Origin of the sequence: Pantoea sp. R13S299 (assembly GCF_048515925.1) — a bacterium.
GTDB lineage: Bacteria > Pseudomonadota > Gammaproteobacteria > Enterobacterales > Enterobacteriaceae > Pantoea.
Genome location: NZ_JBLYEF010000005.1, coordinates 1 through 56,298 on the forward strand (window position 1 = coordinate 1; position 56,298 = coordinate 56,298).

52 protein-coding genes, 2 tRNA genes, 1 pseudogene and 1 riboswitch (1 of these 56 only partly in view) are annotated in these 56,298 nt (G+C 56.8%); of the genes and pseudogenes, 33 read left to right on the top strand and 22 right to left on the bottom strand.

Annotated elements, in window-relative coordinates; all coding sequences use genetic code 11:
* Positions 1-49 precede the first annotated feature (49 nt).
* Positions 50-126: transfer RNA gene (locus ACN1CO_RS19100), tRNA-Asp, on the top strand.
* Between the two features lie 7 nt (positions 127-133).
* A tRNA-Trp gene (locus ACN1CO_RS19105) sits at positions 134-209 on the top strand.
* Positions 210-318: 109 nt separating this feature from the next.
* Here the strand turns inward: ACN1CO_RS19105 and hdfR are convergent.
* Positions 319-1,152 carry an HTH-type transcriptional regulator HdfR gene (gene hdfR / locus ACN1CO_RS19110; protein WP_419140292.1) on the bottom strand — a complete coding sequence of 278 codons (834 nt, stop codon included), beginning with the start codon at positions 1,150-1,152 and terminating at the stop codon, positions 319-321.
* Positions 1,153-1,272: 120 nt separating this feature from the next.
* Here hdfR and ACN1CO_RS19115 point away from each other — a divergent pair, with 120 nt between their 5' ends.
* Positions 1,273-1,611 (top strand): DUF413 domain-containing protein, encoded by a 339-nt coding sequence (locus ACN1CO_RS19115; RefSeq protein WP_010253568.1) that lies wholly within the window; start codon positions 1,273-1,275, stop codon positions 1,609-1,611.
* A gap of 25 nt (positions 1,612-1,636) precedes the next feature.
* On the opposite strand, the gene ACN1CO_RS19120 is transcribed toward ACN1CO_RS19115, so the two are convergent.
* Positions 1,637-3,157 carry a YifB family Mg chelatase-like AAA ATPase gene (locus tag ACN1CO_RS19120; protein ID WP_419140293.1) on the bottom strand — a complete coding sequence of 507 codons (1,521 nt, stop codon included), beginning with the start codon at positions 3,155-3,157 and terminating at the stop codon, positions 1,637-1,639.
* 330 nt (positions 3,158-3,487) lie between these two features.
* On the opposite strand from ACN1CO_RS19120, the gene ilvL reads away from it, so the two are divergent.
* From ilvL to ilvA, 6 genes are all read left to right on the top strand, one after another.
* The gene (gene ilvL, locus ACN1CO_RS19125; RefSeq protein WP_419140294.1) at positions 3,488-3,586 is read left to right on the top strand and encodes an ilv operon leader peptide; all 99 of its coding nucleotides are present in this window, start codon (positions 3,488-3,490) and stop codon (positions 3,584-3,586) included.
* A 150-nt stretch (positions 3,587-3,736) separates the two neighbouring features.
* A complete protein-coding gene (ilvG, locus tag ACN1CO_RS19130) occupies positions 3,737-5,383 on the top strand; it encodes an acetolactate synthase 2 catalytic subunit (protein WP_419140295.1) in 1,647 nt (548 codons plus the stop codon).
* Positions 5,380-5,637 (top strand): acetolactate synthase 2 small subunit, encoded by a 258-nt coding sequence (ilvM, locus tag ACN1CO_RS19135; protein WP_008926359.1) that lies wholly within the window; start codon positions 5,380-5,382, stop codon positions 5,635-5,637. Before ilvG ends, ilvM begins: the two co-directional genes overlap by 4 nt.
* A gap of 18 nt (positions 5,638-5,655) precedes the next feature.
* Complete coding sequence (locus tag ACN1CO_RS19140; RefSeq protein WP_090967023.1) at positions 5,656-6,585, top strand: branched-chain amino acid transaminase; 930 nt, start codon at positions 5,656-5,658, stop codon at positions 6,583-6,585.
* A 62-nt stretch (positions 6,586-6,647) separates the two neighbouring features.
* The gene (gene ilvD / locus ACN1CO_RS19145) at positions 6,648-8,498 is read left to right on the top strand and encodes a dihydroxy-acid dehydratase (RefSeq protein ID WP_090967022.1); all 1,851 of its coding nucleotides are present in this window, start codon (positions 6,648-6,650) and stop codon (positions 8,496-8,498) included.
* 2 nt (positions 8,499-8,500) lie between these two features.
* On the top strand, positions 8,501-10,048 hold the full coding sequence (ilvA, locus tag ACN1CO_RS19150; RefSeq protein WP_090967021.1) for a threonine ammonia-lyase, biosynthetic: 1,548 nt from the start codon (positions 8,501-8,503) through the stop codon (positions 10,046-10,048).
* Here the strand turns inward: ilvA and ilvY are convergent, their stop codons facing one another.
* Positions 10,049-10,930, bottom strand: a complete 882-nt coding sequence (gene ilvY, locus ACN1CO_RS19155) for an HTH-type transcriptional activator IlvY (RefSeq protein WP_008926355.1) — start codon at positions 10,928-10,930, stop codon at positions 10,049-10,051.
* 163 nt (positions 10,931-11,093) lie between these two features.
* Here ilvY and ilvC point away from each other — a divergent pair, with 163 nt between their 5' ends.
* A complete protein-coding gene (gene ilvC, locus ACN1CO_RS19160) occupies positions 11,094-12,569 on the top strand; it encodes a ketol-acid reductoisomerase (RefSeq protein WP_033784686.1) in 1,476 nt (491 codons plus the stop codon).
* 640 nt (positions 12,570-13,209) lie between these two features.
* Here the strand turns inward: ilvC and ACN1CO_RS19165 are convergent.
* The 3 genes from ACN1CO_RS19165 to ACN1CO_RS19175 form a co-directional block, all read right to left on the bottom strand.
* A complete protein-coding gene (locus ACN1CO_RS19165) occupies positions 13,210-14,541 on the bottom strand; it encodes an MFS transporter (RefSeq protein WP_283546781.1) in 1,332 nt (443 codons plus the stop codon).
* 272 nt (positions 14,542-14,813) lie between these two features.
* Complete coding sequence (gene yhjD / locus ACN1CO_RS19170; protein ID WP_419140296.1) at positions 14,814-15,833, bottom strand: inner membrane protein YhjD; 1,020 nt, start codon at positions 15,831-15,833, stop codon at positions 14,814-14,816.
* A gap of 45 nt (positions 15,834-15,878) precedes the next feature.
* The gene (locus ACN1CO_RS19175) at positions 15,879-16,778 is read right to left on the bottom strand and encodes a LysR family transcriptional regulator (protein ID WP_283546783.1); all 900 of its coding nucleotides are present in this window, start codon (positions 16,776-16,778) and stop codon (positions 15,879-15,881) included.
* Positions 16,779-16,893: 115 nt separating this feature from the next.
* On the opposite strand from ACN1CO_RS19175, the gene ACN1CO_RS19180 reads away from it, so the two are divergent.
* Positions 16,894-17,652, top strand: coding sequence for an SDR family NAD(P)-dependent oxidoreductase (locus ACN1CO_RS19180; RefSeq protein ID WP_419140297.1), 759 nt, complete (start codon positions 16,894-16,896; stop codon positions 17,650-17,652).
* A gap of 39 nt (positions 17,653-17,691) precedes the next feature.
* Here ACN1CO_RS19180 and ACN1CO_RS19185 read toward each other — a convergent pair whose 3' ends face one another.
* Positions 17,692-18,540: a PhzF family phenazine biosynthesis protein gene (locus ACN1CO_RS19185; RefSeq protein ID WP_419140298.1), complete on the bottom strand. Its 849-nt coding sequence runs from the start codon at positions 18,538-18,540 to the stop codon at positions 17,692-17,694.
* Positions 18,541-18,646: 106 nt separating this feature from the next.
* Here ACN1CO_RS19185 and ACN1CO_RS19190 point away from each other — a divergent pair, with 106 nt between their 5' ends.
* On the top strand, positions 18,647-19,270 hold the full coding sequence (locus ACN1CO_RS19190) for a glutathione S-transferase family protein (protein ID WP_419140299.1): 624 nt from the start codon (positions 18,647-18,649) through the stop codon (positions 19,268-19,270).
* Here ACN1CO_RS19190 and ACN1CO_RS19195 read toward each other — a convergent pair.
* Positions 19,237-20,724 (bottom strand): PLP-dependent aminotransferase family protein, encoded by a 1,488-nt coding sequence (locus ACN1CO_RS19195; RefSeq protein ID WP_419140300.1) that lies wholly within the window; start codon positions 20,722-20,724, stop codon positions 19,237-19,239. The genes ACN1CO_RS19190 and ACN1CO_RS19195 overlap by 34 nt on opposite strands.
* A 134-nt stretch (positions 20,725-20,858) precedes the next feature.
* Here ACN1CO_RS19195 and ACN1CO_RS19200 point away from each other — a divergent pair, with 134 nt between their 5' ends.
* Positions 20,859-21,446, top strand: a complete 588-nt coding sequence (locus ACN1CO_RS19200) for a LysE family translocator (protein WP_283546788.1) — start codon at positions 20,859-20,861, stop codon at positions 21,444-21,446.
* On the opposite strand, the gene ACN1CO_RS19205 is transcribed toward ACN1CO_RS19200, so the two are convergent.
* Together ACN1CO_RS19205 and ACN1CO_RS19210 are read right to left on the bottom strand one after the other, a co-directional pair.
* Positions 21,443-23,827 carry a phosphoketolase gene (locus ACN1CO_RS19205; RefSeq protein WP_419140301.1) on the bottom strand — a complete coding sequence of 795 codons (2,385 nt, stop codon included), beginning with the start codon at positions 23,825-23,827 and terminating at the stop codon, positions 21,443-21,445. The genes ACN1CO_RS19200 and ACN1CO_RS19205 overlap by 4 nt on opposite strands.
* A gap of 479 nt (positions 23,828-24,306) precedes the next feature.
* A complete protein-coding gene (locus tag ACN1CO_RS19210; protein WP_419140302.1) occupies positions 24,307-24,600 on the bottom strand; it encodes a hypothetical protein in 294 nt (97 codons plus the stop codon).
* 279 nt (positions 24,601-24,879) lie between these two features.
* Between ACN1CO_RS19210 and ACN1CO_RS19215 the strand changes: the two are divergent.
* Positions 24,880-24,957 (top strand): annotated as a pseudogene (locus ACN1CO_RS19215) (IS3 family transposase); the annotation flags it as partial.
* A gap of 62 nt (positions 24,958-25,019) precedes the next feature.
* Here the strand turns inward: ACN1CO_RS19215 and mqo are convergent.
* Positions 25,020-26,636, bottom strand: a complete 1,617-nt coding sequence (gene mqo, locus ACN1CO_RS19220; RefSeq protein ID WP_419140303.1) for a malate dehydrogenase (quinone) — start codon at positions 26,634-26,636, stop codon at positions 25,020-25,022.
* Positions 26,637-27,146: 510 nt separating this feature from the next.
* Positions 27,147-27,602, bottom strand: a complete 456-nt coding sequence (locus ACN1CO_RS19225) for a carboxymuconolactone decarboxylase family protein (protein ID WP_419140304.1) — start codon at positions 27,600-27,602, stop codon at positions 27,147-27,149.
* A gap of 59 nt (positions 27,603-27,661) precedes the next feature.
* On the opposite strand from ACN1CO_RS19225, the gene ACN1CO_RS19230 reads away from it, so the two are divergent.
* Complete coding sequence (locus ACN1CO_RS19230) at positions 27,662-29,098, top strand: PLP-dependent aminotransferase family protein (RefSeq protein WP_419140305.1); 1,437 nt, start codon at positions 27,662-27,664, stop codon at positions 29,096-29,098.
* On the opposite strand, the gene ACN1CO_RS19235 is transcribed toward ACN1CO_RS19230, so the two are convergent.
* Complete coding sequence (locus tag ACN1CO_RS19235) at positions 29,088-29,330, bottom strand: DUF1158 domain-containing protein (RefSeq protein ID WP_419140306.1); 243 nt, start codon at positions 29,328-29,330, stop codon at positions 29,088-29,090. The two genes, ACN1CO_RS19230 and ACN1CO_RS19235, sit on opposite strands and share 11 nt — an antisense overlap.
* A 316-nt stretch (positions 29,331-29,646) precedes the next feature.
* On the opposite strand from ACN1CO_RS19235, the gene mntP reads away from it, so the two are divergent.
* Together mntP and azuC are read left to right on the top strand one after the other, a co-directional pair.
* A complete protein-coding gene (mntP, locus tag ACN1CO_RS19240) occupies positions 29,647-30,222 on the top strand; it encodes a manganese efflux pump MntP (protein WP_003852038.1) in 576 nt (191 codons plus the stop codon).
* A 117-nt stretch (positions 30,223-30,339) separates the two neighbouring features.
* Positions 30,340-30,417, top strand: coding sequence for a stress response protein AzuC (gene azuC, locus ACN1CO_RS19245; RefSeq protein ID WP_419140458.1), 78 nt, complete (start codon positions 30,340-30,342; stop codon positions 30,415-30,417).
* A 622-nt stretch (positions 30,418-31,039) separates the two neighbouring features.
* Here azuC and ACN1CO_RS19250 read toward each other — a convergent pair.
* Positions 31,040-31,942, bottom strand: coding sequence for a LysR family transcriptional regulator (locus ACN1CO_RS19250; protein WP_419140307.1), 903 nt, complete (start codon positions 31,940-31,942; stop codon positions 31,040-31,042).
* A 128-nt stretch (positions 31,943-32,070) separates the two neighbouring features.
* On the opposite strand from ACN1CO_RS19250, the gene ACN1CO_RS19255 reads away from it, so the two are divergent.
* The 5 genes from ACN1CO_RS19255 (at position 32,071) to ACN1CO_RS19275 (ending at position 35,796) form a co-directional block, all read left to right on the top strand.
* Complete coding sequence (locus tag ACN1CO_RS19255) at positions 32,071-32,334, top strand: DUF2798 domain-containing protein (RefSeq protein ID WP_419140308.1); 264 nt, start codon at positions 32,071-32,073, stop codon at positions 32,332-32,334.
* 19 nt (positions 32,335-32,353) lie between these two features.
* On the top strand, positions 32,354-32,644 hold the full coding sequence (locus ACN1CO_RS19260) for a hypothetical protein (protein ID WP_419140309.1): 291 nt from the start codon (positions 32,354-32,356) through the stop codon (positions 32,642-32,644).
* Between the two features lie 348 nt (positions 32,645-32,992).
* Positions 32,993-33,205 carry an RNA chaperone/antiterminator CspA gene (cspA, locus tag ACN1CO_RS19265; protein WP_010253500.1) on the top strand — a complete coding sequence of 71 codons (213 nt, stop codon included), beginning with the start codon at positions 32,993-32,995 and terminating at the stop codon, positions 33,203-33,205.
* A gap of 295 nt (positions 33,206-33,500) precedes the next feature.
* The gene (locus ACN1CO_RS19270) at positions 33,501-34,412 is read left to right on the top strand and encodes an alpha/beta fold hydrolase (RefSeq protein ID WP_419140310.1); all 912 of its coding nucleotides are present in this window, start codon (positions 33,501-33,503) and stop codon (positions 34,410-34,412) included.
* A complete protein-coding gene (locus ACN1CO_RS19275; RefSeq protein ID WP_419140311.1) occupies positions 34,405-35,796 on the top strand; it encodes a hypothetical protein in 1,392 nt (463 codons plus the stop codon). Before ACN1CO_RS19270 ends, ACN1CO_RS19275 begins: the two co-directional genes overlap by 8 nt.
* 21 nt (positions 35,797-35,817) lie before the next feature.
* Here ACN1CO_RS19275 and ACN1CO_RS19280 read toward each other — a convergent pair whose 3' ends face one another.
* Both ACN1CO_RS19280 and ACN1CO_RS19285 read right to left on the bottom strand, forming a co-directional pair.
* Positions 35,818-37,170, bottom strand: coding sequence for an MFS transporter (locus tag ACN1CO_RS19280; RefSeq protein WP_419140312.1), 1,353 nt, complete (start codon positions 37,168-37,170; stop codon positions 35,818-35,820).
* Between the two features lie 170 nt (positions 37,171-37,340).
* On the bottom strand, positions 37,341-38,243 hold the full coding sequence (locus tag ACN1CO_RS19285) for an FCD domain-containing protein (protein WP_419140313.1): 903 nt from the start codon (positions 38,241-38,243) through the stop codon (positions 37,341-37,343).
* Between the two features lie 137 nt (positions 38,244-38,380).
* Between ACN1CO_RS19285 and ACN1CO_RS19290 the strand changes: the two genes are divergently transcribed.
* Positions 38,381-39,409, top strand: a complete 1,029-nt coding sequence (locus tag ACN1CO_RS19290; protein WP_419140314.1) for a zinc-binding alcohol dehydrogenase family protein — start codon at positions 38,381-38,383, stop codon at positions 39,407-39,409.
* A gap of 17 nt (positions 39,410-39,426) precedes the next feature.
* On the opposite strand, the gene ACN1CO_RS19295 is transcribed toward ACN1CO_RS19290, so the two are convergent.
* Positions 39,427-40,347, bottom strand: a complete 921-nt coding sequence (locus tag ACN1CO_RS19295; protein WP_419140315.1) for a nucleoside hydrolase — start codon at positions 40,345-40,347, stop codon at positions 39,427-39,429.
* A gap of 117 nt (positions 40,348-40,464) precedes the next feature.
* Positions 40,465-40,540, top strand: a riboswitch (Fluoride riboswitch).
* An 87-nt stretch (positions 40,541-40,627) separates the two neighbouring features.
* On the opposite strand from ACN1CO_RS19295, the gene crcB reads away from it, so the two are divergent.
* On the top strand, positions 40,628-41,005 hold the full coding sequence (crcB, locus tag ACN1CO_RS19300; RefSeq protein ID WP_283546800.1) for a fluoride efflux transporter CrcB: 378 nt from the start codon (positions 40,628-40,630) through the stop codon (positions 41,003-41,005).
* A gap of 122 nt (positions 41,006-41,127) precedes the next feature.
* Positions 41,128-41,943, top strand: coding sequence for a sugar phosphate isomerase/epimerase family protein (locus ACN1CO_RS19305; RefSeq protein ID WP_419140316.1), 816 nt, complete (start codon positions 41,128-41,130; stop codon positions 41,941-41,943).
* Here ACN1CO_RS19305 and ACN1CO_RS19310 read toward each other — a convergent pair.
* The 3 genes from ACN1CO_RS19310 to ACN1CO_RS19320 form a co-directional block, all read right to left on the bottom strand.
* Positions 41,940-42,545 (bottom strand): alpha/beta hydrolase, encoded by a 606-nt coding sequence (locus tag ACN1CO_RS19310; RefSeq protein WP_419140459.1) that lies wholly within the window; start codon positions 42,543-42,545, stop codon positions 41,940-41,942. The two genes, ACN1CO_RS19305 and ACN1CO_RS19310, sit on opposite strands and share 4 nt — an antisense overlap.
* Before the next feature lie 23 nt (positions 42,546-42,568).
* Positions 42,569-43,510, bottom strand: coding sequence for a glutathione S-transferase family protein (locus ACN1CO_RS19315; RefSeq protein ID WP_419140317.1), 942 nt, complete (start codon positions 43,508-43,510; stop codon positions 42,569-42,571).
* A 98-nt stretch (positions 43,511-43,608) separates the two neighbouring features.
* A complete protein-coding gene (locus ACN1CO_RS19320) occupies positions 43,609-44,514 on the bottom strand; it encodes a LysR family transcriptional regulator (protein ID WP_419140318.1) in 906 nt (301 codons plus the stop codon).
* A 141-nt stretch (positions 44,515-44,655) separates the two neighbouring features.
* On the opposite strand from ACN1CO_RS19320, the gene ACN1CO_RS19325 reads away from it, so the two are divergent.
* Positions 44,656-45,780: a GNAT family N-acetyltransferase gene (locus tag ACN1CO_RS19325; protein WP_419140319.1), complete on the top strand. Its 1,125-nt coding sequence runs from the start codon at positions 44,656-44,658 to the stop codon at positions 45,778-45,780.
* On the opposite strand, the gene ACN1CO_RS19330 is transcribed toward ACN1CO_RS19325, so the two are convergent.
* The gene (locus ACN1CO_RS19330) at positions 45,777-47,609 is read right to left on the bottom strand and encodes an ABC transporter ATP-binding protein (protein ID WP_419140320.1); all 1,833 of its coding nucleotides are present in this window, start codon (positions 47,607-47,609) and stop codon (positions 45,777-45,779) included. The two genes, ACN1CO_RS19325 and ACN1CO_RS19330, sit on opposite strands and share 4 nt — an antisense overlap.
* A 72-nt stretch (positions 47,610-47,681) precedes the next feature.
* On the opposite strand from ACN1CO_RS19330, the gene ACN1CO_RS19335 reads away from it, so the two are divergent.
* The gene (locus tag ACN1CO_RS19335) at positions 47,682-48,182 is read left to right on the top strand and encodes a GNAT family N-acetyltransferase (RefSeq protein WP_419140321.1); all 501 of its coding nucleotides are present in this window, start codon (positions 47,682-47,684) and stop codon (positions 48,180-48,182) included.
* 35 nt (positions 48,183-48,217) lie between these two features.
* On the opposite strand, the gene ACN1CO_RS19340 is transcribed toward ACN1CO_RS19335, so the two are convergent.
* A complete protein-coding gene (locus ACN1CO_RS19340; protein WP_419140322.1) occupies positions 48,218-49,135 on the bottom strand; it encodes a sugar ABC transporter substrate-binding protein in 918 nt (305 codons plus the stop codon).
* Between the two features lie 419 nt (positions 49,136-49,554).
* Here ACN1CO_RS19340 and ACN1CO_RS19345 point away from each other — a divergent pair, with 419 nt between their 5' ends.
* The 6 genes from ACN1CO_RS19345 to kdpB all read left to right on the top strand — a co-directional run.
* Positions 49,555-50,946 carry an MFS transporter gene (locus tag ACN1CO_RS19345; protein WP_419140323.1) on the top strand — a complete coding sequence of 464 codons (1,392 nt, stop codon included), beginning with the start codon at positions 49,555-49,557 and terminating at the stop codon, positions 50,944-50,946.
* On the top strand, positions 50,927-51,883 hold the full coding sequence (locus ACN1CO_RS19350) for a 2-hydroxyacid dehydrogenase (RefSeq protein WP_419140324.1): 957 nt from the start codon (positions 50,927-50,929) through the stop codon (positions 51,881-51,883). Before ACN1CO_RS19345 ends, ACN1CO_RS19350 begins: the two co-directional genes overlap by 20 nt.
* A gap of 158 nt (positions 51,884-52,041) precedes the next feature.
* The gene (locus ACN1CO_RS19355) at positions 52,042-53,208 is read left to right on the top strand and encodes an HD-GYP domain-containing protein (RefSeq protein ID WP_419140325.1); all 1,167 of its coding nucleotides are present in this window, start codon (positions 52,042-52,044) and stop codon (positions 53,206-53,208) included.
* A gap of 108 nt (positions 53,209-53,316) precedes the next feature.
* On the top strand, positions 53,317-53,406 hold the full coding sequence (gene kdpF / locus ACN1CO_RS19360) for a K(+)-transporting ATPase subunit F (protein ID WP_010253443.1): 90 nt from the start codon (positions 53,317-53,319) through the stop codon (positions 53,404-53,406).
* Positions 53,406-55,094, top strand: coding sequence for a potassium-transporting ATPase subunit KdpA (gene kdpA, locus ACN1CO_RS19365; protein WP_419140326.1), 1,689 nt, complete (start codon positions 53,406-53,408; stop codon positions 55,092-55,094). The genes kdpF and kdpA overlap by 1 nt, the downstream gene beginning before the upstream one ends.
* Positions 55,091-56,298, top strand: the 5' portion of a protein-coding gene (gene kdpB / locus ACN1CO_RS19370; RefSeq protein WP_419140327.1) for a potassium-transporting ATPase subunit KdpB. Its footprint extends 841 nt past the window's final position; only the first 1,208 of its 2,049 coding nucleotides appear in the window; the start codon lies at positions 55,091-55,093; the stop codon falls past the right edge of the window. The genes kdpA and kdpB overlap by 4 nt, the downstream gene beginning before the upstream one ends.

Below are 56,298 nucleotides of genomic sequence, written 5' to 3' on the forward strand. Positions count from 1 at the left end.
AGGAACAGACTGTAATCAGCCAGTTGCTGAGAGCGGTGAAAGAATCGGTGGAGCGGTAGTTCAGTTGGTTAGAATACCTGCCTGTCACGCAGGGGGTCGCGGGTTCGAGCCCCGTCCGTTCCGCCACCCTATTAGGGGCGTAGTTCAATTGGTAGAGCACCGGTCTCCAAAACCGGGTGTTGGGGGTTCGAGTCCCTCCGCCCCTGCCAGAAAACGATCCTTTGCTTCGGCAAAGGATTTTTTTTGCCTTTAAAAAAGCAAAAAAGAAAAACCAGCTAACTCTAACTGGCCTCAGATCTTCCCTCTTTGCCTGCAAATTCAGCTGTTTTGCCTGACCAGAATCGGGAATTTAAGCAACTGACGGATATGTGCCTGCTGATCGCTGTTCTGCAACCAGACAGCATAGAGCGGACGAACGGCGATGGGCGTATCCGGAATCATCATCAACTCACTATAAATACTCTCCCAGAAGTCCGGCAGGAACGCGCACGCTCCGGTGGTATGCAGCAGTTCACGGGTGACATGCGCCGACGTCGTTGACAGTACCGGCACATCATCAGCCCCGGAGAGGTAGCTCTGATGCTGATGAAAATCTGCACCCCATTCCAGCTTAATGTAATCATATTTTTCGCGCTTTTCGCTCTGCCGGGCGCAAAACAGCGCCAGCGAAATATGACCAATCTGCTGACTGGTTAATTCATCCATCTTAGGCGCTTCAGTGGTGATCAACAGATCAAGCTGGCGCTCATGCAGTTGCTTAACCAGCAGATGCCGCTGTGCCACGCGTGCTTCTAAATGCAGACTCTCCCGATTCTCATACAACGTCTGTAGCCATGGCGTCAGATAGGCCTCCCACAGGGATGCACTGGCACCTATCGAAAGCTCATGGTGCTGCTGAGTGTGCGAAACCTCCTTCTTCGCCATCATCCAGGTGCTCATCAGGCTCTCAGCATACGGAAGCAGTCGCTCTCCGGCCGCCGTCAGACGTATGTTATTGCGATGCCGTGTAAAAAGGTTAACGCCAAGCTGGTTCTCTAACTGACGGATGCGAAAACTGACAGCAGATTGCGTGAGGTAAAGGGCTTCTGCAGCACGCCCGAAATGGCGTGTTCTGCTCACTTCCAGGAAAGTTTTCAGTAATTCCGTATCCACAGCGTTCTCCCAAAAATTGTTTGTCGTATAGATTTAAATGTTTTGTTTTACACTCTGTCAAGCCTATCTAATACTCCGCGCCATTAACAGCACGGCATTAGAAAATCAGGAGCGTGTAACATGGCGGAAAGCTTCTCAACAGAGAATCGTTTCTTTGATAACAAACATTACCCGCGTGGTTTCTCACGTCACGGTGACTTTACTATTAAAGAAGCTCAGCTTCTTGAACGCCACGGTTTCGCTTTCAATGAGCTGGATTTATCAAAGCGTGAGCCTGCAACCGAAGAAGAACGTTTGTTTATTGAAGTGTGTCGTGGTGTGCGTGAGCCGCAAACGGAAGCTGAACGTGTATGGTCTAAGTATATGACCCGTATCAAGCGTCCTAAGCGTTTTCATACGCTGTCTGGCGGTAAACCGCAGATGGACACCGTTGAAGACTTTACCGACAGCGACGATTAACAGAAAAGGGGCGAAAGCCCCTTTTTTATTGCAGGCTGTTATGCAGATGAATCATCAATCGATCAATTGTGCGATAACTGACTGCTTCCTGCAGATGATACCGGCTAATGTCTTTATCCCCCGCCAGATCGGCCACGGTGCGCGCCACTTTCAAAATCCGCTGCCATGCCCGTACCGATAAACCCAGCTTCTCCAGCACCGACTCCAGCCACTCCGCATCCTCTTGAGCAGGCTGACACCAGCGCATAATCTCCGCATTGTTTAAATGCGCATTTATTTTGCCTGCACGAGCCAGCTGGATCTCACGTGCAGCAACCACCCGATGACGAACCTGATCAGACGCTTCCGCCTTAGCGCGCTGACCGCTGAGCATGCCACTCGGAAGTAGCGGTACCTCCAGCGAAAGATCAAAACGATCAAGAAAGGGGCCGGACAGCTTACTGAGATAACGCAGCACCTGCTGGGGTGAACAGCGGTTATGCTGACCCTGATAATGCCCGGTTGGACTGGGATTCATCGCAGCAATCAGCTGAAACCGTGCCGGGTAAGTGACTTTAGCGCGGGTACGAGAAATGGCGATGATGCCCGACTCTAACGGCTCGCGCAGGGAGTCCAGCACCTTGCGATCAAATTCCGGCAGTTCATCCAGAAACAGCACGCCGTTATGCGCCAGGGAGATCTCACCGGGCCGTGGCAGCGATCCGCCTCCAATCAAAGCATAGAGAGATGCACTATGATGAGGTGACCTGAAAGGCCGGGTGCGCCACTGACGGTGTAGGGTCGTGTTGTTCACCAGGCTGGCGATTGCTGCGCACTCCAGTGCTTCCTGATCGCTCAGAGCAGGCATGATGCCAGGCAGTCGGGTTGCGAGCATGGTTTTACCCGTGCCAGGTGGCCCAATCAGCAACAGGTTATGCCCGCCAGCCGCAGTGATCTCCAGTGCTCTCCGCCCCTGTTCCTGACCAATAATATCCGCGAGATCTTCAGCAGGCGCATCGCCCTGATGCTCAGGATATTGCGCTGCTGGTAACGTGAGATCATTGCGCAGAAAGGCGCAGACTTCGCTGAGGTGAGAGGCGATTAGCGATGTACCCTGACGGATGAGTCCGGCATCACCCTGATTTTCAGCGGAGAGAACCAGCTGCCGCCCAGCCCGAATGGCCACCATGGCCGCAGGAATCGCGCCCTGTACACCGCACAGTGCGCCGTCGAGTGCGAGTTCACCCAGAAACTCATAGTGCGTCAGCTTGTCGGCAGGAAGCTGCTCAGAGGCGACCAGAATGGCGATCGCCATGGGTAAGTCATACCGCCCGCCCTCTTTGGGTAAATCCGCCGGTGCCAGATTGATGGTGACGCGCTTTGCCGGAAAGGTAAAACCGCTGTTGATGATGGCGCTGCGTACCCGTTCACGCGCCTCTTTCACCGTGGTTTCAGGCAGACCCACCAGTGTTAATGCAGGCAGGCCGTTACTGATGTGCGCCTCTATGGTCACCAGCGGGGCTTCCACTCCCAGTGCTGCCCGGGTCAGAACTTTTGACAATGACATACTCGCTCCTTGTTGCTGCCAGTCTGGTGACAGCGTCAAAGGAAAGCGAGAGCATGATCCGCACTGTTCGGGGTATCGCACAGCCCATCAGTGGTTTTTTCATGGCGTATTAAAACGTTGTGTGACTGCGCGCAAATTCACCAAAACATTATTACGTCACTAAAGTGATGAATAATTATCACCATGTAATTATTTCTTTTATTACAGATTGATAGGAGGTGATTTCGCGACACGCGCTAAAAAAAGTCTGTAAAAAAAGTTGTGCCATGCCCCCTGACTATGATAACTCTGTAGGCATTACTTCGAACACGAAAAAGAATTCAACAACACATGAAAGCCCTTCTACAAGTGATTAGCCTGGTCGTGATTAGCGTGGTGGTGGTTATTAACCTACCGTGCGGGGCAATGCTTGGAGAAAGAAAGGCTTAAAAATCAAGCCTCGAATCCGAAAAAACCCCCGCACCGAAAGGTCCGGGGGTTTTTTTTCGACCCGAGGAAATATCAGTAAATCCACAAGGAACAAACAATGAACAGTAGCATAAAATTCTGTTTTTCCGGTCAGGACACAGGAGAATAGCGATGACAGGTGCACAGTGGGTAGTTCAGGCTTTACGCGCGCAGGGTGTTGATACCGTATTTGGTTATCCTGGCGGCGCAATCATGCCGGTATACGACGCGCTCTACGACGGCGGCGTGGAACACCTACTGTGTCGTCATGAGCAGGGCGCTGTAATGGCGGCAATTGGCTATGCCCGCTCAACTGGCAAAACCGGCGTCTGTATCGCCACTTCCGGTCCTGGCGCGACTAACCTGATAACCGGTCTGGCGGATGCCATGATGGATTCGGTTCCGGTTGTTGCCGTAACGGGTCAGGTCTCCTCTGCCTTCATCGGCACCGATGCCTTCCAGGAGATCGACGTACTGGGACTCTCGCTGGCCTGCACCAAACATAGCTTCCTGGTCGAGTCGCTGGACGAGTTGCCCGCTATCATGGCGGAAGCTTTTGCGCTGGCTCAGTCGGGTCGTCCTGGTCCGGTACTGGTTGATATCCCGAAAGATATTCAGATTGCGCAGGGTGAGCCTGCACCACATCTGGTCCCGGTAGAAGAGGGAAGTGCGCTGCCGCATCAGGCGATTCACGAAGCACGCGCACTGATGGCGCAGGCCAGAAAACCCATGCTCTACATTGGCGGCGGTGTTGGCCTGGCACAGGCTGTTCCGGCACTGCGTGCGCTGGCAGAAGAGACCGGCATTCCGGCAGTGGCTACCCTGAAAGGTTTAGGCAGCGTGGACCCACAGAGCGATGTCTATCTGGGCATGCTGGGAATGCACGGCACCAAAGCCGCCAACCTGGCCGTACAGGCGTGTGACCTGCTTATCGCGGTCGGTGCCCGTTTCGACGACCGCGTGACCGGCAAGCTGGATACCTTCGCACCGCACGCCAGCGTAATTCATCTCGACATCGATCCCGCTGAGTTAAACAAATTACGTCGCGCGCATGTCTCTCTGCAGGGCGATCTCAACGAGCTGCTGCCGGCCCTGAGCCAGCCTCTGCATATTGACGCCTGGCGTGATGAGGTGAAAGCGCTTAAAGCCAGTCACCCATGGCGCTATGACCATCCAGGCGAGGCGATCTACGCACCGCTGTTACTGAAGCAACTTTCCGATCGCAAACCGGCGAATACCGTGGTCACCACCGACGTCGGTCAGCATCAGATGTGGACGGCGCAACACATGGCATTCAGCGCACCGGAGAATTTCATCACCTCCAGCGGCTTAGGCACCATGGGCTTTGGCTTACCGGCTGCCATTGGCGCGCAGGTTGCACGCCCGGACGATACGGTTATCTGTGTCTCGGGTGATGGCTCCATCATGATGAACATCCAGGAACTGGGTACCATCAAGCGCGGCAAGCTGCCGGTCAAAATCGTACTGATGGATAACCAGCGTCTGGGCATGGTGCGCCAGTGGCAGCAGCTTTTCTTCGACGGTCGCTACAGTGAAACCAACCTGTCCGACAATCCCGACTTCCTCACGCTGGCCAGCGCATTCAACATCCCTGGCCAGCGCATTACCCGTAAAGATCAGGTCGACGCCGCCCTTGATGCTCTGCTGAACAGCGAAGGTCCTTACTTCCTGCATGTTGCAATAGATGAGCATGAAAACGTCTGGCCACTGGTACCGCCGGGTGCCAGCAATGCAAACATGATGGAGAAAACCGTATGAACCAGCATCAATTGTCTATCGAAGCCCGTTTCCGCCCTGAAATATTAGAGCGCATTTTACGCGTCGTGCGTCACCGCGGTTTTCAGGTCTGTTCTATGAACATGGCCTCAGTCGCCAACGCAGAAAACATTAATATTGAAATGACCGTTGCCAGCCAGCGCTCCGTCGATTTACTGTCTTCGCAGTTAAGTAAATTGATCGACGTTGCATGCGTTCAGATTCAACAACAGACAACACAACAAATCCGCGCGTAGCCGCGAGAGGGAATAACAATGAGCACGAAGAAAGCAGACTTTATTTGGTTCAATGGCGAGATGGTTAAGTGGGAAGATGCGAAGGTCAGCGTCATGTCCCACGCGTTGCACTACGGTACGTCGGTATTTGAAGGCGTGCGCTGCTACGACTCTCACAAAGGACCGGTTGTGTTCCGTCATCGCGAACACATGCAACGTCTGCACGACTCCGCAAAAATCTATCGCTTCCCGATTAAAAGCAGCGTTGATGAGCTGATGGAAGCGTGCCGCGAAGTCATCCGCGTGAACAAACTGAAAAGTGCTTATATCCGTCCTCTGGCCTTTGTCGGCGATGTGGGCCTGGGCGTGAACCCGCCAGATGGTTTCACTACCGACGTGATCATTGCTGCGTTCCCGTGGGGTGCATACCTGGGCGCTGAAGCGCTGGAGAACGGCATTGATGCCATGGTCTCTTCATGGAACCGTGTTGCGCCAAACACCCTGCCAACCGCCGCTAAAGCGGGTGGTAACTACCTCTCCTCACTGCTGGTGGGCAGCGAAGCCCGTCGTCATGGCTATCAGGAAGGGATTGCGCTGGATACCAATGGCCTGATCTCCGAAGGTGCAGGCGAAAACCTGTTTGAAGTTAAAGATGGTGTGCTCTATACCCCGCCATTTACCTCTTCGGCACTGCCGGGCATCACCCGCGATGCCATCATCACGCTGGCGCGTGATATGGGCATTGAAGTGCGTGAGCAGACCCTGTCGCGTGAATCTCTCTACCTGGCTGACGAAGTCTTTATGTCTGGTACCGCCGCAGAAATCACTCCGGTGCGCAGCGTTGACCGCATTCAGGTTGGCGAAGGCAAGCGTGGTCCGGTGACCAAACGCATCCAGGAGGCCTTCTTTGGTCTCTTCACTGGCGAAACAGAAGACAAATGGGGCTGGTTAGATCCGGTTAACCCATAATCAGATACAGCGCGGGCGTCATCTGACGTCCGCGAGCTTATTCTTACTGGAGTAAATAGAGCATGCCTAAGTACCGTTCCGCCACTACCACCCACGGCCGCAACATGGCGGGTGCCCGTGCCTTATGGCGCGCGACAGGAATGACCGACGACGATTTCGGCAAGCCGATTATCGCTGTGGTTAACTCATTCACCCAATTTGTCCCTGGCCACGTTCACCTCCGCGACCTGGGTAAACTCGTCGCTGAGCAGATTGAAGCGGCGGGTGGTGTGGCTAAAGAGTTCAACACCATCGCGGTGGATGACGGTATTGCCATGGGTCATGGCGGCATGCTGTATTCACTGCCTTCGCGCGAGCTGATTGCTGACTCGGTCGAGTACATGGTCAACGCGCACTGCGCCGACGCCATGGTCTGCATCTCCAACTGCGACAAAATCACCCCAGGAATGCTGATGGCGTCACTGCGCCTCAATATCCCGGTGATCTTCGTTTCTGGCGGACCGATGGAAGCGGGTAAAACCAAGCTTTCTGACAAGATCATCAAGCTGGATCTGGTCGATGCGATGATTCAGGGTGCCAACCCGAACGTCAGCGATGCCGACAGCGATCAGATCGAACGCTCTGCCTGTCCGACCTGCGGCTCCTGCTCCGGCATGTTCACCGCCAACTCGATGAACTGCCTGACTGAAGCACTCGGCCTGTCGCAGCCTGGCAACGGTTCACTGCTGGCCACGCACGCCGATCGCAAAGAGCTGTTCATCAATGCCGGTAAGCGCATCGTCAGTCTGACCAAGCGCTATTACGAGCAGGATGACGTCAACATGCTGCCGCGTAACATCGCAAACAAGGCTGCTTTCGAGAACGCCATGATGCTGGATATCGCCATGGGCGGTTCCACCAACACCGTACTGCACCTGCTGGCGGCGGCACAGGAAGGCGACATCGACTTCAATATCTCCGACATCGATCGCCTGTCCCGTAAAGTGCCTCAGCTTTGTAAAGTCGCGCCAAGTACCCCGAAATATCACATGGAAGATGTGCATCGCGCAGGTGGCGTTTTCGCGATTCTGGGCGAGCTGGATCGCGCAGGCCTCTTCGACAGCAGCGCCCGTAATATCCTGCAGCAGACGATGCGTGAAACGCTGGATCAGTACGACATCATGCTGACCAAAGATCAGGCGGTAAAAGATATGTTCCGCGCGGGTCCGGCGGGGATCCGCACCACCCAGGCATTCTCGCAGAACTGCCGCTGGGACACACTGGATGATGACCGTGCCGAAGGCTGTATCCGCACCCGAGAAAACGCTTATTCGCAGGATGGCGGCCTGGCCGTGCTGTACGGCAACATCGCCGAAGATGGCTGTATCGTTAAAACGGCGGGCGTAGACAAAGAGATCCTGACCTTCACCGGTCCGGCCAAAGTCTATGAAAGCCAGGATGACGCGGTAGAAGCGATTCTGGGCGGCAAAGTCGTGGCAGGCGACGTGGTCGTCATCCGCTACGAAGGACCAAAAGGCGGACCGGGCATGCAGGAAATGCTCTATCCGACCACCTATCTGAAATCGATGGGCCTGGGCAAAAGCTGCGCACTGATCACCGATGGTCGTTTCTCCGGCGGGACGTCGGGCCTCTCTATCGGCCACGCTTCGCCTGAAGCGGCCAACGGCGGCACCATTGCGCTGGTTAAAGATGGCGATACCATCGAAATCGATATCCCTAACCGCGGCATTAAACTCGCCGTACCGGATAACGAACTGCATGCGCGCCGTGAAGAGCAGCAGGCACGTGGCGATGCGGCGTATACGCCGGTCAATCGCCAGCGTGAAGTCTCCTTTGCGCTGCGCGCTTACGCATTACTCGCGACCAGTGCTGATAAAGGCGCCGTCCGCGATAAGAGCAAGCTGGGAGGCTAAAAATGGCCGAGTCTCAACCGCTACCTGACGCGCCTGGCGGCGCCGAATATTTGCGCGCAGTACTGCGTTCACCGGTGTATGAAGTGGCACAGGTGACGCCGCTGCAGGTTATGGAAAAAATTTCAGCGCGTCTCGGCAACACCATTCTGGTGAAGCGGGAAGATCGCCAGCCTGTGCACAGTTTCAAGGTGCGCGGTGCTTACGCGATGATTGCCGGTCTGAACGAAGAGCAGAAAGCGCGCGGCGTGGTGACGGCGTCAGCCGGTAATCACGCGCAGGGCGTGGCGCTCTCCGCGACTAAGCTCGGCATCAAGTCACTGATTGTGATGCCGCTGGCGACCGCAGACATCAAGGTTGATGCAGTGCGCGCATTTGGCGGTGAGGCTTTCCTGTTTGGCGCCAACTTTGACGAGGCGAAAGCCAAAGCGATAGAACTCGCTGAACAGCGCGGCTACACCTTCGTGCCGCCGTTTGACCATCCGGCTGTGATTGCCGGACAGGGCACGCTGGCGATGGAGTTGTTACAGCAGGATGCGCACCTCGATCGGGTCTTTGTCCCGGTGGGTGGCGGCGGTCTGGCGGCTGGCGTTGCAGTGCTGATCAAGCAGCTGATGCCGCAAATCAAAGTGATTGCAGTGGAGTCAGAAGATTCAGCCTGCCTGAAAGCTGCACTGGAAGCGGGTCATCCGGTCGATCTGCCACGCGTCGGGCTGTTTGCCGAAGGCGTCGCGGTTAAACGAATTGGCAGCGAAACCTTCCGGCTCTGTCAGGCCTACATTGATGACATCATCACCGTCGACAGCGATGCGATTTGCGCTGCGATGAAAGATCTGTTCGAAGATGTTCGTGCCGTGGCGGAACCGTCTGGTGCGCTGGCGCTGGCGGGCATGAAGAAGTATATCCAGCAGCACGAGATTAAAGGCGAGCGTCTGGCGCATGTCTTATCCGGCGCTAACGTCAACTTCCACGGTCTGCGTTACGTCTCTGAGCGTTGCGAGCTGGGCGAACAGCGTGAAGCACTGCTGGCCGTCACCATCCCGGAACAGCAGGGCAGTTTTCTGCGTTTCTGTCAGACACTGGGCGGACGTTCCATCACTGAGTTCAACTACCGCTATGCGGATGCGGACAAAGCCTGCATCTTTGTTGGCGTGCGTCTGACCCGTGGCGTGGAAGAGCGCAGCGAGATCATCAGCGAGCTCACCAGCGGCGGTTATCAGGTGGTCGATCTCTCAGATGATGAGATGGCGAAACTGCACGTGCGTTACATGGTGGGCGGACGTCCCTCCAAGCCGCTGCGTGAACGGCTCTTCAGCTTCGAATTCCCGGAGGCACCAGGCGCGTTGCTGAAGTTCCTGCAGACGCTGGGCACCCACTGGAATATCTCGCTGTTTCACTACCGCAGCCACGGTACCGACTACGGTCGCGTACTGGCGGCTTTTGAACTGGGCAGCGATGAGCCACGTTTCGAGGAGCATCTCACCGATCTGGGTTACGACTTTCACGACGAAAGCCAGAACCCAGCGTTCCGCTTCTTCCTGTCAGGCCACTGATTACAGCTGGCTCCAGAAAGCACTGATCAGCGGCTCTCCGAGCCGCTTTTTTTGCACGCAGATGCCGAGTTCGAACGGCGCAACCGAGTCAATATTCTCCAGTAACAGCACGCGGTTCCGCACCGGGTCAGGGCTGTTCTCCAGCACCACATCCGGCAGCAGAGCAATACCGCAACCCAGCGCCACCATCGAAACAATCGCTTCATGCCCCGATACCGTGGCGTAAATCACCGGATTCGGGATGCGCTGGCGGCGAAACCAGAGATCGATACGCCGCCGTGCCGGTCCCTGCACCGGCAGAATAAAGGGGATTTTTGACCAGTCGGGCTGTGGCTGTGTGGCCTGGGTACGAACGGCACAGGGCAGTGCGGGCGCAATCAGCACCAGCGGGATCAGCCCCAGTGGCATAAAATCGATGCTGGCAGGCAGGGTTTCAGGCCGTCCCGCAATCGCCAGATCGGCATCGCCGGAGTGCACTTTTTCCACCGCATCTGCTGCATCGCCGGTATCCAGTTTGATTTCGACCTGCGGATGTTCCGCGCGAAAGCGATCGAGAATCGGCGGCAGATGACTGTAGGCCGCTGTCACAGAACAGAACAGTCGCAGTTCGCCGCTGAGTGACGGGCCGTTAAGATCCATCACATGGCGCAGTTGCTGATACTGCAACAGCGTCTGCTGGGCAAACTGGCGCAGGCGTTCGCCCGCTTCCGTCAGCGTCACGGTGCGGTTATCACGCAGAAACAGCGCATGGCCGACATCTTCTTCGAGCCGCTGGATCTGGCGTGACAGCGTGGAAGGGCTGACGTGCATCGCACGCGCAGTGCGCCCGAAGTGGCAGCTTTCTGCCAGATGAAGAAACAGTTTCAGATCCCGTAAATCCATGTGCGCGTCGCCTCTGGGTGGTGTTGCATTTATTGCAATGTGACGTTGTTAATATATCAATTTAAGCAACAGAATTCCTGTCATATGATGGGGTCATTCGCGGCGCTGCATGATTCGCCGTTCCTGAACAAAAAAAAGCAAACACAACCTTACCGGAGTACCCATGGCTAACTATTTCAACACATTGAACCTGCGCAACCAGCTGGCGCAATTAGGCAAATGCCGTTTCATGGCGCGTGATGAATTCGCGGATGGTGCCAGTTTCCTGAAAGGCAAAAAAGTCGTTATCGTTGGCTGTGGTGCGCAGGGCCTGAACCAGGGTCTGAACATGCGTGATTCCGGTCTGGATGTTGCTTATGCACTGCGTGCCGAAGCGATTGCGGAGAAACGCCCTTCATGGCGCAAAGCGACCGATAACGGTTTCAAAGTGGGTACTTACGAAGATCTGATCCCGCAGGCTGACCTGGTGGTTAACCTGACGCCAGACAAGCAGCACTCCGCTGTGGTCCAGGCTGTTCAGCCGCTGATGAAAGATGGCGCTGCGCTGGGCTACTCACACGGTTTCAACATCGTTGAAGTGGGCGAGAGCATCCGTAAAGACATCACTGTTGTGATGGTGGCACCGAAGTGCCCGGGTACTGAAGTGCGTGAAGAGTACAAGCGTGGCTTTGGTGTTCCAACGCTGATCGCGGTTCATCCGGAAAACGATCCAAAAGGCGAAGGCATGGCGATTGCTAAAGCCTGGGCAGCAGCGACCGGCGGCGATCGTGCTGGCGTGCTGGAATCCTCCTTCGTTGCAGAAGTGAAATCTGACCTGATGGGTGAGCAGACCATTCTGTGTGGCATGTTGCAGGCGGGTTCACTGCTCTGCTTCGACAAGCTGGTCGCTGAAGGTACTGACCCGGCTTACGCAGAAAAACTGATTCAGTTCGGCTGGGAAACCATCACCGAGTCACTGAAGTTTGGTGGCATCACTCTGATGATGGATCGTCTCTCTAACCCGGCGAAACTGCGCGCTTATGCGCTGTCAGAGCAGCTGAAAACCATCATGGCGCCGCTGTTCCAGAAGCACATGGATGACATCATCTCCGGTGAATTCTCTTCCGGCATGATGGCTGACTGGGCGAATGATGATAAAAATCTGCTGACCTGGCGTGAAGAGACCGGCCAGACCGCATTCGAAACTGCCTCACAGTATGAAGGCAAAATAGAAGAGCAGGAGTACTACGATAAAGGTGTTGTGATGGTTGCGATGGTTAAAGCGGGCGTTGAGCTGGCGTTTGAAACCATGGTAGACGCCGGCATCATTGAAGAGTCTGCTTACTACGAATCACTGCATGAGCTGCCGCTGATCGCGAACACCATCGCACGTAAGCGTCTGTATGAAATGAACGTGGTTATCTCTGATACCGCTGAATATGGTAACTACCTGTTCTCCTTCGCGGCGGTGCCGCTGCTGAAAGAGTTCATGACCACGCTGCAGCCAGGCGATCTGGGTAAAGCGGTTGAAGGCACGCAGGTCGACAACGCGCAGCTGCGTGACGTCAACGAAGCCGTTCGCCAGCACCCAATTGAAACCGTTGGCCGCAAACTGCGTGGCTACATGACCGACATGAAGCGTATCGCTGTCGCGGGCTAATAACCGGCAACACAGTTTTCAGCAAAACAAACCCCGGCTTGCCGGGGTTTTTTGTTTGGGGACTGTGACTGCATTACCTGCATTGCTGTAAGACCGTGCCTGCACAGGGAACACGGTCAGATCGGAAAGACGCAAAATCCGCCATCCCTGGCATGCTCTGCCCGCGCCGTCCCTGGCGCGGGACGCTTTCCTCTTCTGCCCATGTTACCTGTGCCATCAGGCTTCTTAGTTGCTGTAAGAATTACCCCGCCTCAGGTTTTATACATTTAAACGCGAGTCAGCATTTCCGAACAGACAACTAATGCACTTAAAGCGATGGGAGCATACGCCTGTAGCAAAGCATCGCGCCGCCCGGATAAAAACGCCGGGAGCGTTTTTGAACAACGCAAAGCGTTGGCCCGTTTACGGGCGCACCTCAGGGTTGAGGTGCGTAATCGCCCGCGCTGAGCCTGCCATGGATGGCGTCTTTTGCGTCTTTGCGAAAGGCGTATGCTCCCTGAGCCTGTCGGCTAACTCTCAAGGCGACACTTTAAACCCTGCGGAGTAGATGTATGCTCCCTGAACCGCCCTTTATTTACTAAACTCAACCTATAAAAAAACCCGGCGGCTGCCGGGTTTCACTGACCTTCATCCAACAGGATTAAACGTCATACAGCGTCTGGTGGCGCGTCTCTTTACAGGCCAGCAACGCTATCAGCGTCAGCACTGCCATCGACGCCAGATAAAGTCCCACCGCCTGCAGACCGTAATGCGCATTCAGCCAGGTCGCGATATAAGGCGCAACTGAGGCACCCAGAATCGAGGAAAGATTATAAGAGAACGATGCGCCGGTATAACGCACTTCGGTCGGGAACAGCTCCGGCAGCAGCGCGCCCATCGGACCAAACGTCAGCCCCATAATGCTCAGACCCAGCAGCAGAAACGCCATCACCAGCGCCTGTGAACCCGAACCGAGCATCGCCGGGAACAGGAACGAAAACGCGATAATCATCAGCGTAATGGTAATCATCGTCTTGCGACGACCAAAACGGTCAGCCAGCAAACCGGCAATCGGCACCATCACCCCAAAACCAATCACCGCCAGCATCAGCATCCACAACATACTATTACGCGGAATGCCCAGACCGGCCGGCGCTGCCGTGGTGCCGTAGCTCATCGAATAGACAGTCATGATATAGAACAGCGTATAGGTCGCCAGCATGATAAAAGTGCCGAGAATCGTGGCGGTCAGATGCTTGCTCAGCAGCGCCGCAATCGGCACCCGAACCTGCTTCTTCTCTTTCTGCACTTTGGCAAATACCGGACTCTCATGCAGCGAAACGCGCACATACAGACCAATCAGCACCAGCACGGCAGAGAGAATAAACGGCACGCGCCAGCCCCACTGCATAAACTGCTCGTCGGTCAGCAGCCACGAAAGCAGCAGAAAAGTCCCGTTAGCGAAGAAAAAGCCAATTGGCGCACCCAGCTGAGGGAACGAACCGTAAAGCGCACGCTTCTTCGCCGGAGCATTTTCCGTTGCCAGCAGCGCCGCGCCACCCCATTCACCACCCAGCCCAAGTCCCTGACCAAAACGCGCCAGCGCCAGCAGCAGCGGTGCCATCACGCCAATGGTCTCATAGCTGGGTAGCAGGCCAATCACTACGGTGGAAATACCCATGGTCAGCAGCGAGGCAACCAGCGTGGCTTTGCGACCGACGCGATCGCCAAAGTGACCAAACACAGCAGAGCCAATCGGACGCGCGATAAAGGCGATAGCGAAAGTGGCCAGCGACTGTAGCGTCGCGACGGTAGCATCACCCTGCGGGAAGAAAATGTGCGGGAAAACGATGACCGCAGCCGTGGCATAAATATAAAAGTCGAAGAACTCGATGGCCGTGCCGACCAGCGAGGCAATCACCACTTTACTGCGTGAGTTAACCGGCGTGGGATCCTGCTGTTTGTCGAGTGTGTCTGTGAGGGAGGCTTGCATAACTGTTTCTTATTTGTAAATACAGACAAAGAATCTTACGCATCTGCCAGGGCGCATTCAATGATGAAAACCCGCGCCCCGTCTGGCTTCAGAGGGCAAAAAGAGGATAATTTCTGTGGTGAGACGAATGCCGGGTGATACCGGGGTAAACCGGACGATATCTGGCGGGATACTCTAAGAAAGGGCTAAATAAAAGTGACCCCTCAGCTATTCATCCTGTTATATGGTTAAAAAATAGCCGAGGGGTAATATTTTCCGCTGTTGTTAACGGATTACGATGATTTGTGTCGTGACGCGCTGCCCGCTTCAGGCATCTGCGGGTCGTCTTTATATTTGGCGGTGGCGATCCACGCTGCACAGAACAGCGTCAGACGGGCGAAGAAGTAGAAGAACGCCATCAGTCCGAGCACAGAACCAAAGGCCGCACCGGAAGGTGAGGTCGCCATCTTCGGTAGTGTCAGCGTCATCACAAACTTAATCACCTCAAATCCGATTGCCGCCAGCAGGGTGCCGCGAAACAACGCTTTCTTACGCGGCTTATGACGCGGCAGGATCCAGAAAATCCACAGGAACAACAGATAGTTCGCCATCACGGAAATTGAGGTGGCGATAATGGTCAGGGCAGGTCGTAACCAGTCGATGCCATCCAGCCCCAGTGCACTCACGATAGAGGCCTGCGCAGAACCGGCTACTGAGGTCAGCGACAGCGTAATTACCAGCGCCAGCATCAGACCGATCAGCGACAGCAGATCGCGGATATAACGCTTCCAGATCTTCTCTTTGTCATCCGGTTTCCGTTCCCACACATCGCGCGACTGGGCGCGAATCGCTTCACGCAGGTTACCCATCCAGTTAAGACCGGAGTAGAGCGCCAGCAGTAAACCGGTAATCCCCACGGTGGCGCGCTGCTGAATAGCGGTATTCACCGTATTCTTCAGCGTCGTCGCCAGCGTCGGGTCGCTGATGCTGCTGACGATTTTGTTGATGATATCGGTCAGCAGATCCGGATTCGATGCCAGCACAAAACCCACGGCGGCAAACGACACCATCAGAATGGGGATCAGTGATAAAAATGAGAAATAAGTAATGGCCGCGCCAAACTGGCTGCCGAGCCGATCGTTAAAGCGGTCAAGGGCGCGTATAAAATGCGCCACCGCCGGAATAGCCTGAAACCAGGTGGCGAAACGCGACACGCGAACAATAGATTCATCCACGGTGTGATTGCCGGTTTTAATGTCGATAAGCGGCTTTTGTGGCTGCAAATCCTGCGGGTTTTCCTGCTTGTCTGTCATAGACCTTCACTGTCCTGTTTATCATGAAAATCAAAGTATAGCCGCTCAGGTGACGTACTCCTGTAACACCTGACTCAGCCACTCCATAAATACCCGCACGCGACGTGCCACATTGCGCCGGTGTGGGTAGAGCAGATGGATAGGCATCGGTCTGGCGGGGAAGCGATGCAGCACTTCCACCAGCTCGCCCCTTTCCAGCAATGTCTGAATCCCGGCGGCAGGCACCTGAATAATGCCTAATCCTGCCAGACAGGCGGCGCGATAGGTTTCGGTGCTGTTCACCGTCACCACGCCGCCGGTATGAACGTAATGGCACTGCCTGCCATCAAAATATTCAAACCCGGGTGATGCCTGACCAAGCTGCTGGCTGTAATGCACCATCGCATGCTGCGACAACTCTTCCAGGCGGGTCGGCATGCCGAACCGCGAAAGGTAGCCAGGACTGGCGCAGTTGATCAAGGTATGGGTACCAATTTTTCGTGCAATCAGACCCGAATCCTTGAGTTCGCCGACCCGAAGTACACAGTCAAACCCTTCACGGATCACATCCACCTGGCGGTCACTGCTGCTCAGCTCAATCTCTACGCCGGGGTAATGCTGCAAAAATTCTGGCAGCCTTGGCAGGACAAAACCGGTGGCCATCGCCACCGACATATCCACCCGCAGTTTACCGCTGAGCGAGGCCGGCTCGTGCTGGAACAGGCTGTCCATATCATCAATCATCGACAGTAAATCGAGACAGCGATCGTAATAGACTAACCCATCCTGGGTTAGTTGCACCCGGCGCGTGGTGCGATGCAGCAAACGCGTTGCCATTTGGTTCTCCAGCGCCTGAATCTGTCGCGATACGCTGCCTTTGGGTATGCCTAAACTCTCTGCCGCGCGGGTAAAACTGCCCATTTCGGCCACCCGCACAAACACCTGCATTGCGTGAATTTTATCCATGTTGTTCACCGATTGTTGTTTTTATTGAAACAGTGATGCGCGTTTAACCCTGTTTATAGATCAATAATTCGCGAATATCCTTAACCCGTGTTCAATTTTTCAACAGGTGTGAGCGATGAACCATAAAGTGGCGTTAATTACCGGTGCAAACCGTGGTTTAGGCCGGAATGGAGCCTTAAAACTGGCTGCCAGAGGCACAGATATCATTCTTACGTACCGCAGCCATGCCGATGAGGCGGAGGCTGTTGTAAAGGAAATTGAGGCGCTGGGACGACGCGCAGTGGCGCTGGCACTGGATGTTGGCGAAACCGGCCAGTTCGATCGCTTTGTCGGCGAAGTGAAACAGGTACTGCAGCAGCAGTGGCAACGGGAGCGATTTGACTATTTAGTGAACAATGCCGGTCACGGACACTACAAGCCGTTTACCGACACCACCGAGGCGGAATTTGATGCGCTGGTGAACGTGCATTTCAAAGGGCCTTACTTCCTGACCCAGAAGCTGCTGCCGCTGATCAACGATGGTGGCCGCATCCTGAACATCTCCAGCGGTCTGACCCGTCTGGTCTATCCTGGCTCCTCGACCTATGCATCGATGAAAGGGGCGATGGAAGTGTTGACGCGCTATCAGGCGAAAGAGCTGGGCGAACGACGTATTCGCGTCAATATCCTCGCACCAGGTGCGATAGAGACCGATTTTGGCGGTGGCCGGGTTCGCGATACCCGCGAGATTAACGATCAGATTGCCGGGCTGACGGCGCTGGGCCGGGTCGGATTGCCGGATGATATCGGCGATGCCATCAGCGCGATCCTCAGTGACGAAACCGGCTGGATCACCGCGCAGCGGATTGAAGCGTCAGGCGGGCAGGGAATTTAACCGCTGGCGGCGTCGCGGAAAACACGACGCCGCCGCATTTTACAGCGTAATCGTGCCGTCAATGACGGTAACGGTATTGCCGCCAATCCAGATGGTCTCACCGGCATAGGTCACGTTCAGCCGCCCCGCGCGCTGCAGGGCCGTTCCCTGACGAACGCGATAGGAGGTGGTATGGCCTGCGGCTGCGAAGTAACGCGCCAGACAGGCGTTGGCGCTGCCGGTCACCGGATCTTCCGTCAGGCTGCCATTCTCTACCAGCAGGCCACGCACTTCATACTGCTCTGGCTCTCTCTCAGGCAAGCGGCCAAACGGCATCACGCCAGAGACACCCGCATGTTTAATCAGACGCTGCAAATCGCTGACATTGGGCTGCAACGCCAACACGGCTTCGGCGCTGACCATTGGCACCAGCAGCCAGCGAATCCCCATATCCACTACCGTCGGGCTTTGTGTCAGATCGAACGCATCGCTGTTAAAGGCGTTCGCCATCAGCGCATCCTGCCACGGCATCAGGGTGGCAGCCGGTGCCGCAAACGCCAGCTCACCCGCCTCACCCATCTTCACCGTCACGTTACCGACGCCGCACTCCTGCACGATTTCACCCGGCGTACGGGTCGGCCAGCCCGCCTCCAGCAGCGCGTGCGCCGTGCCCAGCGTCGGATGACCGGCAAAGGGCAGCTCGCCTTCCACGGTAAAAATCCGCACCCGGTAGTCCGCCTCTTCATGCTGTGGCGGCAGGACAAAAGTGGTCTCCGACAGATTGGTCCAGCGGGCAATCGCCGCCAGCTGGCTGTCGCTTAACCCCTGAGCATCCATGATCACCGCCAGCGGATTGCCATTAAAGGCGGATGAGGTAAATACATCAACTTGCTTAAACGCGACCTTCATTGTGACTCCTTGCTCTGGGTTCAGTGTGGCCTTTTCTCTGCCGGATGATTGCTTATAACAGCTAACAGCGTTATCAATAAGTTAAAGATTTTACCGGAGACTCTGAATGCTAACGATCCTGGGACGCGCCTCCTCAATCAACGTGCGCAAAGTATTATGGCTGTGTGACGAGCTTGACCTTGAGTTTGAGCGCGAAGAGTGGGGCGACGGCTTCCGCTCAACCCATCTGCCGGAATTCATGGCACTGAATCCGAATGCGATGGTGCCGGTTCTGAAAGATGATGACTTTGTGTTGTGGGAGTCCAATTCCATTCTGCGCTATCTGGCGAACGCCTATGGCGGCGAGTGGCTCTATCCAAACCATCCGCAGACGCGTGCGCCTGTCGATCAGTGGATAGACTGGCAAGCCACCGAACTCAACACCTCATGGCGCTATGCATTTATGTCGCTGGTGCGAAACTCCCCGGCGCATCAGGATCCGCGTCTGCTGGCCGCGGCCAGCAAAGGCTGGGCGCACACCATGAGCATTCTCAATCAGCAGCTGGAAAAAACCGGTCGCTACGTTGCCGGGCGTAATTTCACGCTGGCAGACATACCGATCGGTCTGGCAGTAAACCGCTGGTTTGAAACGCCGCTCGAACACCCCGACTATCCGGCTGTGCGCAATTATTACGAGCGCCTGACTGAACGTCGCGGCTATACCGTCTGGGGCCGCAACGGCACACCCTGAGGCTCGCCGCACGTCAGACCTGCCAGTTCACAGGCGATTTCACCCGCGCGCTGAATCGCCCGGGTGTAGCGCGCATCAAACGGATAGCAGCAGGAGAGACGCAGCGCATGGTTGTAGCGCTCACTCAGTGAATAGAGCGCGCCAGGCGTGACGCAAATCTGCTCCTGCAGCAGCCGATCAAACATCTCGGTCGTATTCACGCCGCCCGGTAGTTCGACCCAGAAAACGAAGCCACCGCGCGGCAGCGTTGCGCGCGTGCCCTCCGGAAAGTAGCGGGCGATAAGACCCCGCGCCTCATCCAGATTAGCCGCATAGCGACGGCGCAGCGTGCGCAGATGGTGGTCGTAACCGCCGGAAGCGAGAAACTCTGCCAGCGTTTCGGAGAGCAGGGCGGATTCGGCCATCGACGAGACCGCTTTCAGTCGGGCAATCGCATCATGAAAACGACCCGCGGCGGTCCAGCCAATACGGAAATCGGGTGCCACGGTTTTGGTGAAGCTGGTGCAGTAAATCACCCAGCCATCGCGATCAAAGGCTTTCACGGCGGGCGAGAGCGGCCAGTCGAACTGCAGTTCATCATACAGCCCATCTTCTATCAGCGGAACGTGGTAAGTATTCACTAACTTCGCCAGCCGCTTCTTATTCTCCAGCGACATGCCGCAGCCCAGCGGATTCTGCGCGCTGGGCATCGCAATCAGTGCCTTAATACGCTGCTCCTGCAGCAGCATCTCCAGCGCATCCAGCGACAGCCCATGCTGCGGGTCGGTGGGGATTTCCAGCGCCTTCAGGCCGAGCGAGGCCAGCAGCGGGAAGAGGAAGAAGTAGGTTGGCGACTCCAGCCCGACGCAGTCGCCGGGCTGCGTGACGGCACGAAGCGCCAGCTGAAGCGCCTCCATGCAGCCGTGGGTCAGGGTGATCTCATCGGCGGTGAGCGTCTGTCCGGCGTGCAGCGCCCGTCGCGCTATCTCCTCCCGTAAGCGCTCACTACCGGGCGGAAGCGCATAGCGCCCGATCATGTTGGGATGACGACGCAACAGTGAGGCGGTAATCCGGGCGATGCGCGCCGCCGGAAACAGCTCGCTGTCCTGCGGGCAGGCCAGCGAGATATTGGTGTAGTCCGGATGATTCTGCGCCGCAAACACCTTATCGATCAGGTCGAGCTTACCGCTGCTCGGGTCGCGGACCCGGGCCTTATGCTGACCGTGACGGGTGACGGCGGGCAACACGCCGCGCACGTAGTAGCCCGACTGGGGACGCGCCTCTATCAGCCCGCGATCTTCCAGCATCTGCCAGGCGTTCAGCACCGTATTGACGCTTACCTGATGTGACTGAGCAACGCGGCGGATTGCTGGCAGGCGTTTACCGGGTTTCAGCGTGCCCTGATGGATGGCCTCAGCGAAGCTGTCTGCCAGCTGCTGATAGAGCGGCTGATCGGAAGTGGGAGCAAGGGACACAGTAGCCTCCGGATTGGATGGGTACAATTGCTGTTAACAATAACTGTAACCATAACAATAGTGATTTTGTGTCACTGTTACCATCTCTTTCCCCGCCGTAGCATAGAACTCTGTCCACTTTCAGGAGAGCCACGATGCTCGATCCCTCTTTCTTCAGCTACGTTACCGTGATGTCGATTACGCCAGGCCCGAACAACCTGTTGCTGGCGACCTCCGGGGTCAATTTTGGCATGCGGCGCACCCTGCCGATGGTGTTCGGCATTCTGGTGGGCTGTGCGTTACAGACGGTGATTGCCGGGATGGCGCTAGAGGTGTTGCTGCACTGGATGGCGGCGATTCGCCTGCCGCTGACGCTGGCAGGCTGTACCTATCTGATGTGGTTATCCTGGAAAATCTTTCGCGCCGCCGCACCCGAAGCACGAACCCGTCCACAGCCGATGACGATGGTGGGGGGTGCCTGCTTCCAGGCGATCAATCCCAAGGCCTGGCTGATGGCCACCAATGTCGCGTTGCTTTATAGCGGCAGCAGCGGCGTGCTGACGGTGATGATCGGCTTTATGCTGCTCAATCTGCCCTGCATCCTGATCTGGGCTGCGCTGGGCGATCGCCTGCGCAGCCATCTGCAGATTGCCTGGAAGCGCCAGCTGTTTAACAGCCTGATGGCGCTGTCGCTGGTGGCGACCACCGTCTGGATGCTGACCGACGCGTTGCTGGCTGCTTAATCGGGCGCACCCGGTGCGGTGGCCGATGGCCATTTCCAGTTCTGCACCTCCGGCAAGTCTTCGCCATGCTCACGGACATAGCGATGATGTTCCGCAAGACGCTGCTGTAAATCCTCCAGCAGTTCCGGATGTGCATCGGCCAGCCCCGGTACGCGCAGAATCGCCTCCTGCGCCAGATGATAGCGGTCAAGCTCGTTCAGCACCGTCATATCAAATGGCGTGGTGGTGGTTCCCTCTTCATTGAAGCCGCGCACATGGAAGTTGCGGTGATTGGTACGGGAATAGGTCAGGCGATGTATCAGCGTCGGATAACCGTGGAAGGCAAAAATCACCGGTTTATCCTGGGTAAACAGCGCATCGAATTCCGTATCAGATTTGCCATGCGGATGCTTATCTTCCGGCTGCAGCGCCAGCAAATCGACCACGTTCACCACGCGGATGCGCAGTTCTGGCAGCATCTCGCGCAGCAGATCCACTGCCGCCATCGTCTCCATGGTCGGCACATCACCGGCACAGGCCATCACGACATCCGGCTGTTCATGCTCCGGCGTGGTGCCCGCCCAGCGCCACTCGCCCATACCCGCCTCACAATGTGTCACGGCGCTGGCCATATCCAGCCACTGCGGCGCAGGCTGTTTACCCGCCACAATCACATTGATCCGATCCCAGGTGCGCAGGCAGTGATCGCCCACCCACAGCAGCGTATTGGCATCGGGTGGCAGGTAGATGCGCACGATGTCCGCTTTCTTGTTGGCGACGTGATCGATAAAGCCCGGATCCTGATGGCTGTAGCCATTGTGGTCCTGCCGCCAGACGTGGGAAGAGAGCAGATAGTTCAGCGACGAGATCGGTTTACGCCAGCCCAGTTTACGCGACACTTTCAGCCACTTGGCGTGCTGGTTAAACATCGAATCGACGATGTGGATAAAAGCTTCATAGCAGTTGAACAGTCCGTGGCGGCCGGTCAGCAGATAGCCTTCAAGCCAGCCCTGACACTGATGCTCACTGAGGATTTCCATCACCCTGCCATCCCGCGCCAGCTGCTCATCATACGGCTCGATCCGTTCCAGCCAGGTGCGGCTGGTCACGTCGAAGACCGGCGTCAGGCGGTTAGAGGCGGTTTCATCCGGGCCAAATACGCGGAAATTATCGCGGTTACGCTGGAACAGCACGCTGAGATAGCGGCCAAGATGCTCGGTGGCCTGCGCCATCTCCGTACCTGGCTCGCTGACATCGCAGGCAAACTCCGCAGCCGCAGGCGTATCCAGCTCACGGCGCAGCAGGCCGCCATTGGCATAAGGTGAAGCGCCCATGCGTTTGTCGCCTTCCGGTGCCAGCGCCTGCAGTTCCGGCTTCAGCCGACCCTGTTCATCAAACAGGTCGTCAGGCTGATAGCTGCGCATCCATGTCTCAAGGATCTGGCGATGACCTTCATCTTCACGACAGGCTGCGACCGGCACCTGATGCGCCCGCCAGAAATCCTCCACTTTCTTGCCGTCAACCGTTTTGGGGCCGGTCCAGCCTTTGGGGCTGCGCAGGATAATCATCGGCCAGCGCGGCACGTCGGTGCTGGCGTTGCCGCTGCGTGCTTCGTGCTGATACTTAGCGATCTTACTGAAGGCGTTATCCAGTGCCTCCGCCATCAGCGGATGCATTTTTTCCGGTTCATGCCCGCAGACGAATATCGGCTCATAGCCGTAGCCGCTGAACAGCTGGTGGAGATCCTCATCGCTGCTGCGGCCCAGCAGCGTCGGGTTGGCAATCTTATAGCCATTCAGATGCAGAATCGGCAGCACCGCACCGTCACGTTCAGGGTTGAGGAATTTGATGCCGTGCCAGCTGGAGGCCAGCGGCCCGGTCTCCGCTTCACCGTCGCCAATCACGCATGGCACCACCAGATCGGGATTATCGAAGGCCGCACCAAAAGCATGGGAGAGCGAATAACCCAGCTCTCCGCCTTCATTAATTGAGCCGGGCGTTTCCGGTGCCGCGTGGCTGGGAATGCCGCCAGGAAACGAGAACTGTTTAAACAGGCGCTGCATGCCCGCCGCATCCTGAGAGATATGCGGATAAATTTCGCTGTAGCTGCCCTCCAGCCAGGTATTCGCCACCATGCCGGGTCCGCCGTGGCCTGGCCCGCAGATGTAAATCATATCCAGGTTCTGTTTGCGGATAACGCGGTTGAGGTGGGCGTAGATAAAATTCAGTCCGGGTGTGGTGCCCCAGTGACCCAGCAGACGCGGTTTGATGTGTTCTGGCTTGAGTGGCTCGCGCAACAGCGGGTTATCCATCAGGTAAATCTGTCCGACGGAGAGGTAGTTCGCTGCCCGCCAGTAGCGGTCGAGCAGGGTAAATTCGGGTGACGCAGGGGAGTAAGACATGCGGGTTCCTCCTGATCGTTCAGCTAAAAGATGCCTTAACCCTAATAGAGAATCCCCGGTACGACCAGGCAACCAGCCAATAAAAAAGGCCCCGTAACCGGATTGGCCGCCAAAGCTGTGCCCCCCGCAGAGTCATCTTTGAACCTATCCATTTATAAAAGCGAACCGACAAGCCTGAAAACGAAAAACCTGAGTCCAGTTGAATACCGAACTCAGGCCCTGAAGGCTCATTAATATAAGCTGTCCAATTTTATAGCGTTAGTCGATTAAGTAAGGATTCTTTAAGATAATATTTTAATTTCACAAGTAGCAATTTTATTTAACATATAGCTTGTAATTTATCAGGCCTATTAGTACTCCGGTTATCACTATTTTGATTGAGTCTTTTATCGTGGGTAAACCATCAATAAAATAGTCAATTAAAAATAATGCTAAAATCATTAGCAGCGTATTTAAAAAAACTTTGTGTACCGGTTTCATTACCACCAGCAGGTTAGTCCGTAAGTGAAAGCCGCGCCTGTCGCACCCGTAGCTGCTCCGGCAATCCATCCTGGCACCAGTCCGATTCCAGGAACGATTACGGCACCGCTCATCGAGCCCAGCACTCCTGAGGCTATTGCAGATTGAAACATATCTGTAGTTAAATCTTTTACATTACATTGATTAAACTTCGCAGTCATAATCTTAGCAATCTCCAGATTAACAGCTAATCTATAAGATTCTGCTCCGGCACCTGAGACATATTTTACTTCTAAAGTATTTAATCCTTTCATGGAAAATCCTTTTTTAAATAATGAGCCTGGAGAAAATAACAAAAGGACATATTCCTTAATGTGATGTAAAGCTCATATTTTTATCGTAATTTTACGATTAGCAGACAGGAAATTTAAAGCGCATGGAGTAATGCAAAGTATATTGCGAATATGATTCTGCACGGAAATTATTATTCAGGGACACAGCATCTGCACGCGGGACTCGGCGTGTTTATACCGCGATCAGTTTAACTGAATTGATAAGGTGAAGCGGGCGATCTGCGAATAGGTTCATGATGAAATAATGAGCGGATAAGCCTGAAACTGAAAGGCCTGAGTCCGGCTAAGTACCGGGCTCAGGCCCTGAAAGCGGCTTAATATAAACTGCCCGGATTGCTGGGGCAGTTCAGATGCAAAGCCTTCTGTTCTTCAGTGGCAAATTACTTGCCGACGACGAACGCGGTTTCCCGTCCTTCATCGTTGGCCGCCATCGGTGTGACCGGCGAATAGTCGAGCTGCAGAACACGGCTGGTTTCGGCTAACACTTTCTCTGTCAGCGCCACGTCGCCATTCAGCTTACGACCCCAGGATGGGACCACCGCACGGATTTTATTCTGCCATTCCGGCGAAGCCATCTGCTCAGGACAGACTTTGTGCAGCAGCTCCAGCATGATCGGTGCGGCCGTAGACGCGCCCGGCGAGGCACCCAGCAGCGCTGAAATCGTGCCATCCTGTGAAGCGACCACTTCGGTGCCCAGACGCAATACCGCGCCCTCTTTCTCATCTTTCTTGATGATCTGAACACGCTGACCGGCAGTCACTAAACGCCAGTCCTCCTGCTTCGCCTGCGGCACATAAGCACGCAGCGCGTCCATCCGGTCGCGATCGCTTTGCAGCACCTGATCCATCAGGTATTTCACCAGATCAAAACTTTTCAGGCCCACTTTGACCATCGGCAGCATATTGCTGCTGTTCAGCGAGGTGAACATATCCATCAGCGAACCCTGCTTCAGGAACTTAGTCGAGAAGGTGGCGAACGGGCCAAACAGCAGCACCTGCTTACCATCCAGCACGCGGGTATCGACGTGCGGCACGGACATCGGCGGCGCGCCGACGCTGGCTTTGCCGTAGACCTTGGCCATGTGCTGCGCAACGACCTGCGGGTTTTCCGTGACGAGGAATGAACCGCCCACCGGGAAACCGGCGTAACCGTTGGCTTCCGGAATGCCGGCCTTCTGCAGCAGCGGTAACGCCGCGCCGCCAGCACCGATGAAGATTTTGCCTGCGGTCAGCGTGCGACGGGTGCCGCTGTTCAGACACTGCAACGTCACCTGCCAGCGACCATCGGCCAGCTGTTTCAGCTCACGGACTTCCTGACGCAAACGCAGCTGGAAATTCGCTTTCTTCTCTAACGCGGCGATCAGCTGACGGGTGATTTCACCGAAGTTCACATCGGTGCCCATCTCTGTCCAGGTTGCGGCCACTTTCTGGCTACGGTCACGGCCATTCATCACCAGCGGGATCCAGCGGGCAATCTGCTGCGGATCTTCGGAGTAGGCCATGCCACGGAACAGAGTACTTTTCTGCAGTGCCGTGAAGCGCTTGCGCAGGAAGTCGACATTGTCGTCACCCCAGACAAAGCTCATGTGCGGCGTACTGTGAATAAAGCTTTTCGGGTTGCGCAGGTTGCCTTTCTGGACCTGATAAGCCCAGAACTGGCGGGAAATCTGGAACGATTCGTTGATCGTTACCGCTTTGGAGATGTCGATGCTGCCATCCGCCTGCTGAGGCGTATAGTTCAGCTCCGCCAGCGCCGCATGACCGGTGCCCGCGTTATTCCAGCCGTTGGATGACTCTTCGGCCACGCTATCGAGCCGCTCCACCATTTCGATGGACCAGTCTGGCTCTAAGTCCTGCAGCCATGCACCGAGGGTAGCGCTCATCACACCCGCACCAATCAGCAGCACATCAACGTCTTTGCGCTCCTGCGCGGTAGTAGTGGTGTCCTTTGCCATGGCACTCATCGCGAGCGCAAGGTTTACAGCTGAATTGCTCATGAGGCGACATCTCCTCTTCTGTTGACCTGAAGCCCAACAGTTTCGCAGGCGAAATAGTCACGCTTCTTACGAGCGCGTTGCGCTATTTCTCAAAGGTTAAGTCTCAGGTATAGGGTTAAGCGGTGATAACGCGTTAACTGAACGTTATGCTTAGTCATCCGAATATAACATTCTCGCATCTGAATTAAACATTAGTTTATTTTTTAAATGCAGAAATGATTCAGCATAAGAATTAATCATCACGATGCGTGGCGTATTAGCGGTTTTTTTGAGTGAAGTCAGTAAGTTAAGTAAATATGAATGTTGCGGAAAAGCCCCATGCTGGTGCAGGGTCGGAAAGGATGTGAACAGTGCGGAATTATTTAATTAGCTGAAATTTAGCGATTTATTATGCAGTAAGGAATAACAGGAATCGGAGTAAACGAGCCTGAACAGCCGCTTGTGTAAAAATAATGTTACATTTTTGTGAGTCTGAAAATGCGTGCGCACCGGCGCACGCATCGGATTCACTTATGACTGATTCGCGCTGGCAGGCAGCTTTTTCAGACTTATCGCTATGCGGTTATAGGTGTTCATCAGACCAATCGCGATGTTCAGATCGACAATCTCCTTTTCACTAAAGTGGGCTGTCAGTGCGTTATAGCAGTCGTCTGGCGCGCCCTGCTGAGCAATCAGCGTCAGGCATTCAGCCCAATGAAGAGCCGCCTTCTCTTTATCACTGAACAGCGTGTCGGATTCATGCCAGACCTGGGTCAGTACGATCTTATCCCAGCCCATGCCCGCTTTATTCAGCGCTTTGGTATGCATATCAATGCAGTAGGCACAGCCGTTAATCTGCGATATGCGCAGGAACAGCAGTTCCAGTAAAGTGAGCGGCAGATCGGTTTGTGCCAGATAACTGTAAACGCCGCCCAGCGCTTTCATGCCTGCCGGTGCTGCACTGTGAAAATCGATACGTTCGCTCATCTTATTGCCTCATTCAGGGTTGATAAGGCGATTTTCGGCCTTTCAATGGAGCAGATAAAGTGCCAAAAAATGAGAGTCTGACTGGTCCATCGCCGCTTTCTGTGCTGACACTGCAGCGCGGAACGTCCCGCGGTCTTAGCGAACAGCTGCGGCAGCTGATTGAACAGGCGATTGGTGAAGGACGCTTACAGCCCGGCTCGCGTCTGCCCTCCTGCCGCGATCTGGCGGCGCAGCTCGGCGTGGCGCGTGGCACCGTTCGTGCCAGCTATGACATGCTGGTGGATAGTCAGTTTCTACAGGCCAGAGGCGCGGCGGGCACCTTCGTCAGCTCATTGCCGCCGTTAAAACCCGCCAGCGCCAGTGCTGAACGTCTGCTGCTGGAGGGTATAGAGGAGTATGACGCGCCACCGCTAACCTTTCAGATGGGCATTCCGGCCAGCGATGCGTTCCCGGCTAAAGTCTGGCTGCGCATCCTCCAGCGTCAGGCGCGCATGCAGGTCAGCAGACCGGCCAGCTATCCCGATCCGCGCGGTAGCTTAGCGCTGCGTCAGGCGCTGGTGGCCTACCTGGCGGTGGCGCGTGGCCTGCGCTGTCAGGCCGACCAGATCATTATTACCAGCGGCTATGCGGGCGCGATGGGACTGATTAAGCTGGCGATGGATTTTCAGGGCAAAAAGGCCTGGCTGGAAGATCCCGGATTCTGGGTGGCACGTCGCGCGGTTGAAGCACTACGCGTCACGCCGGTTGCCGTGCCGGTTGATGCCGAAGGATTGCAGGTGGAGGCCGGAATTGCCCGCGCGCCGGAGGCCGCTTTCGCGCTGGTTACACCGGGACAGCAGGCACCGCTTGGCATGACGATGAGCCTCGCACGCCGCCATGAATTGCTGAACTGGGCCAGCCGCGAGCAGCGCTGGATTATTGAAGATGACTATCTCGGCGAGCTTCAGCCCGGCAATCGTGCGGCTCCGGCACTGGCAGCACTCGACAGCGAAGGGCGGGTATTGCACATCGGCACCTTCAGTAAGACGCTGACGCCGCAACTTCGGCTCGGATTTATGGTGGTTCCACCCGCGCTGACGGCGCGCTTCGGGGAGGTCTGCGCGTTACTTTCGCCAGCGTCCTCAGGATTGCTGCACAACACGGTGGCGGAGTTTCTGCGGGAAGGTCACTTTATGCGGCATCTGCGGCGCATGAAGCGCGTCTATCATGAGCGACTGGAACAGATGATCGCGGCGCTCCATCCTCACTTTCCCGACCTGCAACGCGCCGGGCTGGCGGTGATTGTCCGCTTACCTGCCGGTTCTCCGGATGAGCTGATTGCGCAGCAGGCGGTGGAGTGGGGCATGGCGCCGTCGCCGCTGTCGATCTGGTATCAGCAGGCCGATCAGCGCGGTGCGGGTCTGGTGCTGGGGGCGGCACATCTGCCGCGTGAAGGTTATGCGCGCAGCGCCGAACGACTAAAAGCGCTGGTCGATGCGCAGTCGGTCAGCCCCTGAACCAGCGACGCCAGACAAAGCGGATAACAAAAAACTCCAGTGTGCCTAGCAGCAAAAACCAGACGCAAAATACCACCGTGTAGAGCTGATTCAGATCCTGCAAATGGAACATCTGCAACAGATGCTGCGCCACGGTCACGCTAAAGGCGGGCGCGGGCAGCAGCAGCGCCGAGAGAAAACCCAGCAGCAAAATGCCGCCAGGCACAATCAACGTCTCAAAAGGGTTATTCATAACCGGTATCCTTTATTTATCAGCCCGGCATTTTCCGGTAATCGGCGACCCGGTTCAATGGCGGCGTGCGGCAATACGCACATCAGGCGTGCTGCAGGGCAAACTAAAGGGTCAGAAAACGCTTTAACACCATCGACTTAGCGTGTTTCATAGCGAATGATAAGAGTTATAGCCTTTGCTATACTTAAAGCCCTGATTTTACTGTCTTTTTATCTTTGCCTTTGCGTGGTAGACTGCGCCCACTTTTTCATAACTGAACACTTTGTGTGGTGGATTCAGCGTGAATTGTCGCTTTTTCGCCCCAGGTGAATAAATCATGACCTTTATTGCCACTTTAATTCTTGCGCTGGGTATGTCGATGGACGCGTTTGCTGCTGCGCTGGGCAAAGGTGCCACATTGCATCGTCCTGGTTTTAAAGAAGCGCTGCGTACCGGTCTGATCTTCGGCTCTATTGAAGCACTGACCCCACTGATTGGCTGGGCACTTGGCCTGGCTGCCAGCCGTTACATCATGGCGTGGGATCACTGGGTTGCCTTCACCCTGCTGGCGTTTCTGGGTGGCCGTATGATGATGGAAGGTTTCCGTCAGACAGCCGTCGCAGAGCCCTGCGAGGCTCCGCAAAGTCATGGCTTTATGGTGCTGGCGACCACCGCCGTTGCGACAAGTCTGGATGCGCTGGCGGTCGGTGTCGGTCTGGCTTTCCTGCAGGTGAATATCATCACCACCGCGCTGACCATTGGTGCCGCCACCACGGTGATGGCGACGACCGGCGTATTAGTCGGGCGCTTTATCGGTCCGGTTTTGGGCAAATGGGCAGAAGTGCTGGGTGGCGTGGTTTTAATCGCCGTCGGCTCCACCATTCTGTTGCAGCATCTCGGCTATACCGCCTAGGGCTTTTGCACATAAAAGCGGCATTTTTGTGATCTGGTTCAAATTTATTTGCTGTTAAAACGCACAGAGGCTATACTTTTTCGGTATATCTTCAACTAAATTTGAATCAGGTATTCCATGAAACGCATTCTTAAATACGTGTTCCGCGCTTACGTAGAGACGTTCAAACACGTACCGCCGGGTGCCATGTACTAAGCACCCCGCAGGAAACCCTCGATAATCGCGGTCAGGGATCGACCTGTGATTATCACCTTCTCTGTTTTGCTGCTTTTGCTTCTGCTGATTTAAACCCGCGTTTTGGCACTTCTGGTGCATCTTTTTTGCTCCTCCTCCTCTCCTTCTGATTTTCCCGCTATGCGCCACTTTGTACCAGAAACAGGAGTTGCTGCAGTGATCTAATTTGCCTGGGAGATTTCCGGATGCCAGACAAAATGGCGGCATACTTTAAACCGGGAATAAGTACTTTCAATGCGCCACGGGATTGCCTGTGCTGAAGCTAAGATTCACGGTTAACCCTGATAATTCTTCCTGAATATTTCAATCTCCGGGTATAAAACCTGAAATTCGCTTAATAGTGGGATCAGGATACTGTGCGCCAGCATTATTCATGAGGACAGCGCAGTTAAAGCGCCTGACAGCATTAAAGATGAAGAAGCCTCTACACTTCCCATCGCTGCACTTACGGTATGGTACTCGCTAATGGATATCGGCAATCTGCAGCCCGGTCAGACCGTGCTCGCACAGGGAACCGGTGGTGTATCGGTTCTCGCTGCTCAGATAGTGCGGACAATTTTCGCCCGGCAAAAACGCTCCTGTCTTAAATCGCATCTGTCAAAAATTCAATAAATGTCCGCACTTTCGAATTCAGTGCCGAACGTTCGGTGACACAGGCATAGATAGTCATTGGCAGGGACTCAATGGTGCTCTCGCCACTGTGACCTGACCAGGACAAAGGCCTTAGCAGACCACTGTCTATCAGTGGCTGAGCAACAAAGCTTGCCAGACGGGCAATGCCGCCGCCGTTTACGGCTATCTTTGCAATAATATCAATATCATCGCTGATAAAACTGGGATTAAGTTTTGCATTAACAGGCTGTCCGTTGACCATAAACGTCCATGGCAGAAACCGTCTGTCGGTGGGATAGCGGAAAACCAGACAGGCGTGCTGGCTAAGTTCTCCAGGAGTCTGAGGAGTGCCCGCGCGATCAAGGTAAGCGGGAGCCGCACAAAATATAAAGGGTAACGATGCGATTTTTCTGGCGATCAGTTGATCATTCAGCTGTGCTTCGATGCGGATACTGACATCGACGCCTTCCAGGCGATGATCGACATTGCGATCGGTACTGATCAGTTCAATATCTATATCGGGAAAAGACGCTTTGAAAGCGGGCATAAGGGGAGCCAGAACGTATCGGCCAAACGCGGCTGTTGTGGCGATACAAAGTGGCCCCTGTGGTTTGGTTTCATTGGCAGCAGCCTGCGAGGCGAGTTCGATATCATGTGGGATGTGACGGACTTTCTCGAAATAGCGTTTACCGTTTTCCGTTAAGGTCATGCTGCGGGTGGTGCGCGATAGCAGTCTCACGCCCAGATGCGCTTCAAGACGGGAAAGACTCTGGCTGACTGCTGCCGGACTCATACCTTTAGTGCGTGCCGCTGCTGCAATACTGCCGTTTTCCACCACGCGGATAAAAGTGCTAATCAGCCCTAAAATGTCCATCTTGTCCTCAACCGTTAATTCGTCACTTTTACTTAATAATGATTAAAGCATAACCGCTCTACAACCCCCCTCGTAAGCTTGTTAAGTTAGCCGCTGTTTTATCTACTTTTGTTAAACAGGATATTCAGATGACTGATGCTACAACAAAAAAAACCTTGGTAAACCGACTGCCGGTGCGCTCGGCACCTTACATATTTGCACTTTATATGGCGATCATCATGGCGTTCCTGATGAGTCTGGTCATCACATTATCCGAATTCGGAATAGGGCCTCATTACATGACAAATGTGATGAATGCTTACCAGGTCGCCATGCCAGCGGCTTTCTTTTGCATACTGGTTGTCCGCCCTGTTGTTATCCGGCTCGTGGGATTGACCGTTCACGGTCACTGAGACAGTCAGCATTCCCATTATGGGTGCCCGGGTAAGGTGTAGCCCGCTTCTCGCTCATCCAACAGGCGGCTTCTGCGCCAGAATGGTGGCGGGTGGCAAACCTCCAGCATTTCAGATGCAGGGTGAGGGCGGGCTGATCGTTCAGATACTGACCTGTATCAGGATGAAGATACCGAAGAGCCGGGCGTTCGACATGCAACAGATAAAGCTCACAGATGAAGAGAGCGAGGAAACCCCTTGGCTGGCCGTGCGGAAATTTTTACGCGATGTCACATTACTGGCTCTGTTTATTGTTAAGCATCAACGTTAAATCGGCACCATTGTTATGACGGGATTAGCCTGCTGTTCCTCTTCGCACACCGCGTAGCTGAAGCGCTCCCTGAGCAGTCAAAATATAATGGCCATTCAGCCATCTGAGCGTTTAAATGGTTAAAATAAATAAACACATGCCTTGCTAAATTATTATCGCTATGTCTTAATGCGTCATCGGTTTGGAACACAGACCTTATGAAAGCAGTTTTAGTAAAGTAGTCTTCAGTTCAAGTGTTATCCACAGATATCCTTCTTCGAAAGCCTCCTCCTAAGTGCCCAATAAGTAAATCTCGAACTACAGGCCATCTTCGCCGCTCTTAGTGGCTAATCGATTAAGGAAATATCTATGTCTAACAAAATGACTGGTTTAGTAAAATGGTTTAATTCAGATAAAGGTTTTGGCTTTATCACTCCCGATGATGGCAGCAAAGATGTATTCGTGCATTTCTCTGCTATCCAGGGTGATAACTACAAAACGCTTGATGAAGGTCAGAAAGTCTCCTTCACCATTGAAAATGGCGCTAAAGGCCCTGCAGCTGGCAACGTCACAGCGCTGTAAGCCGCGCTCATTATCAGCGACGCTTACAATAGCGATGAAGACATAAGTCTGAGCAGATAAGTTCTGCTGATAATAAAATAAACCCGCCCGGTGCGGGTTTTTTATTGCCTGAAATTCGTATTGTCTCTTGCCCTCCCGCTTACACCAGACAGATTCCCCGCCAGAGTTCATCACCCGCAACGCCCGCTTCTTGTTATGCGAAACCCCATACTTTTTCACACCATCACGCGGATAACCCGCCTCCTGTCCGATCCCGTCCTACACTGAATTATTCTCCCCAAACCAGGAGCAGCGGATGATCCAGAAGCATCGACGAAAACAGGCAGCGATTGTGGCAGGCGTGGGATTAGGCGTAGCGGCTACGCTTTGGGGTATGAAACGCTGGCAGGAACTGAAGCAGACGCCACCGGTGTCACCGCGCAGTCATCATGCCGGTCTTGCCGGTTACTTCCAGCAGGTGGGCGACTGGCGCATGTTTACCCGCGTCACGCCCAATGAGGATCAGGGACTGCCAGTGGTGCTGGTTCACGGTCTGGTGATGTCGGGCCGGGCGATGGAGCCATTGGCACTGGCGCTGGGGCGCGACTATCACGTGCTGGTGCCGGATCTGCCCGGTTTTGGTGCCAGCACACTGCCACCTTCCGCACCCATCATGACGGTCGATCAGCAGGCGGACGCGCTCTGGCTGTGGCTGCAGCACAACGGTTTTCAGCGTGCCATCTGGGTGGGCAACGCTTTTGGCTGCCAGATTCTGGCCGCGCTGGCGGTAAAATATCCGCAGGCGGTGGCGGGGCTGGTGCTGCAGGGACCGACGGTGGATCGCCATGCGCGCAGCCTGACACGGCAGCTGTGGCGTAACTGGCGCAACACCGGACTGGAGGCGCATCGTTCGCCGGGTTCGCTGGCGCGCATCGACTATGCCAAAGCGGGGCTGTGGCGCGCGTTTGGTACGCTGCGCGTCATGATGCGCGACCACATTGAGCATCGCCTCACTTACATCAACGCACCGACGTTACTGCTGCGTGGCTCGCGCGATCCGATCTGCCCGGCGCGCTGGCTGGATGAGCTTGCCGCATTGATGCCGCGCAGCGAACGCCTGACCCTGCGCGACGGCACCCATACGCTGCACTACGTCTATCCGTGGAGTTTCTGCAACGCCATCCGCCCCTTCCTGGCGCGCATTCAGCAGGAGAATCAGCATGAGTAAACCGCCCAAGGGCATCGCCCGTTTTGACTCTGCCGCCGCCATGCTCCTGGCGCTGGCGAATGCGCTGCACGATCGCCCCTTTGCCAGTCCGAGCCAGTCCCCGACGCTCGACCGGCTGCTGCCCTCGCTGAATCGTCTGCCGACCGGGCTGCGTGAGTGGGGCTACGCGCTGGGCGGCATGGCCGAGGGCATCAGCCTGCGCCAGGCGGGAGAGCTGGATATAGAAGGCATCGCGGAATGGATGGTGAGTGAGTATCCACAGCAGGATTATCCGGCGGCCTTTATCGGCTCATCGAACGGCGCGCTGGTGCATCTGGCGTCAGCGATGAACGTGCCATGGTTGCCGCAAACCTTCCTTTGTCCGGTACGCGCCGCCAGCAACGATCCCGATGATGCCGAGGCGAGTTTTGAACAGGGCAAAGAGGTGGCCGCCGCGCTGCTGGCCGCCTGGCCACGGCTGGCGGTTCACCATATGCACGACCCGAATCAGGATCGCCTGATGCTCGATCAGATGAGTTATTTCCGGCTGAAACTGCGCGAACTGCCGCTGGCCTTTAACGAATTTCTGATGGGGAGCCTGCCCGCGGGTTCTACACTGTTTATCAACCACTGTACCCAGCAGTGGCCGGTGACGCGCACCAGCGATCGCTCGTTCTTTCAGTTCGGCGCGCCGGGCGGGGCCAGCGAAAAAGAGTTTATGCAGGGCGGTCCTCGCGTGGCGGAATATCTGGCGCGCTATGGCGTTGATCGGGAGCGCTGGACACCGCCAGCCATCACCGATCGCGTGCCGGAAGCGGAGTGGGGACTGGATGGCTATCTGATCGCGCCACTGAAAAAGCTGGCCGAAGCGCAGAACTGGAAGCTGATGGAGATTCGCTATGAAGACCCGGAAGCGATGAGTTATGTGGTAGCGGAGATCTACCGCGACTGGTATCTGGCGGCAGGGATTTTACCGACCCGGTTAACGGTGGACAGCTTCCTGCTGATGGATCCATGGTGCACGCAGCAGCAGCAGTCGATTCCGTTCTGGCTAAGCTTCAGCAGTGAATCCTCGGCTTTAGCGCTGCAACGCTTCCTCGAAAAACAGCCACCGTTCCGCAACATCGACATGATGCTCTTTTCTCACGGCACCGACAGTATCGGGCTGGCGGAGATTGATCGCTGGCGGGGACTGTTGTCCCATGCGCGTGATGAGGGGGTCTTAATCGGCGTAGATGAAGAGCGATACCCGCGTGACTTTGCGACGTTTGCCCGCTTCGACTCGGCGCTGCGTGAACGGGCACCGCTGTTGCCACCGCCACCCGCGCTGAGCGCGGAGAAGGTGATGACGGGTATTCAGCGTTACGGTGCGAAACATGGGGTCACTCTGACGACGCTGACGTAAACGCCGCGCCGTCAGCCGTGATTATTCGCCGTCGGTGATTGGCTGGCGCACCAGCAGCAGGTAGGCGAGTGCGCCAACCAGTGTCACGCAGGCACAAATCATCAGCGCCAGGCTGAACGATTTGGTGGTGTCGAGCACCCAGCCGGTGATGACTGGCGCGAACGAGGCGAAGATAAAGCTGGCGAAGTTCTGGATGCTGCCGACAGAGGCGGTCATGCGGGCAGTCACGTTGGCGTGAATCAGTCCCCAGCACGACGTGCCAGCAAAGTGGATACAGAACAGCGCCATGCCAATCAGCGTCACGGCGCTGGTGGTATCGGTCGCGCGGGTCACCACGGCGGTGAATCCGGCGGACAGCAGCATCCCGCTGACGATGCACACTTTGCGGGTTTTCACCGCGTTAAAGCCACGACGCACCAGCGAGTCGACCACATAGCCATTCAGCAGCATACCCGCCGCACCAAACAGGAACGGAATCGCCGCCAGCAGGCCGGTGCTTTTCAGATCGAGGTGATAGGTGGACTGCAGGTAGCCCGGCAGCCAGGCGATGTAGAGCCAGGCGGTATAGTTAATGCCGCTGAAGCCAATCATCATGCCCCACATGGTGCGCTGCTTAAACAGGCCGCGCCACTCTTTGAAGCTGATCGGCTCTTTACGCGACGCCACGCTGCCCGCCTGCAGATAGTGGATCTCTTCGGCGCTCAGGGTGTTGTTGTCGCGGTCGCGGTAAATCATATACCAGCCGATAGCGAGGAACATCCCGAGGATACCGATGGTGACAAACATGCCACGCCAGCCCATCACCAGCATCATCGCGGCCAGAATCGGCGGCGCTACCGACAGCCCAATCATCGAAGCCGCATTGAACATTCCCATCGGCATGCCGCGATCTTTAATGTTGAACCAGTCGTTGATGACTTTCACGCCGCACGGGTTCATCGGCGCTTCACCAATCCCGAGGCCGATGCGCACCAGGATGAACTGGGTGAAGTTATGCACCAGACCAGAAGCGGCCTGGAACAGCGACCAGATGAACATGCCGATACCGAGCATAATGCGCGGCCCTTTGCGATCCAGCAGCGCGCCGCACGGCAGCTGCGCCAGACCGTATGCCAGCGAAAAGGCGGAGAGCAGGAAGCCGATTTCGGTGGCGTTCAGCCCCATCTCATCGCGGATGGTCATATTCGCGACCGACAGCGAGCTGCGATCCAGATAGTTGATGATGGCCGCAAACAGCAACAGCAGCATCGCCGTAATCTGCACCTTGCGGATGCGCGGTGAACGTACCACGTCGCTGCGCATTGGCACGAAATCCTGGTCTGGTGGCGTGTCGCCGGTCACGCTGTCGCGGCCGGTTACTGAGGTCTTTTCCATTGCACTCTCCCGAAACTGGGTACTTATCGTTATGGTGAGAAGGGGTCTGCGCGCAGCGGCAAAAGGCCGCCGTGACGTTGCAGTCGAGACTAAGAGCAAAGGGTTAAGGATGTTGCAAAGATGTTTCTGAATCGTGCGGGAGCTAATGCTTTGTGGTTTTTAATCGGTTTTTAATTGTACTGACCGATTGAGCGTACCATCGAGGTTTTGGCGGTCGCCAGATGGTTATGTAATGCACAGAGCGCGTCGATGTCCTGACGGCCAATCAGAGCGGTCAGAATCGCCATGTGCTCCTCCAGCGCCACGATATTGCGCTGCTTGAGATCGCTTTCATCCCACTGATAATGCGAGTGAAAGATCACCGAGATAATCTCCAGCGACTGATTGAAAAAGGGATTGTTGGCGGCGGATAAAATTAGCGAATGCATCTGGCGGTCCAGCGCAGCAAAGTGGCGATAGTTGCTGGCGATGGTGTCGCGCATCGATCGGTGACGATCCAGCAGATCCCGCGCCTGAACCCAGCGCTCATCGCTGCCGGGCAGATTCAGGAAGCGGCTCAGGGCGTGGGTTTCCAGCATCTCGCGCAGTTCAAACAGCTTTTCGGCGTAGTCCTGCGTAAATTTTTTCATGCGCCACTGGCCGCGTTTCACCGGCTCCAGCAGGTCATAGCGCATAAAGCGCAGCAGAAATTCGCGCACTACCACCGGACTGACTTTCACCTGCTGCGCCAGTTGCAGCTCGCTGAAGGTATCGCCAGGCACCAGCTGCCGCTGGTTAATCATATTAAAAAACATCTGCTCGAAGTGGCTGGCCTGCTGCTCAATCGGCGGCGTTAAGGCGCTAAAACTGTCATCTTCGCGGGGATCGCGCACGATAACGTAGGTTTGATCGACTTTATCCAGTACGCCGCACTGATGCAGATAGTGCAGGGTATGGCGCACCGTGGTGCGGCTGATATTGAACATCTCGGCCAGTGCAGCCTGCGGGGGAAGGGGCGAACGAATGTGACGCTGAGCAATACTCTCCAGCATCTGGTTGATGACGTTCTGACGCAAATTCTGGCTGCGGCTCATCGGACTCTCCGGTTTTTTATGCATTAAAAACCATTCAAAGCCCAAAAAAATCGCCGTGCTTCACAGTTCCCGCAAACGAACGCCGCGCAGCGAGCAGGATTCGCCATAACTGCCTGCAGGACAACCGGAGAATCACCATGACAACAATGAAAGCACTGGTCATCGCTGAACCACGTAAGATGGTCTGGGCCACCCGCGACACACCCGAGCCTGCCGCTGGCGAGGCGCTGATTAAAATTCTTACCGCCGGGATCTGCGGCACTGACATTCACGCCTGGTCCGGCAATCAGCCGTTCTTCAGCTATCCACGGGTGCTGGGCCATGAAATCTGTGCCGAAGTGGTGGCGCTGGGCAGTGGCGCAAAGGGCTTTCAGCCAGGCCAGCGGGTCGCATTAATGCCCTACATCTCCTGCCTGCGCTGCGACGCCTGCCAGAGCGGCAAGACCAACTGCTGTGAGCAGATCTCGGTGATTGGCGTGCATCAGGATGGCGGTTTCTGCGACTACTTAAGCGTACCGGTCAGCACGCTGCTGGCGGTGGATGACGTCGCACCGGAAGCAGCCGCGCTGATTGAGCCGTTTGCCATCAGCGCCCATGCGGTGCGTCGTGCCGGAATTGTGGCGGATGAGCAGGTGCTGGTGGTGGGTGCCGGACCGATTGGACTGGGTGTTGCCGCTATTGCCGCCGCCAGCGGCGCACAGGTGGTGGTGGCAGATACCAGTGAATTCCGTCGCCAGCATGTCGCTGACCAGCTCGGGCTGGCGGCACTGAATCCGGCTGATGAGGCATTTTACAGCGCGCTGCGTGAGCAGTTTGGTGGCCGTCTGGCGCTGAAAGTGATCGATGCCACCGGCAGCCCGGCGGCGATGAACAATGCGGTCAACCTGATGCGGCACGGCGGCACGATTGTCTATGTCGGCCTGCATAAAGGCGATCTGGTCATCCCGGACAGTGAATTCCACAAAAAAGAGACCACGCTGATGGGCAGCCGTAACGCCACCCGCGAAGATTTCGACCGGGTGAGTGCGCTGATGGCCAGCGGCAAGCTGCGCGCCGAAATGATGCTGAATCACCATCTGGCTTTCTCCACGCTGGATGAAACCTTCGAGGCGCAAATCATCAACAACCGCGAGCTGATCAAAGGCGTAATTCACTTCGACCAGTAACGCGGTCAGCCAGCGCTTCAGGGCGCGGTGAGGGTCTCAAAGAAGTGTGCCCGCACCGCGTCGGCATCCACGCCGAGCGCGATACGCTGGGCGGGCAGACCGGCAAACGGATCGGCTCGTGATGCCAGCGCACTCAGTTTACGCACCGTCTGACCGCAGGCGATGCCCTCTGTAATCACCCGCAGCGGGCTTTCAGTGAGGGTAAAGGCCTGCGGCAGCGTCAGCCACGCCACCGCAAGGGTGTCGTGCAGCGCCATACCGTTGAATCCCTCTTTCTCCAGGCTGTAAGCCAGGTAAGGGCGACAGATAGCGCTCAGCACCGGCTGGTTCAGACGCTGAACCTCTTCGCCGCTGATCAGCACCTTGTGCGTGACATCCAGCGGGATCACCACCACGTTGAGCGCCGAGGCGAGCACCTGATCGGCGGCGTGCGGATCTTTCCAGATATTAAATTCGCTGAAGGGCGTCACGTTGCCGCTGTGGCCGTCGGTGCCAAACGCGCCGCCCATCATCACCAGCTCTTTCACCAGCGGAATAATATCCGGCGCCTGATTAATGGCCGTCGCGATATTGGTCAGCGGGCCAATCGCCACCAGGGTGATCTGATGCGGCTGCGCCCGCACGCTGTCGATAATAAACTGCACCGCGCCCGGTGCCTCATCGCTAAAAGTATTATCAAACGCATCGCCCAGGCCATCTTCACCGTGCAGCCTGGCGGGCGCAGAGGGTGCCAGCGCCAGCGGCCGTGAACAGCCGCGCCAGACCGCCGCGTTAATCGCTATTTTGTCGCAAAACAGCCGGGCATTTTTCACCGCCTGACCCACCGCCACGTTGCCAAATACGGTGGTAATCCCCAGCAGATGCTGCGTCCGCGCCGCATAAGCCAGCGCAAAGGCATCATCCACGCCGATATCAGTATCAAAAATCAGGGTACGCATAGGGTCTCCGCAACAGGCTGTAAACCATCAGCATTACCCCGCCAGCGGGCAGGGCGTCAAGCGATTCAGCCGCTACGAGCACACGCTTGCCAGCCTGAAACGGGCGTCGTATTATCACCCGCTCAAGGTGATGGCGTGCCACCTTTCCCAACCGCCGGTGGGCTTAACACCGGCTGATGACGCCTGACACTCAATCCTTTCGCGGGAGCTGAGGTGTCAGGCGCAATTTATCTCTGCCTCTCCCCTCAGCCCGGCATTACTCTGTAATCAGGAGCAAGACATGTTTAAACCGTTACTGGCTGTGGTGATCGGCGGCTCTGCTGGCTGTGTTCTGCGCTGGCTGTTCGCGATGCGCTTTAATGCGCTCTTTCCCAACCTGCCGCCTGGCACGCTGCTGGTGAATCTGATCGGCGGTCTGGTGATCGGCGGCGCGATGGCCTGGTTTGTCCGCCATCCGGAGATCGACCCAATCTGGAAACTGCTGATCGTCACCGGACTCTGCGGCGGGCTGACTACGTTCTCCTCGTTCACCGCGGAATTAATGGGACTGCTGCAGGCAGGGAAATATCTCTGGGGAATGGCGATCGTGCTGGTGCATGTGATCGGCTCGCTGCTGATGGCGTTTGCCGGTTTCGCGCTGGTCACGCTGCTGGGCTGACCCGGCGAATCGGCGCTTGTCATAACGCTTAAGAGGTAGATACTGTTTCAGGTTTTACGCCCGCGTTTCAGGGCGTAATGCTGAACGTCACCGATTATTCCGGACGATTAAGGAGCCGAGCAATGCGAACCAATCCTACCTTCCTTAACCTGGTGTTGTTAAACGGTGAACCCGGCCAGAAATTACAGGCGGCGCGTGACGCCGGTTTTGATCAGGTCGAGATCTGGCGCGAGGATGTCGACGCAAGTGAGGGCGGCGCTGCGGCCCTGGCGGAGATCGCCGGCTTAAAGGGACCTGGCTTTACCAATCTGCAGGTGCTGCGCGATTTTACCGGCGCACCCGGTGCGCTGCGATGTCAGAAGCGTGAAGAGCTGCGTCAGTTTATCCGGATCGCTCAGGCGCTGGGCTGCGACACCATTCAGGCACCGGCCAGCACCCGCGAGGATTGCTGCGCCGATCAGATTGATGATGACCTGCGCTGGATGGCCTCTGAAGCTGCACGCTACAACATGCGCATCATGTATGAACCGATGGCCTGGTGCAGCGTGGACAACACGCTGCCGCTGGCGTGGCAGCGACTGCAGCGGCTCGACCAGCCCAATATCGGGCTGGTGGTTGATCTGTTCCACATCTGCGCGCTGGGCGGCGACGCCTCGCAACTGGACGGCATTCCCGCCGACCGCATTTATGAAGTGCAGCTGTGTGATATGGCGGCCGTTCCCGCCCAGGATAAGCAGAGCCTGATGGCGATGGCAAAGCATCAGCGTCTGCTGCCCGGCGATGGCATTATCGATGTTGAACGCTTTGTCGATAAGCTCAAAAGTGCGGGCTATCAGGGGCCGGTGGGAATCGAAGTCTTTAATGATGCGCTGAAACGCCTGCCGCCCGACGTGGCTGCGCGTCATGCCTGGCAGGCGTTAACGCGCTGCTGGGGTTAATCCTGCAGGCACTGCCCGATAAACGCGGCGGCGTGCAGGGCACCCTGGGCTGAGATGGTGTGGCCGGTGGCGGGTTCAAAGCGCGCATCGACCGGCACCGCTGCTGCACGAAGTCTTGCTGCGGCAGATTCGCTCTCCTGCCACGGGATCACGTCATCGGCCTGACCGTGAATCAGCAGCGCGGGCACATGAGCCTGCGGCGTTAATTCACCGTCAACCGCCAGACGACCCGAGAAGGCGACCACGCCCGCCAGCGGATAACGGCCGGAAGCCAGTGCATCCAGCGCCATGATCGACCCCTGAGAGAAGCCCACCAGCACCACATCCTGCCAGCGATCGGCGAAGCCATGCTGCGCAACAATCTCATTGAGTGTTGCATCAAACGCCGCCCGCGCGGCCCGAACCCGTCCCGGCCGGTTCTCTGGCGTCACGTCCGCCAGACTGAACCACTGCCAGCCAAAACCGGCGGGAAAACGTTCGGGCGCATTGGGGGAGGCAAAAATCACATCCGGCAACAGCGTCGCCCAGTGACGGCCAATCGGAGCCAGATCGTCGCCGTTACTGCCTACGCCATGCAGAAAAATCACCAGTGCTTTTGCCATCATTGCTCCTTTAGCTTGCGCCCTTATAAATTGTATTCACTCATATCCGGGCCAGCCGGAACGATCCCGTTCGGATTCAGCGCCTTGATTGAGTAGTAACCCTGTTTGATGTGATCGATATTGACCGTCTCACGCACCCCGGAGACCGATAACATGCTCTTAAGATAGCGATTCAGCAGAGTGTAGTCGCGTATCCGGCGCAGGTTGCATTTGAACAGGCCATGATAGGCGACGTCAAAGCGAATCAGGGTCACGAACAGGCGAATATCGGCTTCCGTCAGCCGTTCACCCAGCAGGAAAGTGCGGCCATCGCCGAGCAGGGCTTCCAGTTCGTCGAGCTGGCTGAAGACGTCGTTAAATGCCTGCTGATAACTGATTGCGGTCGTCGCGAACCCGGCACGATAGACACCGTTATTCAGACGCGGATAGAGGCTCTCATTCAGCGCATCAATCTCGGCGCGCAGCGCGGCGGGATAGAGGTCGATGTGGTTATCGGCCAGATCGCCAAAGCCGCTGTTGAACATGCGCACGATGTCAGCGGACTCGTTGTTAACGATGGTGCCGGTTTTCTTGTCCCACAGCACCGGCACGGTGGCGCGGCCGGTGTAATCGGGCATGACGCGGGTATAGATTTCATGCAGATATTGCGCGTTGTTCAGCGGGTCTGGCTGCGCACCGGGGAAATTGCCAAAGCGCCAGCCCTGGGCACCGAGCTGCGGCTCCACCACCGTCACGCTAATCAGCGACTCAAGCCCTTTGAGTTTGCGGGCCATCAGGGTGCGGGACGCCCACGGACAGATCAGCCCGACATAGAGATGGTAACGGTCGGGTTCGGCCGCGAACTCTGTGGAGCCATCGCTGCTGATAAAGTGCCGGAAGCCGGACGTCTGACGGACGAAGCCGCCCTGTTTATCGGTAGCCTGCACCGGATGCCAGTCACTACTCCATTTGCCTTCTGTTAACATCGTGCGACTCCTCTGTGATGAGAGAAGCAGCTTAACTGATGCCGAAATGGCTGATAATCCGCTGGTGAAGACAATCATTTATTCCATTATGGAAGAAATCACGCCAGTGGAAAGTGGGTGAAGTGCGTCACCAGAAAGTCGATCAACAGGCGCGCCCGGTGTGCCAGATAACGGGCAGGCGGATAGACTGCAAACAGGCCCAGCGGCGGCGTGTCGAAGTTCTCCAGCAGCCTGACAATCTCACCCCGTTGCAGCGCCGGGGCCGCAATAAAACCGGGCAGTCGTGCAATGCCCAGACCAGCGACGGCGGCCTGCAGGCAGGCTTCGGTATTGGCGAAGCGCAGACGCCCGCGCACCGGTACGGTGACCATCTCGTTGCTGCTGTCGCCGCGGGTAAACGGCCAGTGCCAGGGATCGCGAAAATTGGTGTCGATGATGCACTGGTGCTGGTCCATGTCACGCCAGTGCTGCGGCGTGCCGAACTGCTCCAGATAGACCGGTGAGGCGGCGATGCGCACATGCACTTCACCCAGCTTGCGCGCCACCAGGCTGCTGTCGCTCAGGGTGCCGATACGGATCGCCATATCAAAGCCTTCATCGACGATGTTCACGGCCCGATCTGAAAAGCTCACATCCAGTTCAATCTGCGGATAGCGCCGGGCAAACGCCACCAGCACCTGGGAGAGTATCGCGGTACCGAAGGAGTCGGGCGCGCTGATCTGGAGTCTGCCGGTCGGCGCGGTCGCGCTTTCCCGCACGCTGGCATCCAGCGCCTCGAAGGCATCCAGCAGGTTCTTTACCCGCTCATAATAGCTGCGCCCGACATCGGTGGGCGACAGGGCGCGCGTGCTGCGCTTGAACAGCTGGACGCCGAGCTGCTGCTCCAGCTTTGAAACCAGCTTGGACGCCTGACTGCTACTGGTGCCCAGACGTAACGCCGCCGCCGAAAAGCTGCCGGTTTCCAGCACCGTGACAAACATCCGGTCACAATCGAGTCGATCCATGGCGATGTCCTGTGGAGGTAAAGTGGCAGTATAGGGGCTGCGGCCAGGCGTTGCAGCCTTCACTTTGCGTGCCTTAACCCTTTCGCTGGCGGGGAAAACCTGCTTGACTGACTCTCTGCCCGACGTTCTCTGGAGTATTTCATGTCGCTGATTCACCTGACGTCACTGGCGGAGATCCCGGCCGCCGAGTGGGATGCGCTGTTGCCTGATGACCAGCCGTTTTTGCGCCACGCCTTTCTGCTTACGTTAGAAGAGAGTGGCAGCGTGCGGCCCGAATCCGGCTGGCAGCCTGATCACCTGCTGTGGCGGGAAAATGGCGTGACCCGTGCCGCGCTGCCGGGCTACCGCAAACGCCACTCGCAGGGCGAATATGTCTTTGATCACGCCTGGGCGGATGCCAGCCAGCGCGCCGGGATCCGTTACTACCCGAAATGGCTGGGAGCGATTCCCTTTAGCCCGGTTAGCGGCGCGCGTCTGCTGGGTGACACATCCGCCGCGGCACAGCTGCTGTCGGCGCTGCCGGAGAGCCTGTTGCAGCAGGGCTTAAGCGGCGCACACATCAACTTTACCGATGCGCAGGCTAACCAGCTGCTGGCCGATCAGCCCGACTGGCTGTCCCGGCTCGGTTGTCAGTATCACTGGCACAACCGTGGTTACCGCGATTTTCAGGACTTCCTGGACACGCTGATGTCGCGCAAGCGCAAACAGCTGCGTAAAGAGCGGGAGCAGGTGCAGCAGAGCGGCTTTGAGTTTGACCGCTATCTGGGCTGTCAGCTGCGCGAAGATCAGTGGGATTTTGTCTATACCTGTTACGCCAACACCTATGCGGTGCGCGGTCAGCGACCCTATCTGACGCGCGACTTCTTCAGCCTGCTGGCGGAGCGGATGCCGCAGAATATTGTGGTGGTGATCGCCCGCTTACAGCAGCAACCGGCGGCAATGGCTTTCTATCTGCGGGACAGCCACTCGCTCTATGGCCGCTACTGGGGCTGTCTGGCGGAGTTTGACCGGCTGCACTTCGAAACCTGTTTCTATCAGGGGATGGATTTAGCCCTTGATGAAGGGCTGACGCGCTTTGATGCGGGCGCACAGGGCGAGCACAAACTGGTGCGTGGCTTTGAGCCGAAGATCACCCACTCCTGGCACTATCTGCTGCATCCCGGCCTGCGCGATGCCGTGGCAGATTTTCTGGTGCAGGAGCGGGAAGGCGTGCGCGGCTGGGCGGAAGAAGCACGCGACGCCTTACCCTATCGACGCGGCGATTAATCGATGCCGACAAAACCGCCGGTCTGATGCTGCCACAGACGGGCATAAAGACCGTTCTGTGCCAGCAGCTCGTGATGGCTGCCCATCTCGGCAATGCCGCCTTTATCCAGCACCACCAGTCGATCCATCTTCGCGATGGTCGACAGGCGGTGCGCAATCGCGATCACGGTTTTACCCTGCATCAGTGACTCCAGGCTCTCCTGAATCGCCGCTTCCACTTCGGAGTCGAGCGCAGAAGTGGCCTCATCCATGATCAGAACCGGCGCATCCTTCAGCAGCACGCGGGCAATTGCCACACGCTGACGCTGACCACCCGACAGTTTCACGCCGCGCTCGCCCACGTGCGCGTCCAGCCCGGTGCGGCCCAGTGAATCGGAGAGCAGTGGAATAAACTCATCGGCGCGGGCGCGGTGAATCGCCAGCTGTAATTCCTCCTCGCTGGCGTCAGGACGACCATAGAGCAGGTTTTCCCGGATTGAGCGGTGCAGCAGCGAGGTGTCCTGCGTAATCATGCCAATCTGGCTGCGCAGGCTCTCCTGCGTCACGGCGGCGATATCCTGATCGTCGATCACAATCCGCCCGCCGTTCAGGTCATAAAGACGCAGCAGCAGGTTCACCAGCGTCGATTTACCGGCGCCCGAAGGGCCAATCAGGCCAATCTTCTCACCGGGTCTGATGTTGAGGTTAAAACCGTTAATCACCTGACGACCACCGCCATAATCGAAGCACACATCCTCAAAACGGATGTTGCCACGCGTCACCTTCAGCTGCTTCGCCTGCGGCGCATCCTGCACACTCAGCGGCTGCGCAATGGTTTTCAGGCCATCCTGTACCGTGCCGATATTCTCGAAGATGCCGTTAACCACCCACATGATCCAGCCGGACATATTCACCAGACGGATCACCAGACCGGTCGACAGCGCAATCGCCCCGACGCTGATCAGCGACTGGCTCCATAACCAGAGTGCCAGCCCGGAGGTCGAGACAATCAGCAGGCCGTTCAGCGCCGACAGCGTCAGATCCATGCTGGTGACCATGCGACCGGCATGCTGGGTTTTTTCCGTCTGCTCCTGAATCGCCTCACGCGCATACTGACGTTCCAGATCGCTGTGCGCGAACAGTTTGATGGTGGCGATGTTGGTGTAGCCATCAACAATGGTGCCCATCAGCTTAGATCGCGATTCCGAGGAGACCACCGAACGTGCTTTAACACGCGGCACAAAGAAACGCAGCGAGGCGCTGTAGGCCACCATCCAGATAATCAGCGGGATCATCAGCCGCCAGTCGGCACCGGCAAACAGCACCAGCGAAGTCACGGCGTAGATCAGCACGTGCCAGATGGCGTCTACCAGCTGCACCGCAGAATCACGCAGGGAACTGCCGGTCAGCATGATGCGCTGGGCAATACGGCCGGCGAAATCGCTCTGGAAGAAATTGAGGCTCTGGCGCAGCACGTAGTTGTGATTCTGCCAGCGGATCATGCTGGTCATGCTCGGGCTGATGCTCTGATGCACCAGCATGTCGTGCAGGGCGATAAAAATCGGCCGCAGAATCAGCGCCACCGCACCCATCCACAGCAGTACCGGCCAGTTATCCTGAAACAGGCTGGCGGGCGTGGAGTGATTGACCATATCGATAATGCGGCTCAGATAGCTGAACAATGACACTTCGATCAGCGCTGCTGCCAGCCCAACCACCAGCAGTGCGGCAAAACTCGGCCAGACCTGACGCAGATAGTAGAGGTAAAACGACCAGACCGTTGAGGGCGGCGAATCGGTGGGCGCGTCATGAAAAATATTGATAAAACGCTCAAAACGACGATACAACATAGCGGTACTCTTTCCGTCCGGTAAAGAGCTACAGCTTAGTGCATGATCCCCGTTCGGCTAACAGGAGAAAATATGGAAATCGTCATTCGGGCACGGGAACCGCACGATGCAGCCGCCTATCAGCGACTCTACAGTCATCCCGATGTTTATCCCTGGACACTGCAGCTGCCGTTTCCCAGCGTCGCCACCTGGGAGAAAAAAATCGCCAGAATGGATGCCGAGGGGTTTATCGCTTTTGTCGCCGAGATCGATGGCGTGCTGGCCGGTGAGCTGACGCTGTTTGTGGATAACAAGCCGCGTACCCGCCACTGCATCAGCTTTGGGCTGGGCGTGCATCCCGACTTTGGCGGTCGTGGCGTCGGTGAGCGCCTGATCCGCACCGCGATGGACTATTCACGCAACTGGCTGGGTATTACCCGTATGGAGCTGGAGGTGTTCCATGACAACGATCGGGCGCTGCGGCTCTATGAGCGTCTGGGCTTTGAGCGGGAAGGGGTGATGCGTGAAGCCGCCCTGCGCGACGGTCAGTTGCGCGATGTGGTAATGATGGCGAAGCTGCTGCACGACAAGTAATAACCGGAGCGGCATCACTGCCGCTCCGTGCTGCGTTACGGATTTTTATTGCTGTAATGCTGCATGTTCTGCTGCGTGACCAGCTCAAACGGAATCCACTGGTGGGAGTCGACCTTCTGGCCTTTGATCATCTGCTGCGCCACCTCAACCGACTTTTTACCCTGGCCCACGGCATCCTGGAACACCGTCACCGCCAGTCTGCCGCTCGCCAGCGCTTTCAAACCATCCGGTGTGGCATCAATGCCGCCGACCAGAATGGTTTTCTTCGGTTTCGCCTGAGCAATCGCCATCGTCGCGCCAATCGCCATTTCGTCGTTGTTGGCGGCGACAATATCAATCTCTTCGCCGTTCGACAGCCAGTTGAGCATTAAATCCATGCCCTCATTGCGCGCATAGTTGGCGGTCTGCTTCAGCACCACTTTCATGTCGGGATACTTTGCCACCACCTGTTCCACATCTTTGGTGCGCTGCAGCGCGCCCGCATCGCTGAGGTTGCCGATCATGATGGCGACTTTGCCACGGTAACCGGCCTGCTTCGCCAGCGCCTCCATCTGTAATGTGCCCGATTCGCGTTCGTCAGAGCCGACAAACACCACGCCCGGCGGCAGGGTTTTATCGCCCGGAGAGCGGTTAACGTAGACCAGCGGAATGTGCGCCTGCTGCGCCAGTTTCGTCAGTGCTGGGGTGCTGGCCGAGTCGACCGGATCGACAATAATCGCGTCTACGCCAGCGCTGATAAAGCTCTGAACCTGGTCGGTCTGACGACCCACGTCGCCGCGGGCATCTTCGAACTGCGCATCAAGCTGACGCACTTTGGCCTCTTTCTCAATCGACTGGCGAATAATGGTCAGGAAGTTCTGGTCGAAATAAGCCATTGAGACGCCGACCTTCTCAGCCAGCGCCGACGTGGACAGAGAGAGCAGACAGAGTATGGCCCATGCACGTTTATTCATTGGGGACTCCAGAGGTTGCCAGGTGGAATGGATTTTTCATTTATTATAAAAATGGAAAAGTAGGATCATTTGCAGCTTAAGAACTGCCGTCCGCTTTGACAACCGGCCCTTTTCACACTTGTTAGCGCCGACACACTTTGCCGTGAAATCGCCGCGTCATAGCTGCCCGCGCCGGTGAAATCCCCGACCTGGCGCACACTCTGCGGCAGAAAGCCGGGACTCTTCACGCTTTTGTGCAGCGCCGCACGGGCAGTTGTGGCGGTTGTCAGAAAACCTCTTAATCGTGCCAGACGATCCCGACATCTGCACAATGACCGATAGTTAGCCTCCTACCTATATTTCCTGAAGCGGGAAATCTCAGCGTTATTCCTGAAAAAAACCTCGTGGCGCAACCCGCCGCTTTTTAAGGAATTCAGCTCATGCTTAACGACCAACTGCCTCAACGGACAACCCATGTCCGCATCGGGATCCTCTGCCTGATCCTGTTTCTGTCGGTGGTGGCATACGCCGACCGCTCGATCCTGTCGATCTCCGGATCGGCGATCAAAGAGGAGTTCAGGCTGTCGGCGATCCAGCTCGGATTGATCCTCTCTGCCTTCAGCTGGGCCTATGTCATCGGTCAGATCCCCGGCGGACTGTTGCTTGACCGCTTCGGAGCCAAAAAAGTCTATGGCGTCACGCTGGCGCTCTGGTCTGTCTCCACGCTGGCGATGGGATTCGTGGGTGAGTTCTCCAGCGGGATGACCGGCGCACTGATGCTGATGTTTGGTCTGCGCTTTATGCTGGGATTAATTGAAGCGCCCAGCTTTCCCGCCAATGCGCGCGTAGTGATTATGTGGTTCCCCGGCGCAGAGCGGGGACGGGCTTCCTCGCTGTTCAGCTCGGCGCAATATTTTGCCGTCGCTATCTTCTCGCCGCTTTCAGGCTGGCTGGTGTCGCGCTTTGGCTGGGAATGGCCCTTCTTTGTGCTGGGCGGCATCGGGCTGGTGGCGGTATTTGTCTGGGCGGCCTGGATGCGCGAGCCGCGCAATCATCCCGGCGTATCGGAAAGTGAACTACGCCACATCGTCGAGGGTGGCGCGCTGGTGGATATCGATGCGGCCCAGACGCTGAAAGCGCAGCCACCGATCAGCAAAGCGATGTTCAGAAAGCTGCTTACCAATCGCATGCTCTGGTGCGCTTATCTCGGGCAGTACTGCATCATCGCGCTCAGCTACTTCTTTATCACCTGGTTCCCGATCTATCTGGTGCAGGCGCGCGGCATGAACATCATGGAAGCGGGATTCGCCACTATTGCTCCGGCGCTGTTTGGTTTTCTTGGCGGGATCAGCGGCGGTTACCTGTCAGACAAATTAATCGCCCGTGGCTGGAGCGTCTCCTGGGCGCGTAAAACACCCTATATCGTCGGCATGCTGATGGCGTCCAGCCTGGTGCTGGCGGCGATCATTCCCGGTAACGGCGGCATCATCGCCATTATGTCCTTCGCCTTTTTCGGCAAAGGCATCGCGGCCGGAGCCGGCACCTGGACGGTGATCAGCGATACCGCCCCCAAAGAGGCAGTAGGTCTGGCGGGTTCGATATTTAACGGCATTGGCAATATCGCCGGTTTCACCACGCCGCTGCTGTTCGGCATCATCGTCGGGCTGACCGGCAGCTACAGCATCGGACTGGCGTTTGTGGCGGCACACTGCGTGGTAGCGGCTCTGCTGTTCCTGCTGGTGATGGGACCGATTGAACGCGTCGGAGAAGAGACCGATCGCCCGGCATCCTATAATAATCAGGAGAAAGAAGATGGCATTAAAGCAATGTAAGGTGCTGATCAAAGGGAAATTCCTGCCACCACAGCTAATAGAGAATATCGAAACGTCGTTTACCGCCTTCCGGTTGTGGGAGGTGGACGATGAGGCGGCGTTTCTGGCTGAGCAGGGGGCAGATATTGACATGCTGGTCACCAGCGGCAATGCGGTCATGGGCGCACCCGCCGCGCTGATTGCCGCGTTGCCCAACCTGAAAGCGATCTGCAGTAATGGCGTCGGGTATGACAGCATTGATATGGAAGCTGCCCGGTCGCGCGGCATTGTGGTGACCAACACGCCAGAGGTGCTGAATGATTGCGTCGCGGATCTGGGGATGGCGCTGCTGCTGGATGTGGCGCGCCGCATCAGTGAGGCCGATCGTTTCACCCGAGCCGGTCACTGGTCGCAGGGGCGCTTTTCGCTGAGCAGCAAAATCGGCGGCAAGGTATGCGGCATCGTCGGGCTGGGCAATATCGGTCAGGCGGTAGCCAGGCGCGCGCAGGCATTTAATATGCAGATTCATTATTACAATCCGCGTTCACGCCCTGATGTGCCCTATACCCGGCATGAGAGCCTGGTCGCGCTGGCGCAGCAGGCCGATTTTCTGGTGCTGACGCTGCCAGGCGGTGCCACGACGCGCCATATTATCAACGCGGAAGTCCTGCAGGCGCTGGGACCGCAGGGCTATCTGATTAACATTGCGCGCGGCAGCGTGGTGGATCAGCAGGCGCTGGTAGAGGCACTGGAAACCCGGCAGATCGCCGGGGCCGGGCTGGATGTATTCGAACAGGAGCCGCAGGTGCCCGACGCCCTGCGCCAGCGCGACAATGTGGTGATTACGCCGCATATCGCCAGCAGCACCCGTGAAACCATGGCAGCGATGGCCGACCTGGTGTTTGAGAACATGCTGGCCTTTGCCCGTGGTGAGCCGGTGCTGACCCGGGTAGTGTAATCATACCAATGACGTAACCCTGCTGAAACAGGGGTGAGGCAGGACGCCTCTCCTCTGACCACTCTCCCAACTCCCGCCTTCGCACAAAACAGCCTGAAGAAAATTTGTCCAGCTGCCGATATCACCTTACCCCCCCGCCAGTGTTAAGGAGTGATAGCGTGATAAAGCTGATTACCATTGATGAATTGCGTCCAGGGATGTTTATCCACAAGCTGGAGGTCTGGTGGATAAAAGACCAGCGCATTCATAATCAGATGCTGATCACCGACCCACGTCAAATCGCCACGCTACGCAGTGAAGGGATCCGCCAGCTCTGGATCGACCTTGATCGTTCGGTGCAGATGCCGATCGCCTCTCCGGTCGCAAAGAGAACCATCGGGCGCACCCCGTTTTTTCAGGAACTGGATCAGGCACAGCTGATCTTCCAGCAGGGCAAACCGAAAGTGCTGGCGATGTTCAACGAAGCGCGGCTGGGTAACGGCCTGAAGCTCGATTATATGATGGACCTGGTGGATGAAATCGCCGGATCGATCACGCGTGAACCCTCTGCCATGCTGAGCGTGGCGCGGCTAAAAAATCATGATGACTACACCTATCTGCACTCCATGGCGGTCTGCGGGCTGATGATTGCGCTGGGTAAAAAACTTGGGCTGGATGAGCAGCAGCTGCGTCGGGTGGGCATGGGCGGTTTACTGCATGATGTCGGCAAAGCGGCCGTGCCGCTGGCGATCCTCAACAAAGAGGGCAAGCTGACCGAAGAAGAGTTCAGGGTGATGCGTGAGCATCCGGTGGTCGGCACGCAGATGCTGATAGAGGCCAATGCCGACGACGATCTGCTCGATATCGCCCTGCATCATCATGAAAAATATGATGGCAGCGGCTATCCTCACCGCCTGAAAGGCGAGGCGATCTCGTTCTACGCCCGTATGGCGGCGGTGTGTGATGTCTATGATGCCGTGACCTCAACCCGCTCCTATCGCAACGGCTGGACACCTGCTGAGGCGATGCACCAGATGCTGAGCTGGCGCGGCCATTTCGATCCTGGCTTGCTGCACACCTTCGTACGAACCATCGGCATCTACCCGGTGGGATCGCTGGTGCGTCTGGCCTCTGGTCGGGTGGCGCTGGTGGTGAAAGCGGGCGAAAAATCGCTGATGCGTCCCTGCGTGCATGTTTTCTGGTCGCTGCACGCCCAGCGTGAAGTGAAGCCGGAAGAGCTGGACCTCGGCGACAGCTTCTGCACCGACAGCATTGTGGGTGCAGAAGACAGTAAGCTCTGGGGCAACGTCGATCTCAATCGTATCTGGGCGCTGGAAGTCGCCTGATTTTTCGCCATTTTTACACTATTTTTACGCCCGCCCGCTGCATTTTAACCCCTTCTTTATACGCCTCCGCGCAAGCTAAGCCATAAATCCAATCCTCTGGAGGTTCCTGTGAGCGTGGGCGTAATAACTGGCATTGTGCTGGTGGTGTTGTTGCTGGGCTATCTGATCTATGCCCTGTTAAATGCGGAGGCCTTCTGATGGCGGCCAATGCTTTTTTACTCATCGCATTTTATCTGGTGCTGCTGATGGTGCTGGCGCAGCCGCTTGGACGGGGTCTGGCCTCGTTAGTAGCTGACAAGCCGGTATTTGCCCGCCTGGAAGCGCCGCTGTGGCGAATGCTGGGTGCGCAGGAATCGGATATGCGCTGGCCTCACTACCTGCTGGCGATTCTGCTGTTCAATGCGCTGGGCTTCGTGGTGCTGCTGGCGATGTTGCTGTTGCAGGGCTCGCTGCCGCTGAATCCTCAGCAACTGCCTGGCCTGAGCTGGCATCTGGCGCTCAACACCGCCGTGAGCTTCGTGACCAACACCAACTGGCAGTCCTACAGCGGCGAAAGCACCCTGAGCTATTTCAGTCAGATGGTGGGCCTGACGGTGCAGAACTTCCTCTCTGCCGCGACCGGTATCGCCGTCGCCTTTGCGCTGATCCGTGGCTTCGCCAATCGCAGCTCTGCGACCCTGGGTAACGCCTGGCGCGATCTGACGCGCATCACGCTCTACGTCTTACTGCCAATCAGCCTGCTGATGGCGCTGTTCTTTGTCAGCCAGGGCAGCATTCAGAACTTCGCGCCTTATCACAGCTTCTCCACGCTGGAAGGCGTGCAGCAGACACTGTCGATGGGACCGGTGGCGTCGCAGGAAGCGATCAAAATGCTGGGCACCAACGGTGGCGGCTTCTTTAACGCCAACTCCGCTCATCCGTTTGAAAACCCGACGGTGCTGACGAACCTGGTGCAGATGCTGAGCATCTTCCTGATCCCGGCTGCGCTCTGCTTCGCGTTTGGCGAAAGCGTGCGTGACCGTCGTCAGGGCCACATGCTGCTGTGGGCGATGACGCTGATGTTTGTCGCGGCAGTTGCCGTCGTGATGTGGGCCGAACTGCAGGGCAACCCGCACTTCCTCCAGCTGGGGGCCGACAGTGCCGTCAATATGGAAGGCAAAGAGACGCGCTTTGGCATTCTCAACAGCAGCCTGTTTGCGGTCATCACCACCGCGGCTTCCTGCGGTGCGGTCAATGCCATGCACGACTCCTTTACCGCGCTGGGCGGCATGGTGCCGATGTGGCTGATGCAGCTGGGTGAAGTGATCTTTGGCGGCGTCGGTGCCGGTCTCTACGGCATGCTGCTGTTTGTACTGCTGGCGGTGTTTATCGCCGGACTGATGATTGGCCGTACTCCGGAGTTCCTGGGTAAAAAAGTCGATGTGTGGGAAATGAAAATGACCGCGCTGGCGATTCTGGTCACCCCGGCGCTGGTGCTGATCGGCACCGCCCTGGCGATGATGACCGACGCCGGACGCAGCGCAATGGCCAACCCGGGCATTCACGGCTTCAGCGAAGTGCTTTACGCGGTCTCCTCGGCGGCCAACAACAACGGCAGCGCCTTTGCCGGACTGAGTGCTAACACGCCGTTCTGGAACCTGTTACTGGCTGTCTGCATGCTGCTGGGTCGCTTCGGCATCATCATTCCGGTGATGGCGATTGCCGGAGCGATGGCGGTGAAAAAAGTGCAGCCGGTGGGTAACGGCACGCTGCCAACCCACGGTCCGCTGTTTATTGCACTGCTGATCGGTACGGTGCTGCTGGTGGGTGCACTGACCTTTATTCCTGCTCTGGCGCTGGGCCCGGTGGCTGAGCATCTGCAACTTGTTCAGGGACAATCCTCATGAGTCGTCAACAACAGGCGTTATTTGACGCAGCCCTGCTGCGTACCTCGGCCTGGGATGCGGTGAAAAAGCTCGATCCTCGGGTGCAGTTCCGTAACCCGGTGATGTTTGTGGTCTACCTCGGCAGCATTCTGACCTCGCTGCTGGCGGTGGCCATGCTGACCGGGCGCATCAGCGGCAGCGCCAGCTTTACCGGATCGATTGCGGTCTGGCTCTGGTTCACCGTGCTGTTCGCCAACCTGGCGGAGGCGCTGGCAGAAGGGCGCAGTAAGGCCCAGGCCAGCAGCCTGAAAGGGGTGAAAAAAACCAGCTTTGCCAAAAAACTGGCATCAGCGCGCTATGGTGCCGAATGGCATCAGGTCAGTGCCGATGAGCTGCGCAAAGGCGATGCGGTGCTGGTAGAAGCGGGCGACATCATTCCCTGTGACGGTGAAGTGATGGAGGGTGGTGCCTCAGTGGATGAGAGCGCCATTACCGGTGAATCTGCTCCGGTCATCCGTGAGTCAGGCGGTGACTTCGCCTCTGTGACGGGCGGTACCCGTATTCTCTCTGACTGGCTGGTGATCACCTGTAGCGCCAACCCGGGTGAAACCTTCCTTGACCGGATGATCGCCATGGTTGAAGGCGCAAAACGCCGCAAAACCCCGAATGAGATCGCTCTGACCATCCTGCTGGTCTCACTGACCATCGTGTTCCTGCTGGCGACCGTGACGCTCTGGCCGTTCTCCGCATGGGGCGGAACGCCGGTCAGCATCACCGTGCTGGTGGCGCTGCTGGTCTGTCTGATCCCGACCACTATCGGCGGCCTGCTGTCGGCGATTGGGGTGGCGGGGATGAGCCGCATGCTGGGTGCAAACGTCATTGCGACCAGTGGACGTGCGGTAGAAGCCGCCGGGGATGTGGATGTGCTGATGCTGGACAAAACCGGCACCATCACGCTGGGTAACCGCCAGGCGACCCAGTTCATGCCCGCGCCAGGCGTCAGCGAAGAGCAACTGGCCGATGCCGCGCAGCTCGCCTCGCTGGCCGATGAGACGCCGGAAGGCCGCAGTATCGTGGTGCTGGCGAAGCAGCGATTTAATCTGCGTGAGCGCGATCTCAGCAGCATGGGCGCCAGCTTTATTCCGTTCTCAGCCCAGACCCGCATGAGTGGCGTGAACGTGCAGGACCGGTTAATCCGCAAAGGCGCGGTCGATGCCGTTCGTCG

Coding starts and splice junctions, on each gene's coding strand:
- ACN1CO_RS19115 (WP_010253568.1), top strand. CDS start 1,273: ATGGCGGAAAGCTTCTCAACAGAGAATCGTTTCTTTGATAACAAACAT.
- ACN1CO_RS19120 (WP_419140293.1), bottom strand. CDS start 3,157: ATGTCATTGTCAAAAGTTCTGACCCGGGCAGCACTGGGAGTGGAAGCC.
- ilvL (WP_419140294.1), top strand. CDS start 3,488: ATGAAAGCCCTTCTACAAGTGATTAGCCTGGTCGTGATTAGCGTGGTG.
- ilvG (WP_419140295.1), top strand. CDS start 3,737: ATGACAGGTGCACAGTGGGTAGTTCAGGCTTTACGCGCGCAGGGTGTT.
- ilvM (WP_008926359.1), top strand. CDS start 5,380: ATGAACCAGCATCAATTGTCTATCGAAGCCCGTTTCCGCCCTGAAATA.
- ACN1CO_RS19140 (WP_090967023.1), top strand. CDS start 5,656: ATGAGCACGAAGAAAGCAGACTTTATTTGGTTCAATGGCGAGATGGTT.
- ilvD (WP_090967022.1), top strand. CDS start 6,648: ATGCCTAAGTACCGTTCCGCCACTACCACCCACGGCCGCAACATGGCG.
- ilvA (WP_090967021.1), top strand. CDS start 8,501: ATGGCCGAGTCTCAACCGCTACCTGACGCGCCTGGCGGCGCCGAATAT.
- ilvY (WP_008926355.1), bottom strand. CDS start 10,930: ATGGATTTACGGGATCTGAAACTGTTTCTTCATCTGGCAGAAAGCTGC.
- ilvC (WP_033784686.1), top strand. CDS start 11,094: ATGGCTAACTATTTCAACACATTGAACCTGCGCAACCAGCTGGCGCAA.
- ACN1CO_RS19165 (WP_283546781.1), bottom strand. CDS start 14,541: ATGCAAGCCTCCCTCACAGACACACTCGACAAACAGCAGGATCCCACG.
- yhjD (WP_419140296.1), bottom strand. CDS start 15,833: ATGACAGACAAGCAGGAAAACCCGCAGGATTTGCAGCCACAAAAGCCG.
- ACN1CO_RS19175 (WP_283546783.1), bottom strand. CDS start 16,778: ATGGATAAAATTCACGCAATGCAGGTGTTTGTGCGGGTGGCCGAAATG.
- ACN1CO_RS19180 (WP_419140297.1), top strand. CDS start 16,894: ATGAACCATAAAGTGGCGTTAATTACCGGTGCAAACCGTGGTTTAGGC.
- ACN1CO_RS19185 (WP_419140298.1), bottom strand. CDS start 18,540: ATGAAGGTCGCGTTTAAGCAAGTTGATGTATTTACCTCATCCGCCTTT.
- ACN1CO_RS19190 (WP_419140299.1), top strand. CDS start 18,647: ATGCTAACGATCCTGGGACGCGCCTCCTCAATCAACGTGCGCAAAGTA.
- ACN1CO_RS19200 (WP_283546788.1), top strand. CDS start 20,859: ATGCTCGATCCCTCTTTCTTCAGCTACGTTACCGTGATGTCGATTACG.
- ACN1CO_RS19205 (WP_419140301.1), bottom strand. CDS start 23,827: ATGTCTTACTCCCCTGCGTCACCCGAATTTACCCTGCTCGACCGCTAC.
- ACN1CO_RS19210 (WP_419140302.1), bottom strand. CDS start 24,600: ATGAAAGGATTAAATACTTTAGAAGTAAAATATGTCTCAGGTGCCGGA.
- mqo (WP_419140303.1), bottom strand. CDS start 26,636: ATGAGCAATTCAGCTGTAAACCTTGCGCTCGCGATGAGTGCCATGGCA.
- ACN1CO_RS19225 (WP_419140304.1), bottom strand. CDS start 27,602: ATGAGCGAACGTATCGATTTTCACAGTGCAGCACCGGCAGGCATGAAA.
- ACN1CO_RS19235 (WP_419140306.1), bottom strand. CDS start 29,330: ATGAATAACCCTTTTGAGACGTTGATTGTGCCTGGCGGCATTTTGCTG.
- mntP (WP_003852038.1), top strand. CDS start 29,647: ATGACCTTTATTGCCACTTTAATTCTTGCGCTGGGTATGTCGATGGAC.
- azuC (WP_419140458.1), top strand. CDS start 30,340: ATGAAACGCATTCTTAAATACGTGTTCCGCGCTTACGTAGAGACGTTC.
- ACN1CO_RS19250 (WP_419140307.1), bottom strand. CDS start 31,942: ATGGACATTTTAGGGCTGATTAGCACTTTTATCCGCGTGGTGGAAAAC.
- ACN1CO_RS19255 (WP_419140308.1), top strand. CDS start 32,071: ATGACTGATGCTACAACAAAAAAAACCTTGGTAAACCGACTGCCGGTG.
- ACN1CO_RS19260 (WP_419140309.1), top strand. CDS start 32,354: ATGGGTGCCCGGGTAAGGTGTAGCCCGCTTCTCGCTCATCCAACAGGC.
- cspA (WP_010253500.1), top strand. CDS start 32,993: ATGTCTAACAAAATGACTGGTTTAGTAAAATGGTTTAATTCAGATAAA.
- ACN1CO_RS19270 (WP_419140310.1), top strand. CDS start 33,501: ATGATCCAGAAGCATCGACGAAAACAGGCAGCGATTGTGGCAGGCGTG.
- ACN1CO_RS19275 (WP_419140311.1), top strand. CDS start 34,405: ATGAGTAAACCGCCCAAGGGCATCGCCCGTTTTGACTCTGCCGCCGCC.
- ACN1CO_RS19280 (WP_419140312.1), bottom strand. CDS start 37,170: ATGGAAAAGACCTCAGTAACCGGCCGCGACAGCGTGACCGGCGACACG.
- ACN1CO_RS19285 (WP_419140313.1), bottom strand. CDS start 38,243: ATGAGCCGCAGCCAGAATTTGCGTCAGAACGTCATCAACCAGATGCTG.
- ACN1CO_RS19290 (WP_419140314.1), top strand. CDS start 38,381: ATGACAACAATGAAAGCACTGGTCATCGCTGAACCACGTAAGATGGTC.
- ACN1CO_RS19295 (WP_419140315.1), bottom strand. CDS start 40,347: ATGCGTACCCTGATTTTTGATACTGATATCGGCGTGGATGATGCCTTT.
- crcB (WP_283546800.1), top strand. CDS start 40,628: ATGTTTAAACCGTTACTGGCTGTGGTGATCGGCGGCTCTGCTGGCTGT.
- ACN1CO_RS19305 (WP_419140316.1), top strand. CDS start 41,128: ATGCGAACCAATCCTACCTTCCTTAACCTGGTGTTGTTAAACGGTGAA.
- ACN1CO_RS19310 (WP_419140459.1), bottom strand. CDS start 42,545: ATGGCAAAAGCACTGGTGATTTTTCTGCATGGCGTAGGCAGTAACGGC.
- ACN1CO_RS19315 (WP_419140317.1), bottom strand. CDS start 43,510: ATGTTAACAGAAGGCAAATGGAGTAGTGACTGGCATCCGGTGCAGGCT.
- ACN1CO_RS19320 (WP_419140318.1), bottom strand. CDS start 44,514: ATGGATCGACTCGATTGTGACCGGATGTTTGTCACGGTGCTGGAAACC.
- ACN1CO_RS19325 (WP_419140319.1), top strand. CDS start 44,656: ATGTCGCTGATTCACCTGACGTCACTGGCGGAGATCCCGGCCGCCGAG.
- ACN1CO_RS19330 (WP_419140320.1), bottom strand. CDS start 47,609: ATGTTGTATCGTCGTTTTGAGCGTTTTATCAATATTTTTCATGACGCG.
- ACN1CO_RS19335 (WP_419140321.1), top strand. CDS start 47,682: ATGGAAATCGTCATTCGGGCACGGGAACCGCACGATGCAGCCGCCTAT.
- ACN1CO_RS19340 (WP_419140322.1), bottom strand. CDS start 49,135: ATGAATAAACGTGCATGGGCCATACTCTGTCTGCTCTCTCTGTCCACG.
- ACN1CO_RS19345 (WP_419140323.1), top strand. CDS start 49,555: ATGCTTAACGACCAACTGCCTCAACGGACAACCCATGTCCGCATCGGG.
- ACN1CO_RS19350 (WP_419140324.1), top strand. CDS start 50,927: ATGGCATTAAAGCAATGTAAGGTGCTGATCAAAGGGAAATTCCTGCCA.
- kdpA (WP_419140326.1), top strand. CDS start 53,406: ATGGCGGCCAATGCTTTTTTACTCATCGCATTTTATCTGGTGCTGCTG.